Origin of the sequence: Erwinia sp. CGal63 (assembly GCF_037026505.1) — a bacterium.
In the GTDB taxonomy this organism is placed as follows: domain Bacteria; phylum Pseudomonadota; class Gammaproteobacteria; order Enterobacterales; family Enterobacteriaceae; genus Erwinia.
The window spans coordinates 1-57,671 of record NZ_JAKUMN010000003.1 but is presented as its reverse complement, the minus strand read 5'-3'; the positions used below and the strand labels follow the sequence as shown (position 1 = coordinate 57,671).

The window sequence follows — 57,671 nt, the reverse complement described above, 5'->3', positions numbered from 1 at the left end:
GATAAAAATATGGATCGTTACGATTAACTTACAAATTAGTGACGGAGGGAAATTAAAAAGACGGGCGTATTATTTGCGCTGAGGATGCCGCCAGAGGATGCCGAAGCGGCTTTTACCAACAGGATGGATCGGGCTGGTTTGCCCACTAACAATGAGGTAAGTACTTGTTCTGCTTGAGCGGAACGGGTAACGTCATCAGACCATTACCCACGTTTAAGGAAGAATATGAAACTCTATTATTGTCCCGGCGCCTGCTCGCTGACGCAGCATATTATCCTGCATGAAGCTGGCCTGCCGCACGAGCTGGAATCGGTGGATCTGCAAACCAAAACCACCAGCGGCGGCAAAGATTTTTTCACCATCAACAGCAAAGGCTATGTGCCTGCGCTGGCGCTGGATAACGGAAAAATCCTCACCGAAGGCGTAGTGATTTCGCAATATCTGGCCGATTTAAAACCGGAAAGCAACCTGCTTCCGGCGGAAGGCGAAGCGCGCTATGAGGTACTGGAATGGATGAGCTTTATCTCTACCGAGCTGCATAAAACGCTGGGAACGCTATTCAATCCGGCGGTAAAAGGCGAATGGAGAGAGGCCGTTGTCGCACAGCTTACGCGCCGTCTGGAGTGGCTGGCCGAAGCGCTGGGCGAAAAAACCACGCTGAACGGCAAACATTTTACTATCGCCGACGCCTATCTGATCACAGTGCTCAACTGGAGCAGGTTTGTGGATTTTGATTTGGGTAAATGGCCTGCTATCCAACGCTATATGACCAATCTTGCGCAGCGTCCTGCCGTACAGGCCGCGCTGAAGGCGGAAGGCTTAATCTGATTTTTCGCCCTCCTCTTTCTGGCCGGAGCCGCGCCAGCTCGCGTTTTATCGATGCTCTCTGCAAAAAGCCGGGAGCATTTTTTTATGCCTCTACTGGGTAAAATGAAAAAAACTCGTTAATCTTCCGCTTCTTAAACAGCGCTAACAGGAAAATCGCTATGGCAGATCGCGAGCATCGCTACCACGTCACCGTGGAGTGGACGGGCAATAAAGGGCAAGGCACGGAGAGTTACAAAGCTTACGATCGTGAGTTCAACGTGCTGGCGGAAGCCAAGACGGCGATCGCCGGTTCTTCCGATCCCGCTTTCCTGGGCAACGCCAGCCGCTGGAATCCGGAAGAGATGCTGCTGGCCTCTGCTTCCGCCTGCCATAAACTCTGGTATCTGCACCTGTGCGCCGAAGCGGGCATCAGCGTGGAAAGCTATCTTGATAAAGCGGAAGGCACGATGATGGAAGCCAGGCAGGGTCGCTTTACGCAAATCCTTCTTAGGCCGCAGATTACGCTGCGCGCAGGCGATGACATTGAGCTGGCGAAAGCGCTGCATCATAAAGCGCACGAGCAATGCTTTATCGCCAATTCGCTGAACTTCCCGATAGTCTGCGAGCCGCAGATTAAACACGCCTGATTTTTACGCGCCGCCCCGGCCGCGCAGAAAAGCGATAAAAGCTTGTAACTTCTCCGGCAGGTATCGCCAGGATAGCTCTGAGCGACGGACAGGCTGTTAGCTGCTTTATGATGACGTCCGCTGACGGCAAACCCTGTCTTATACGATCGACCAGTTTGCCGCGGCCGCCGGGCAGTCAGACGAGTGGACGCCTTTCGTCCGGGATGAGCATAATCATCTTCAGCGAGCGGTTGCTGCTAAGCTGCCAGCTAAGATGGCGATAGCGCAGTTCACCCTGTTGCTTATGCAGAAAGACGCGCTCGCCGCCTTCCCTGACGATCACCTGCTGCAGCGACCAGAAGGCCCGAAAACGCTCGTTCTCCTGCATTCGGCTGATAAAAGCGTTCAGCTCGCGATCGTGCGGATAGTGCATGCTGTCCGCACGCAGCTCCGCCACTATTCTTTTCGCTCGCCCTTCCCAGTCCATTACCAGGCTTTGCGCCAGCGGATGCGTGAACATAAAGGCCATCATATTCGGTCGCGCATCCGTTTCCAGCCAGCCCTGAAACAGCATCGCCGCAGGCTTGTTCCATGCCAGCATTGTCCAGGTCAGATCGAGCAGATAACAGGGATCGCTGACCTGGTGCACCGCCGCCAGTACCGCTTCCTCTACGCCCGGCACCGCTTCCTCCTGCGGGTCGCTCTGCTGCGCCAGCCGGAACAGATAGTCACGCTCAATGGGCTTCATTTGCAGCGTGGCGGCGATATTCGCCAGCGTTTGCGCCGATACCACAATCTCTCTGCCCTGCTCTATCCACGTGTACCAGGTAGTGCTGATACCGCTGAGCAGCGCCACTTCTTCACGCCGCAATCCTTTGGTTCTTCTTCTGGCGGCAACCGGCAGGCCGAGCTTTTCCGGCGAGGTGTTTTCCCGCTGGCTGCGTAAAAAATTGCCCAGCGCCTTTGGGCCGGAAAGCGGTGTCTGCTGCATGGGAGGCACTCCTGATACCAGTATAACTGCCCATATTGTACCTGTTTAAGCTCGGTCGTATAGTCCGCAAACACTCCATAGAAAAAGGCGTCTTACCATGAAAAACAGTCATGAAGTATTGGTAGAAAGTCAGTTCGGCGATCGCGCGCAGGCCTACCTGAGCAGCAACGTTCATGCGCAGGGCGCGGATCTGCAGAGGCTGCGCGAATGGCTGAACGGCGATGCGCACGCCAGACTGTTGGACATTGGCTGCGGCGCAGGCCACGCCAGCTTTGCTGCGGCGGATAAAGTCGCGCAGGTGACCGCTTACGATTTATCGGAAAAAATGCTGGCCGTGGTGCGCCAGGCCGCCAGCGAACGCGGATTAACCAATCTCACTACCGCTCACGGCCCGGCGGAGGCGCTGCCTTTCGCGGATGCCAGCTTTGACGTGGCGATCAGCCGCTATTCGGCGCATCACTGGCACGATGTCGGGCTGGCGCTGCGCGAAATCAAACGCGTCCTGAAGCCGGGCGGTAAATTTATCCTGATGGATATGGTTTCACCTGGTCAGCCCGTGCTGGATGTCTGGCTGCAAACGGTAGAGATGCTGCGCGATCCTTCGCATGTACGGGACTACTCACAGGGCGAATGGCTGTCGATGATCAATCAAAGCGGCCTGTTTGTGGATCGGCTGGTTGTCGATCGTCTGGATCTGGAGTTCCGTAGCTGGATCGAACGAATGCAAACGCCGCAGACGCTGGCTCAGGCGATCCGACTGCTGCAGGAAAAAGCTTCGGACAGCGTGAAAGAGCATTTCGCCGTTCAGCCGGACGGCTCGTTCAGCGCCGACACGCTGATGATCCAGGCGGGTTGACGCCGCTTCGCTCACCGCGTTTCGGCCATTGGCGATTTTATCGTTCTGGCAGGCGTCCACAGACCAGGCCATAGTTATCGGATGCGACTGCTTAAGGATAAAAAAATGAGAATTGCCTGCCTGGGTTGGGGATCGCTTATCTGGAAGCCGGGCGCGCTGCCGGTTGAGGGAAAATGGCATCAGGATGGCCCGTTAGTGCCGATAGAGTTTACCCGTATCAGCGACGGCGGCGAGCTGGCGACCGCCGTTTCTCTCAACGCCGAGCCTGTCCCCGTGCTCTGGGCGTGGCTTGCCGTCGACGATCTGGCAACGGCCTGTGCGCTGTTAAAAGAGCGCGAGGCGATTCCGGAAAAGCGTATCGACGGCATCGGCTCGCTGATTGTCACCGAGCAGCCCGTTGGCATGCTGGCTGAGTGGGCACAGGCGCGAAATATCGATGCGGTAATCTGGACGGGCCTGCCGCCGCGCTGCGACCATATCGAAAACCGCGTGCCCTCTTTGCAGGCTGCGCTGGCGTGGCTCGACGGCCTGGAAGGCGACACGCGCGAACATGCCAGAGATTATATCAGCCGGGTTCCGCAGCAGATTGACACCGCCTACCGTCGGGCGATTGTGGCGCGGCTGGGCTGGCGAAGCTGAAGGGATTACAGCCTTATCCGACCGTTAAAAAGGGCTACTTTTCAGGCATAAAAAAACCCGCTCGAAGGCGGGTTTTATCGCTGTAATCTGTTTCGTGCTTAACTGCTCAGGCTGTTGCCTTCATCGCTATCGTAAGCTCAGACATATTATAGCGGAATAATGAAAGTAATATTACAGCGCAACAACGTTAGCAGCTGAAGGGCCTTTCGCACCATTTTCAATGGTGAATTCAACCTTCTGACCTTCGTCCAGCGTTTTGTAATCATTACCCTGGATAGCAGAGAAATGTACAAATACGTCTTTGCTGCCGTCCTGCGGAGCGATAAAGCCGAAACCTTTATCCGCGTTGAACCATTTTACTAAACCAGTCATTTTACCAGACATTGATATTTCCTTAATTTTTAGCCGCTTAAATGGGCGTGAAGGCCTGTTTCCAGAGCATAACTTATTGGGCGCTTAGAAGAAGATCAGGAGGAAGGATATCGTTGGATAACGCTTGCGCTGAGGACTGCTTTACTAAAACTGCTTTCATAAGGTCTGTATTCCAAACCGATGACGCTATTAAGTCATGCCTGAGTCAGTTAAGCAATGTTTATTTTTTATATTTTTTCCGCTGACCTGATTTTGCCGCGCTGTTTAAACGCTGTGGCAGCTAAATAAGCTACGATTTTATTAAGTTGCGCCAAACAGCAGCAATAATTGGGCGCCTGCCGCTGCGCTTATTTTTATATCCTCGTTTTTTCCACAGGAGAAACGCTTAATGATCGATGACGCTTATACCCGCTACGCCAGCCTGGAGGATAAAACCGTAGTGATTACCGGCGGCGCCAGCGGCATCGGCGCGGATCTGGTTGCCGCTTTCACACAGCAGCGCAGCCGCGTCCACTTTTTGGATATCGATCGCGGCGGCGAAGCGCTGGCGCGCCAGCTTAACGCGACTTACCACTATTGCGATTTACGTGACGGCGAGACGCTGCGAACGCTGATCCACCATATCGCCATGCAGGAAGGCGCGCTGGATGTGCTGATTAACAATGCCGCCAACGACGATCGCCACGATCTTTTTGCCGTTAAGCCGGAATACTGGCGCGATCGGCTGGCGGTCAATCTGGATCATCAGTTCTTCGCCAGCCAGGCGGCGGCGGAAATCATGCGCCAGCAGCAATCGGGCAATATTATTCTGACCAGTTCCACCGCATTTATGAGAGGAAGACCAGGCATGGTCGGCTATACCACCGCGAAAGCCGCCATCGTAGGATTGAATCAGACGCTGACCCGCGAGCTGGGCGAGTACGGTATCCGCGTGAACTGCCTGCTGCCCGGCGCTATCGCCACGCCGAGGCAGCTGGCACTGTGGCGCACGCCAGAAGCGCAGGCGGAGATTCTGGCGACGCAGCCTTTGAAAATCACCTTACTGGGCCGTGACGTCGCCGCGATGGCGCTGTTCGTCGCTTCTGACGATGCGCGAGGCTGTACCGGCGCGCAGTTTATGATCGACGCAGGCATTCGTTTAAGCTGAGCGCTTCAGCCCGCTGCGGTTAAAAACGGCAGCAGCGTCGCCAGCGTCTTTTCCGGCACCTCTTCCTGCGGCGAATGACCGCACGGCAACGCCTCGCCGCTAACGTTATCGGCTTTTTCCCGCCACGTGGCGACTACGTCATAAAGCTGGCCGACCGTGCCTTTTTCGCCCCACAGCAGCAGCAGCGGACAGCCAATGCGTTTATCACTGTCCGCGGCGTCGTCCGCCAGATCGATGGTCGCTGACGCGCGATAATCTTCGCAGGCCGCATGGATCATTGCCGGATTTTGATAACAGCGCAGATAGTCGGCAAAAATTTCCGGCTCCGTGGCGCCGGGCGTTTTCAGCTGGCCCGCGATATGTTTTTCCAGGAAGAAAGCGGGATCGCTGCCGATCATCTTCTCCGGCAGCGGCGCGGGTTGGATCAGAAAGAACCACCAGAAATAGCGCGTGGCGAACTCTTTATTGGTTTGTGCGTACATGGTGGCGGTCGGCGCGATATCGATAAACACGCAGCGTTCCAGCCTCTCAGGATAATCAAGCGCCAGCCGGTGTCCGACTCGTCCGCCGCGATCGTGGCCAACAAAGGCAAATCGCTGGTAGCCCAGCTCGCTCATCAGCTGCGCGATATCTTGCGCCATCGCTTTTTTGGCGTACAGCCCGGTATCGCCATCGGGCTTATCGCTGTCGCCGTAGCCGCGCAGATCCGGCATGATCACCGTGAAGTGCCGGCTCAGTTCGGGCGCGATCTTTCGCCAGACCAGATGGTTTTGCGGATGGCCGTGCAGCAGCACCAGCGGCTTGCCCTGCCCCATGATAGCGACGCGTAGTCGGATGCCGTTTGGCAAGGCCACGTCTTTCAGCACGCAGTCCGGAATAAACGGCGATGCGCCTCTTAAGGTTCCAGCCTGCTGATGTTTCGTCATGTCGCGCTCCCGTTATTCGCTTTGTCAAAAGCGGCGCGGTTTTCTGCCCGCCTCTTCGTCCGGCTAAAGTTTAGCGCGCTTTTAAGGCGACTATTTTCCCGAAACGGACGGAAATCACGTTTGCTTTTCTGATGCTGGCTATACTCAGTACAAAGTTTCGCCGTCTGGCTGCGCACCCGCCGCCGACGCGACGAACGTCCGACCGCCGTTTCTCTTGCTTCTCACGACCTTCACAGCCATCCGTTTTCGCCGACTTCCGGCGGATATCGCCGATCTTACGGCGCGGAAAACCTTTTCAGGCCAATCGCGGTTAGCCTGCATAGCAGCATTTTTATCCAGCCGTCTGCAGACCGATGCTGGCGGAAAAATTTTCTCTTCAAAACGGCAAGGGAATTTTTAAATGGCGCTATTTCGCAGTTTTTGGCAGGCCGGTTACGAAGGAGCCGATCACGTTAATCCTCAGGGCGTGCGCCTGTCGATGAACGCTATTACCGACCACCTGCAGCAGGCGCGCCAGGATTATGCGCGGCTGAAGCGTTTTCATATCTCGACCGTACGTGAGAGCGTGGGCTGGCGGCTGGCGGAAACGGCGCAAGGCTATGACTTTACCTCGGTGGCGCTGCGTATGCAGGCCGCGCGCGAGCATGATATTCAAATCTCCTGGACTGTTTGCCACTACGGCTGGCCGGCGTTTCTTACTCTTTTTTCCAGCGAATTTGTCAGCAGCTTCGCGGCTTTTTGCGGCTCGCTAGCGGCTTTTCTCGCGCCTTTTTATGCGGAATCCGAGGCGCCGATCTACGCGCCGATGAATGAGATCTCTTTTCTTAGCTGGGGCATTTCGGTGGGCCTGTTCGCCTGCGCCGATGGCCCGGAAACCGACCGGGCGCTTGCCGCCAAGCGGCAGCTGGTGCGCGCCACGCTGGCAGCCTGCGACGCCATCCGGCAAGCCGATCCGCGCGCGCGTTTCCTGCACTGCGATCCGCTGATCTATGTTATCGCCGATGAGGATAGCGCGGTTTGTCATGAGGTCGCCCAGGGGATGACCGAATCGCAACATCAGGCGTGGGACATGATTGCAGGCCGCTGCGAGCCTGCGCTGGGCGGCGCTCCCCACTATCTGGATCTGATCGGCGTCAACTATTACCACGACAATCAATGGGAAGCATTTTCCGGTCGTCGGCTTTACTGGCATCTTGGCGATCCGCGCCGCAAGCCGCTGCACGAGCTGCTGACGACGCTGCATCAGCGCTATCAGCGGCCGCTGTTGCTGGCGGAAACCAGCCATGTCGGCAGCGGACGCGGCGCCTGGATCGCGGAGATCGCCGCCCAGGTGGCCCAGGCGCGGCTGGCGGACGTGGAGATCACCGGCGTCTGCCTTTACCCCATTATCGACCGGCCGCTCTGGGAGGATCTGACCTTCTGGACCCGCAGCGGATTATGGGATCTTGACCGACACTGCCCCGATCCCAACGCTCGTCAGCTACAGCACCCTTATGACCATGCTCTGCTCCTGGCGCAGCGAACAATGCGCCGTTTTCATTCCTTTATCGTGTCGGCCAGGGAAGCCCGGGAGAATAATATGAAAATGCCAGTCCTGATCGTATTCAGCCATCTGCGTTGGGGTTTTGTCTTTCAGCGTCCGCAGCATTTGCTGACACGTCTCGCGCAGCACTATCGCATTCTTTTCGTCGAGGAACCGATCTATCAGGCAGGGCCGGAAGAGATTCACACCAGCAGCCCGGCACCTAACGTGACGGTGATCCAGCCGCACACCGACGTCCACGCGCCCGGCTTTCACGATAGCCAGATCGCGCCGCTGCAACAGCTGCTCGCCACCCTGATTGACGATAGCGACCAGCCGCTGGTCTGGTTCTACACGCCAATGGCGCTGCCTCTACTTACCGGCCTGAAGCCGCGCGCCATTATCTACGACTGCATGGACGAGCTGTCGGCGTTCGATCTGGCGCCGCGCCAGCTGCAGCAGCGCGAATCCGCGCTGATGAGCCGGGCCGATCTGGTCTTTACCGGCGGCACCAGCCTCTATGAGGCGAAGAAAAGCAAGCATCCGCACGTCTATTGCTTTCCCAGCAGCGTTGACGCAGTACACTTCGAGCAGGCGCTGGACCGCAGCAACGGCCATCCTTTACAGGCAAATCTGCCGCCGCTGCGCCTTGGCTACTATGGCGTTATCGACGAACGCATGGATTTGCCGCTGATTGCGGCACTGGCCGACAGCCATCCTGAATGGCAAATAGTCATGGTAGGGCCGGTAGTGAAAATCGATCCAGCGACGCTGCCGCAGCGCGACAATATTCACTGGTTCGGCCAGCAGCCCTATCAGGCGCTGCCGCAGTTTCTGGCGGGCTGGGACGTCTGCCTGATGCCTTTCGCGCTGAACGCCTCTACTCGCTATATCAGTCCGACCAAGGTGCTGGAATATATGGCGGCTCGCCTGCCGATTGTCAGTACGGCTATCGCCGACGTGCAGCGACACTATGCTGGGCTGGTCGAGATCGCCACCGGTCATGCCGCCTTTATCCACGCCTGTGAAAAAATGCTGAAGCTGACGCCGGACGCTCGTCGAACGCTGGCCGCCGCTATGCAGGCAAAAGTGGCGGAAACCTCCTGGGACCGCACGGCGGATCGCATGGCTGAGCTGCTCGACCAGGCTATCGACGCTCGCATCGGGGAAACTGCCGACGGCGCCGGTTTGTCGGCACTGGCGCAGGATGTCCCCTGGTTCAGCCTTCAGCCGGAAGAAGCGGAGCCGGTTTCCTGCCTGATTGTCGGCGCGGGCCCGACCGGACTGAGCGCTGGCTATCACTATGGCGAAGGCGCGGTGCTGCTGGAGAAAAACGCGACGCCGGGCGGCTGGTGCCGCTCCGTCGAGCAGGCGGGTTTCACCTTTGACTACGCCGGTCATATCATGTTTTCTCAGGACCCTTATGTGCTGCAGCTGTACGAGATGCTACTGGGGGACAACCTGCACTGGCAGGAGCGGGAAGCCTGGGTTTACAGCGATGGCGTGCATACCCGTTATCCTTTTCAGTCCGCGCTGCATGGCCTTCCGGCGGCAGTGATTAAAGAGTGTATTCTCGGCGCTATCGAAGCGCGCTACGGCGAACCCGAGGCGCAAACGGTGCCGCTGAACGCCGCCGCCGCTAAAGATCTGCGCCGGACGGAAACCCGCCTGAGCCATCGTGACTGCTGCGCAGACGGCTCGGTACCGGATGAGGCGTGCGAGCTGACCGCCAGCCAGCCGGAGAATTTCGAGCAGTTTATCCTGCATACCTGGGGAAAAGGCATCGCGCGCCATTTTGCGCTGCCCTACAACAACAAACTTTGGAAGGTGCCGCTGACCGAGATGGAAACTTCATGGCTCGGCGGTCGCGTGCCGCTGCCGGATTTAGCGCAGATTATCGACGGCGCGCTGGAACCGCTGGCGAAGCCGGTTGGGCCTAACGCGCGCTTCGGCTATCCGCTGCGCGGCGGTTTTCAGGCGCTGATGGCCGGTTTTCTGCCGCATCTGAAATGCAGGCTGGAGACCAATACCGCCATCGTGAAAATTTTGCCGCAAACCCACATCGCGCAGCTCGCAGACGGCCGCAGCTATCGTTACGAGCAGCTAATTAACACTATGCCGCTGCCGGAGCTGATTGCGCTGATGGGCGACGAAGCGCCACAAAACGTACAGACTGCCGCCAGGCAGCTGCGCCATGTGTCGGTGCGTTGCGTCAACCTGGGTATCGGCCGCGCCGACCTTAGCGAGAAGCACTGGATTTACTATCCTGGCGACACGATTTTTCACCGTATCTTCCTGCAGGGCAACGCCAGCCCGCACAATAACCCCGAGAACGGCTTCGGCCTGACCTGCGAGATTAGCTACTGCGCCTCCCAGCCTTTGCCGCTGGAAGGCGACGCGCTGATCGCCCGCTGCGTGGAAGATTGCATTCGGGTCGGCATGATCCGCGCCGATGATCCGATTCTTTCCGCCAGCGAGGTCGATATGCCTTACGCCTACGTGGTTTATGATCATCAGCGCCAGGCCAACGTCGCGCTAATTCGCCAGTGGCTGCTGACGCAGGATATTCACCTGTCGGGCCGTTACAGCGAATGGGAGTACTACAATTCGGATCATGCCTTCCTGGCGGGCAAGCGCGCGGCGGAAAACGTGAAAAGCCAGCGATTTTCTACCAGCACGCTGGGGTAATCGCCTGTCTGATACCCATAAAAAAACCCCGTTTACACGGGGTTTTTAGCGATACTCGCTGCTTCGCGCCAGGCCGCTGGCCGGGCAAATCAGAACGGGATATCGTCGTCGAAATCCATTGGCGGCTCGTTGCCTGCCGGCGCGCTGCTCTGCTGCGGCTGTGGACGAGACTGAGACTGCTGCTGACCGCCGCTGAACTGGTTGCCGCCCTGAGGCTGCTGCGGCTGGCCCCAGCCGTTGTTGTTGCCCTGGCTCTGACCGCCGGGCGCGCCGCCGCCCTGGCGTCCGCCCAGCATCTGCATGGTGCCGCCAACGTTGACCACGACCTCGGTGGTGTATTTCTCTACGCCCGCCTGGTCGGTCCATTTGCGCGTCTGCAGCGAGCCTTCGATATAAACCTGAGAGCCTTTACGCAGGTATTCGCCCGCCACTTCCGCCAGCTTGCCGAACAGCACAACGCGGTGCCATTCGGTTTTCTCTTTGGTTTCGCCGGTCTGCTTGTCACGCCAGCTTTCGGACGTGGCCAGCGTGATGTTGGCAACGGCGCCGCCGTTCGGCATATAGCGGACTTCCGGATCCTGACCCAGATTTCCCACCAGGATTACTTTATTTACGCCTCTGCTGGCCATGTTCGTCTCTCCGATAAATGTTCTTAACTTAAGGATCAAATTCTAACACGCCGGGGACGCAGTTTATACCTCGGGTCGCCGCGTTTACGAGCCGGCTCGAAAAGGTTTTTTCCGCGTACAGATTTCCTCTGGCGAGTGAAGCGGGATTGCCGAACGCCGCCCCGCTGTCCGGCGATGTCAGCCGTCTGCTGTCTATTATACACGCAAACACTGTATATCCATTCAGGTTTTTTTGTGCCATACTAACAGGCTTAATTCTGGCCGTGCCGGGCAGGCATGGTGGAGTCCGTGTTAATCCGGGAAGTGTGAATGGATAAGATAGAAGTACGGGGTGCGCGCACCCATAACCTGAAGAATATCAACCTGATCATCCCTCGCGACAAACTGATCGTCGTCACCGGCCTGTCGGGGTCGGGGAAATCGTCGCTGGCGTTCGATACGCTCTACGCCGAGGGACAACGCCGCTACGTGGAGTCGCTTTCCGCCTATGCGCGTCAGTTTCTGTCGCTGATGGAAAAACCGGACGTCGATCATATCGAAGGACTTTCGCCGGCCATTTCGATCGAACAGAAATCGACCTCGCATAACCCGCGCTCCACCGTCGGCACCATTACGGAAATCCACGACTACCTGCGCCTGCTGTTTGCCCGCGTGGGCGAGCCGCGCTGCCCTGACCATGACGTCACGCTGGCGGCGCAGACGGTCAGCCAGATGGTGGACAACGTGCTGTCGGAGCCGGAAGGCCGCCGCCTGATGCTGCTGGCGCCTATCGTCAAAGAGCGCAAGGGCGAGCATACCAAAACGCTGGAAAACCTGGCTTCCCAGGGCTATATCCGCGCGCGCATCGACGGCGAGGTTTGCGATCTTTCCGATCCGCCAAAGCTGGAGCTGCAGAAAAAACACACCATCGAAGTGGTGGTGGATCGCTTTAAGGTGCGTGAAGATCTGAAACAGCGCCTGGCGGAATCGTTTGAAACCGCGCTGGAGCTTTCCGGCGGCACCGCCGTTATCGCCGATATGGACGACGCCCAGGCGGAAGAGATGATCTTCTCCGCCAACTTCGCCTGCCCGATCTGCGGCTACAGCATGACGGAACTGGAACCACGTCTGTTCTCGTTCAATAACCCGGCGGGCGCCTGCCCAACCTGCGACGGCCTGGGCGTGCAGCAATATTTCGATCCCGACCGCGTGGTGCAGAACCCGGAGCTGTCGCTGGCCGGCGGCGCGATCCGCGGCTGGGATCGCCGCAACTTCTACTACTTCCAGATGCTGCGCTCGCTGGCCGAGCACCTGGATTTCGATGTCGAAGCGCCGTTTGACTCGCTGAGCGATAAAGCTCGCAAAATCATTCTGTACGGCTCCGGCAAAGAGAGCATTGAGTTCAAGTACATCAACGATCGCGGCGACACTTCCGTGCGCCGTCATCCGTTTGAAGGCGTGCTGCATAACATGGAGCGCCGCTATAAAGAGACGGAATCCAACGCGGTGCGCGAGGATCTGGCGAAATTTATCAGCAACCGCGCCTGCGCAACCTGTGACGGCACGCGCCTGCGTCGCGAAGCGCGCCACGTCTATGTCGAGAACACCACGCTGCCGACTATCTCCGATATGAGCATCGGCCATGCGATGGAATTCTTCCAGAACATGAAGCTGAGCGGACAGCGCGCCAAAATCGCCGAGAAAGTGCTGAAGGAGATTGGCGACCGTCTGAAGTTCCTGGTCAACGTCGGCCTGAACTATCTGTCGATGTCCCGTTCCGCCGAAACGCTGTCAGGCGGCGAGGCGCAGCGTATTCGTCTGGCAAGCCAGATTGGTGCGGGCCTGGTAGGCGTGATGTACGTGCTGGATGAGCCTTCTATCGGTCTGCATCAGCGCGATAACGAGCGTCTGCTGGAGACGCTGGTGCACCTGCGCGATCTGGGCAACACCGTTATTGTGGTCGAGCACGATGAAGACGCTATTCGCGCCGCTGACCACGTGATCGATATCGGCCCGGGCGCTGGCGTTCACGGCGGCCAGGTCGTAGCCGAAGGCACGGTCGACGATATCATGGCGGTGAAAGAGTCGCTGACCGGGCAATACCTGAGCGGCGAACGCGGCATCCTGGTGCCGGAAGAGCGCGTGAAGGCGGATGCGAACAAAGTGTTAAGGCTGAGCGGTGCGAAGGGTAACAACCTGAAAGATGTGACGCTGACGCTGCCGGTTGGCCTGTTTAGCTGCATTACCGGCGTTTCCGGCTCCGGCAAATCCACGCTGATCAACGATACGCTGTTCCCGATAGCCCAGCGCCAGCTGAACGGCGCCACCATCGCCGAGCCTGCGCCCTATCGCGAAGTCACCGGCATGGAGCATTTCGACAAGGTTATCGATATCGACCAGAGCCCGATCGGTCGCACACCGCGCTCCAACCCGGCGACCTACACCGGCATCTTTACGCCGGTGCGTGAGCTGTTCGCGGGCGTGCCGGAGGCGCGTACGCGCGGCTATACGCCGGGCCGCTTCAGCTTCAACGTGCGCGGTGGGCGCTGCGAAGCCTGCCAGGGCGACGGCGTAATCAAAGTAGAAATGCACTTTCTGCCGGATATTTACGTGCCGTGCGACCAGTGTAAGGGCAAGCGCTATAACCGCGAGACGCTGGAGATTAAGTACAAGGGCAAAAGCATTCACCAGGTGCTGGAGATGACCATCGAAGAGGCGCGCGAGTTCTTTGACGCGGTGCCTGCGCTGGCGCGCAAACTGCAGACGCTGATGGACGTGGGCCTTTCCTATATTCGCCTGGGCCAGTCGGCCACCACGCTTTCCGGCGGCGAGGCGCAGCGCGTCAAGCTGGCTCGCGAGCTGTCGAAGCGCGGCACCGGCCAGACGCTCTATATCCTTGACGAGCCGACCACAGGTCTGCACTTCGCGGATATCCAGCAGCTGCTTGCCGTGCTGCACCAGCTACGCGACCAGGGCAACACCATTGTGGTGATTGAGCACAACCTTGACGTGATTAAAACCGCGGACTGGATTGTCGACCTGGGGCCGGAAGGCGGCAGCGGCGGCGGTCAAATCCTGGTTTCCGGTACGCCGGAGACGGTGGCGGAGTGTAAGGAGTCGCATACCGCGCGCTTCCTTAAGCCGCTGTTAGCGAAAAAATAATCTTCTCTTCAGGCGCGGACGGCTGGCTGGCCGCGCCTTCTTCACCTCTGCGTTTTCTCGCCGTTTTCTTCGGCTTCTGCAATAAAATTGTCTTATTTCTGCTGGTTTTTAGTCATTTCAACGCAAAATTTGCAGGATCAGGCAAGATTTAAACAGGTTCCGGCATACTTCTGTGCCGATAACGCCACTATCCTTAATGGGCCTTCAGGCATACGCCATTCCACTATCAGGAGAGTCCATGAATATTACACATGCTTATGCCGCTAAAAGCGCCGACGCTAAGCTCGCGCCTTTTGAATTTCAGCCGCGCGAACTGCGTGAGCACGATGTACAGATTGAAATCCTTTACTGCGGCGTTTGTCATTCCGATTTACATCAGGCCCGCAACGAGTGGAAAAACACTATTTTTCCCGTCGTACCAGGCCATGAAATCGTCGGCCGCGTCACCGCTATGGGTGGCCACACGCACAAGTATAAAGTGGGCGATTTAGTCGGGGTCGGCTGTCTGGTCGACTCCTGCCGCACCTGCGACAGCTGTAAAGAAGATCTGGAGCAGTATTGCGAAAACGGCTTCACCGGCACTTACAACGGCGAAGACCGCGAAACCGGCGATATCACCTACGGCGGTTACTCCACGCAGATTATCGTTAACGAAGACTTCGTGCTGCGCGTGCCGGAAAATCTGGATCCCGCGGGTGCCGCGCCGCTGCTGTGCGCCGGTATCACCACCTATTCACCGCTGAACCATTGGGGCGCCGGCCCGGGCAAGAAAGTGGGTATCGTCGGGCTGGGCGGCCTGGGCCATATGGGCGTGAAAATCGCACATGCGATGGGCGCGCACGTCGTGCTGTTTACCACTTCCCCTTCTAAAGTGGAAGACGGCAAGCGTCTGGGCGCGGATGAAGTGGTGATCTCTAAAGATCCTGAGCAGATGGCGCAGCACGCCAACAGCTTCGACTTTATCCTCAATACCGTCGCTGCGCCGCACGACCTCAACCCGTTTATCACCCTGCTGAAGCGCGACGGCAATATGACGCTGGTCGGCGCGCCGGAGCACGATCATCCGTCACCGCAGGTCTTTAACCTGATTTTCAAACGCCGCAGCATTGCCGGCTCGCTGATTGGCGGCATCAAAGAGACGCAGGAGATGCTGGATTTCTGCGGTAAGCACAACATCATCTCGGATATCGAGATGATTAAGATGGATGAGATCAACGAAGCCTACGAGCGCATGCTGAAAAGCGATGTGAAGTACCGCTTTGTGATTGATATCGCCACGCTGCGCGGCTGATTGCGCGTCCTGAGGCCCGACAGCGCTTAGCCTGCGGGCCTGTTTACGTCTGGATGGCGCTAAGCGGTTTTTGCCGCCAGCGCCTGCTGTAGCGAAGCGTCGATCAGATAGTAGATCTGGGAATCTTTCAGCGAACCATCCAGCAGCACGGTGCTCCAGTGCGTTTTATTCAGATGCGCGCTGGGCACCACATCAGCGTGCTGTTCCCGCAACAGCTCCGCCAGCGCGGGCGAAGTCTTCAGCGCCACGGCGGGATGACCATCAACCTCGTGCACCATAGCGAACATCACGTCGTCCACTTTGATCTGCGTTGCCTTCCAGTCGCTATGCACAACCTGTTCAGCGCCGGATTTATCCATGCAGTAGGACAAAAGATCCGATACGTTCATATTATTCCCCCTGTAACGTGGCGATAATGCGGCGGCTGCCGCCGTGATTGCGATGCTCGCCCAGCCAGATGCCCTGCCACGTGCCCAGAAGCAGCTTGCCGCGGTGTACCGGCAGCGTCAGCGATACGCCCAGCGAAGAGGATTTAATATGCGCAGGCATATCGTCCGCGCCTTCGTAGTCGTGCTCGTAGTTCGCCTTTTCCGGCACCTGACGCAGGAAATGGTTTTCCATATCGCTTCTGACCGTAGGATCGCAGTTTTCATTCAGCGTCAGCGACGCGGACGTGTGCTGTAGCAGCAGATGCAGCAGGCCTGTCTGCACATCGCCAAGCCGCCGCATTTCGCCCGTTATCTCCTCCGTTATCAGATGAAAACCGCGGGATTTGGGGCTCAGGGTAATAGTTTGCTGATACCACATAGTCTTGCTCCTTTGCTGAATGCGTCCCGTTAAGTGTGCAGCAGGATGCCAAAAGGTAAACCCGCAACGGCAAAAAGTGTGTAACCGCTTTAAAGCAGATAGCGTAACAGCGCCGTCGCAACCACGCTGATGATCACCACCGGCAGCAGGGAAAAGCGCATCGCCGCCAGCAGCGAAATGGCCAGCGCCAGCAGGTTGGCCGGCTCGGTGGTGACAAAATGCGGCGCGATAACGGTAATCAGCACGCAGCCGGGCGCGGCTTCCAGAATGGCTCGGGTGCGTGCGCTGAGCATTCTGTCGCGCAGGATCAGATAGCCTGCGATGCGCGTCAGGTAAGTGGTGGCGGCCATCAAAACGATGGTGAGAATGGTCAGGCTCACGAGACTCTCCTGTTCAGCAGAAGAATGGCGATGATGCCGCTCGCCGCGCCGACCGGCACATAGGCGGCGCCGGGAAAGTAGTGGTAAGTCGTTCCCGCGCAAATCAGGCTCACCAGCCACGGCAAACCGGAGCGCAGGCCTTTCCACATGCCCTTCAACAACACCAGAAACACCGCCGGAAACGCCATATCAAAGCCCCAGCGCGTAATATCGCCCAGCACAGGCCCGACGACCACGCCCAGACTGGTGGCGATAACCCAGGTGAACCAGAGCGACGCCGCCACGCCAACATAAAAACCGGTGCTGAACGAGGGATAAAGCCCGGCCGCTTTGCGCCTGGCGACATCCGCGACGCCCATCGCCCAGCTTTCATCGCACATCACGAACAGCGCCAACAGCGCTTTACGCGGCGGCAGATGCGCCAGGGAAGGCGCAAACGCGGCGCCCATCAGCAGATGACGACTGTTAACCAGCAGCGTGACCATCAAAATAGTCAGCAGATGCGGCGGCGAGCTCCACAGCGCTATGGCGGCGAACTCGGAACCGCCGGCGAAGTTCAGGCCGGTCATCAACGTCAGGTTAAACACGGAAAAGCCCTTTTGCGCCGCCTGAGCGCCAAGCAAAAGTCCAAAGGGCAGAATGCCGATAAGAATGGGCAGTGTGGCCAGCGTGCCTCGCCAGATCTCCTCAGAAAACGAGGCGGCGGACAGGGCCTGAGTACGACTACTGGACATAAACGTTCTCCTTGTGAGCGTCCAGTATATAAAAATCTTATGGCTGCAGGTTGTTATTGAGGCGTTAAAATTTGCTGGCGGGAAGAAACAAGCCGGCCGCGATGTCCGCGGCCGGAAAAGATTACATTACCGCGGCGAAAGCGTCGGCGACCTGCTTTACGTTGTCGTTGTTCAGGCCCGCCACGCACATGCGGCCGCTGGCGATCAGATAGATGCCGAACTCTTCGCGCAGGCGATCGACCTGGGCCGCGCTCAGGCCGGTATAGCTGAACATGCCGCGCTGCTTCAGCAGATAGTCAAAGTTTTTGCCCGGTACCGCCGCCGTCAGCGCATCTACCAGCGTCTGGCGCATAGTGCTGATACGCACGCGCATGCCTTCGACTTCCGCCAGCCACTGCGCTTTCAGCTCCGCGTCGTTCAGCACGCAGGAGACGACCTGAGCGCCGAAGTTTGGCGGGCTGGAGTAATTACGGCGCACGGTGGCTTTTAGCTGGCCCAGCACGCGGGAAGCTTGTTCCGCATCATCGCAGACCACGGAAAGGCCGCCGACACGCTCGCCGTACAGCGAGAAGATTTTCGAGAAGGAGTTGCTGACCAGCGCCGGCAGCCCGGCTGCGGCGATAGCGCGAATAGCGTAGGCGTCCTCTTCCATACCCGCGCCAAAGCCCTGATAGGCGATATCCAGGAACGGGATCAGATCGCGCTCTTTCAGCACGGCGGTGACGTTATCCCACTGCTCGTTGGTCAGATCCGCGCCGGTTGGGTTATGGCAGCAAGGATGCAGCAGCACGATGCTCTGTGGCGGCAGCGTCTTCAGCGTAGCGATCAGCTCTTCAAATTTTACGCCGTTGGTTTCGTCGTCATACCACGGATAGGTGTTCACCGTGAAACCCGCGCCGGAGAAGATAGCGATATGGTTCTCCCAGGTAGGATTGCTGACCCAAACCTGAGAACCCGGAAAATAAGCCTTCAGGAAATCCGCACCAACCTTCAGCGCGCCGGAGCCGCCAACGGTCTGGATAGTCGCGACGCGCCCGGCCTGCAAGACCGAATGCTCCTGACCAAACAGCAGCGGCGTCACCGCGCTGCGATAGGCCGCCAGACCTTCCATCGGCAGATAGAGAGAAGCCTCGTGCGCCTGCGCGTTCAGCCGCGCTTCCGCCGCCGCAACCGCCTTCAGCTGTGGAATCACGCCCTGGCCGTCGTAATAGAGGCCGATGCTCAGGTTCACCTTGTGCGGGCGCGTATCCTGCTTGTAGGTTTCCATCAGGGAAAGAATCGGGTCGCCAGCATAGGCGTCAACGTTTTGGAACACGGTGCGAATCTCCATTTATTGGTTGGTCAATTTTCAGGGTCAGCGGGTTATTCGTCGTCGTACTGCGGGCCGGCGTAGTTGTCAAAGCGCGACCACTGGCCGTTAAAGGTCAGACGCACCGTACCGATCGGGCCGTTACGCTGCTTGCCCAGGATAATTTCCGCAATGCCTTTCAGATCGCTGTTTTCGTGATAAACCTCGTCGCGATAGATAAACATAATCAGGTCGGCGTCCTGCTCGATAGAGCCGGACTCGCGCAGATCCGAGTTCACCGGGCGTTTATCGGCGCGCTGCTCCAGCGAGCGGTTCAGCTGCGACAGCGCCACCACCGGCACCTGCAGCTCTTTCGCCAGCGCCTTCAGCGAGCGGGAGATTTCGGCGATCTCCAGCGTACGGTTATCGGAAAGCGACGGCACGCGCATCAGCTGCAGGTAGTCGATCATTATCAGGCTCAGGCCGCCGTGCTCGCGGAAAATACGGCGCGCTCGCGAGCGCACTTCCGTTGGCGTCAGGCCGGAAGAGTCATCGATAAACATGTTTTTCTTTTCCAGCAGAATACCCATGGTGCTGGAAATTCGCGCCCAGTCTTCGTCATCAAGCTGGCCGGTACGAATGCGGGTCTGATCGACGCGCGAAAGCGACGCCAGCATACGCATCATCAGCTGCTCGCCGGGCATCTCAAGGCTGAAAATTAAAACCGGTTTATCCTGCAGCATCGCCGCGTTTTCGCAGAGGTTCATCGCAAACGTGGTTTTACCCATCGACGGACGCGCCGCCACGATGATCAGATCCGAACGCTGCAGCCCGGCCGTTTTCTTGTTCAGATCCTGATAGCCGGTATCCACGCCGGTTACGCCGTCGTGCGGCGTTTGATAGAGCGATTCGATCCTGGAGATCGTCGCTTCAAGGATCTGATCGACGCTTTTCGGCCCTTCATCTTTGTTGGCACGATTTTCCGCAATCTGAAAGACGCGGGATTCCGCCAGATCGAGCAGATCTTCGCTGGTGCGGCCCTGCGGATCGTAACCCGCGTCGGCGATCTCGTTCGCCACCGCGATCATCTCGCGAACTACCGCACGTTCGCGCACGATATCGGCATAGGCGCCGATGTTCGCCGCGCTTGGCGTGTTTTTCGACAGCTCCGCCAGATAGGCGAAGCCGCCAACCATGCTCAGCTCGCCTTTGGTTTCCAGCGATTCAGAAAGCGTGATCAAATCGATAGGCTTGCCCATCTCCAGCAGCCGCTGCATTTCGCTGAAAATCATGCGATGCGGACGGCTGAAGAAGTCCTGCGCCACTACGCGCTCGGAGACGTTGTCCCAACGCTCGTTATCCAGCATCAGGCCGCCCAACACGGACTGCTCCGCTTCCAGCGAATGGGGCGGCAGCTTCAGCCCTTCCATTTGCCGATCGCGCGGCTCACGGTTTTCATTGGATTTGTTGGTGGGTTTATTTCCTGCCATAGTGATGTAATACCTTGTGTGGGGACGCGCCAGTATACCCGTTTGGCGACCTTTCGTCCTCCTTCAATGACGCGGATTCTACAGGAGCGAGCATGGCAAAACGTATACAAATCAGCCAGCACGGCGGCCCGGAAGTGATTCAGGTTATCGAGGCGGACATCCCGGAACCGGCAGCAGGTGAAGTGGTGGTTGAGAATAAAGCCATCGGCATCAACTATATCGATACCTACGTGCGCAGCGGGCTTTATCCGGCCGCTTTGCCCAGCGGCTTAGGAACGGAAGCGGCCGGCATTGTCAGAAGCGTGGGCGAAGGCGTGACCACGTTCAAAGCTGGCGATCGTGTAGTTTATGCCCAGTCTTCGCTGGGCGCCTACAGCGAATATCATGCCGTGCAGGCCGACAAGCTGGCGCTGCTGCCTGACAGCATTTCGTTTGAGCAGGCGGCGGCCTCGTTTCTGAAAGGGTTGACCGTCCACTATCTGCTGCGTCAGACCTATGTGGTACAGCCGGACGAGACTTTCCTGTTTCAGGCCGCCGCAGGCGGCGTAGGCTTGATCGCCTGTCAGTGGGCGAAAGCGCTGGGCGCGCATCTGATCGGCACCGTTGGCTCGGCGGAGAAAGCGATCAGGGCTAAAGAAGCCGGCGCCTGGCAAACCATCAATTATCGCGAGGAAGACGTGGCGAAGCGCGTGCTGGAATTGACCAACGGTAAGAAAGTGCGCGTGGTCTATGATTCGGTGGGCAAAGATACCTGGGAAGCTTCGCTGGACTGCCTGCAGCGGCGCGGCCTGATGGTGAGCTTCGGCAACTCGTCCGGCCCGGTCAACGGCGTCAATCTGGCGATCCTCAATCAGAAAGGCTCGCTGTACGTGACGCGTCCCTCGCTGAACGGCTATATCACCAACGCCGACGCGCTGACCCATGCCAGCAACGAACTCTTCTCACTGATCGCCAGCGGCGCTATCAAAGTGGACGTGCCGGAACAACAGAAGTTCGCGCTGGCGGATGCGCAGCAGGCGCATAAAACGCTGGAAAGCCGCGCGACTCAGGGCTCCTGCTTGCTGATTCCGTAACGGCGGATGCTACAAATAAGTGGGGCTTCCCGTAGGAAGCCCCTTTTTCTTTTTTATAGTTCGCGCTGTTTGTAGGGTCAGCGGCGATGAATTTCGCTAATTCAGTGAAAATCATCCTGACAGAATTCATAAGCAAAAAATATGTTTAATTGCAAAATCGTCTATGCGATCTGTCAGGTTGTGATCGACTCCGCATTACTCTGTGCAAACTTGTCGCCAACGCCCTGATTTTAGCGAGATATCCAACGTTCTGTTTTCGTCGTCGGTTTGCGGTATGCGCGATAAATCCATACCGCGGCGACCGCCAGCGCCAGCCACGGCAGCATTTTGAGCGCCACCATCAACAAGCCCGCGAACATCATCACCACGCTGGCGACGATAAGCGCCAGAATAATCCCCAGCAGCGAAACGCCGGTCATCAGCAGCATCACAAAAAAGCCAAGAACAAAGAAGATTTCCATCAGTCTCTCCCCATTAAAGATCCTCAGCATTTATGCAAGTTGCGTGCCAACACTGCTATTAACATAACCTAATGAAAGTATTGAAAAATATAAAACCACGTCAATTGCGCCGTGGTCAATATCCCTGTTACCTGGTGTGAATTTGACCAGGCTTTTATCCTTTCATGACTATTTATAGCTATAACGGCGTCAGGAAAGAGAGAGTCGGCAGATTAAACTGCTGTCGGCACCTTATCCGCTACCAGCGCCAGTGCTGCTTCCACAGTTTCCACGTTGGCGCCGGCCTTGTGGGCATTTTCGCTCAGATAGCGACGCCACTGGCGGGCGCCCGGAATACCCTGGAACAGGCCAAGCATATGGCGGGTGATATGGCCCAGATAGGTGCCCTGCGCCAGTTCACGCTCGATATAAGGATACATTGAGCGCACTACCGCTACCGGATCGATCGCGGGTCGATCGCTGCCGAACAGCTCGCGATCGACTTCCGCCAGCATTCCCGGATTCTGATAGGCTTCACGACCCACCATTACGCCATCCACATGCTGCAAGTGCGCTTTGGCTTCCGCCAGTGATTTGATACCGCCGTTAATCGACATCGTCAGATGCGGGAAATCGCGCTTCAGTTGATACACGCGTTCATAGTCCAGCGGCGGGATCTCGCGGTTCTCTTTCGGGCTGAGGCCGGAAAGCCAGGCTTTACGCGCGTGGATAATAAACATCTCGCAGCCGCCCTGTTCCGACACCTGACGGATAAAATCGCACAGGAACTCGTAGCTGTCCTGCTCGTCGATGCCGATACGGGTTTTCACCGTAACGGGGATCGATACGCGATCGCGCATCGCCCTAACGGCATCCGCCACCAGCGCCGCTTCGCCCATCAGGCAGGCGCCGAAACGCCCGTTCTGTACGCGATCCGACGGGCAGCCGACATTCAGGTTAATTTCGTTATAGCCGCGCGCCTGCGCCAGCTCGGCACATTGCGCCAGCGCCAGCGGATCGCTGCCGCCAAGCTGCAGCGCTACCGGCTGCTCTGCCTGGTTCCAGGCAAGATAGTCGCCTTTGCCGTGAATAATGGCGCCGGTCGTGACCATTTCGGTGTAAAGCAGCGCCTGGCCGGTCAGCTGACGATGAAAGTAGCGACAGTGGCGATCGGTCCAGTCCAGCATTGGGGCGACGGAAAAACGGTGGGCAGGTAAATTCTGGGTCATAAAACGCGCGGGCTCTGATTAACAAATGACGATAATGTGCGCAATGATACCATGCCGGGCGGCAATCGCTAAGCGGACGATGCGGGCGCAGCAGCGCTGCGCCCGAAAAGCAATCAGAAGGTAAAGTTCAGCTGGGCGACGGCGCCCCAGGTGTTGTCGTTGCCGCGCATCCCGGCCAGATCCAGATGCACCTTGTTAAACGGCGACAGGCCAAAGCCAGCGGTCGCCACGTTGGTGTCGTTGGATTTCATATCGGCGCGATAGCCCGCACGCAGCTGCAGCCAGCTTAACACGCGATATTCCACGCCTGCGCCTGCATACTGGCTGTCTTCCACCGTTTTAAAGCGTTTGGTCGGCGTGGCGTCAACGTCCAGCGCCGCCGTCAGCCGCTCGGTATGATAAGAAACGCCTGGCGTCACTACCGGCCGGATCTGGTAAGTGTCCTTATAGCCGTTCACCTCGCGGGTATCGATATCGCGCGCAATCAGGTTCTGCGCGCTGACGCCTAGCGTCCAGTGGTCGCCGACATCGGTCGCCACGCCGGCATCCATGTTGAACCCGGTATTGGAGTTCTTGTAGCGGCCTTTGGTGAAGTCCGACTTGTCGTAGTTATAGACAGAGGCGCTGTAGTTATAGAGGTAAGTCTTCTGGATCTTCGGCGTGATGCCGAAAGAAACCGGATGACCGGCAACATTGAATTCGTGCGCCACGGCCACGCCGTAATCGTAAACAATCGCACCGCGCCCCAGCGCCGCAGAGGTCAGATTATCCTGATCGCCGGGCAGCGGCAGCCTGGTGCCGTCGGCGATGCCCTGCAGATAATCGATATCGCCCTGGGTGACATCCGCCGTTACGTGTGCCGTACCGTAAGCTTTCGCCACGAATGCAAAAGGCAGCACTTCGTTCGGGACGGTGACCGCAACCGCCGCACCAGCCGTAGCCCAGGACTTACTGCCCTTGATGCCGCGCAGTTGATTAGCCAAATCGCCTGCCGCCGCCTGGACGCGCGGGTAGTCAGTCAGCAAACTTAAAGGATCCTGACGAGCGATATCCTGATAGCGATCAACGCTGTCGGTCAGATCGTCCACCTTGTCGATCAGCTTGTTTTTATCGCTCAGCTGCGCGCCGACGGCGGGAAGAATAATGCTGACATTATCCTCCGGCTGGGCTTTGGTCATCAGCGCCGGGTTAGCCAGCACCGCCGTCCCGTAAGTTGAAGAGGCCACGCCTGTTCCGCCCATCGCATCGTTACGGGCATCATAATAGCTGCCTGCGGCAAGCGCGCTTAACGGAGCCAGCAGCAGTACGGGAAAAACAGCCGGTCGGGCGAATCTGTTCAGCTTGAATTTTTTGACCATTTACCTCTAACCCTTCAACAATAAGAAGACTGCGCCTGAAGCGCGACCAGTACAATTAACCGTATAATGGGCCGAACCGCGGTAAGTCATTAGCCTGAACTAAGTCAAATTACCGGGGTTTTTCTGCTCATTGCACGGCTTTTAATCTGCTATCCGGCTTAAAAATCAACGGGTTTTTGCTGCGTGATGCGGGAAATGTTTACAAATATTTATGTAAATGTAGTTAAAACATTTCAAAACACAACGCCGTTTATCACTTTATTAAGTTAAAAATGGTACAGATTTGACGCTCGAACGATAAGTTTACCGCCAGCGTATCTGCCTGAAATTTCAGCGGCGCGGAAAAGAGAGAGTGGGCGGTCTGTCGCAGACCAGCAGGCAGCAAGCGGGAAAGGCGGAAGCGCGGTGTTTTTATCAGCATTGTGATAATATAACGCGCTAAGCCAGCCTGGGGAGAACTATGAATATTAACAGTCCTGAAAACATCTTGTCGCAGGCGGAAACCATCTGCCAGCAGCGCAACGTCAGGCTGACGCCTCAGCGTCTGGAAGTGCTGCGGTTGATGAGCCAGCATCACGGCGCGATTAGCGCCTACGACCTGTTGGATCTGCTGCGCGCCAGCGAACCGCAGGCCAAGCCGCCTACCGTCTATCGGGCGCTGGACTTTCTGCTGGAGCAGGGTTTCGTACATCGCGTCGAATCGACCAACAGCTACGTTGTCTGTCATCACTTTGAAGAGCCTTCGCATACCTCGGCCATGCTGATTTGCGATCGCTGCGGCGCGGTGGCGGAACAACATGCGGAAGGCGTCGAAGCTATTTTGCAGTCGCTGGCGCAAGCTACCGGTTTCGCGCTGACCAATAGCGTGATTGAAGCGCATGGCCTGTGCGGCAGCTGTGTGGAAGTGGAAGCCTGCCAGCATCAGGATGAGTGCCAGCACGATCATACGCTCGGCAGTAAAAAGCGCGGTCGTTAAAAAGCATAAGCTTCAGAGAAACTTAAGCGGCGCCGCCGCTATAAAAGAACAAGGGCAGCGCCGAAAGCGCTGCCCTTGCTGTAACGTCTTACGGGCTTGCTGCCCCTGTGCACGTTATTTTATCAGAAGCGATGCTTGTTAGTGGTTTCCCAGTCGCCCAGCTCTTTCTCAGCCTGGTCTTTGGTGTAACCGTAACGCTCCTGAATTTTACCGACCAGCTGATCGCGTTTACCTTCTACGACAGTCATGTCGTCATCGGTCAGCTTGCCCCACTTCTCTTTTACTTTACCCTTCAACTGTTTCCAGTTACCGCCGGCTTCGTCTTTATTCATCTTGTTTCTCCTTAACCTTAGGTGATAACAGCTTATCGTTACTGCAAAACTACTGACAGCAACATAAAACGCTGCCTAAGTGCGTAACGTACAGATAATTGTAGTAGAAGATAGCGGGTTTGCACGGCGAGACGGCCTGATTTTGCAAAAAAAGCGAAGCGGCACGGCAGAGAAGTAGAAAAAATAAGGATAATCAATGCGTAACGAGAAAAAACAAAAGCGCAACAAAAGGGAAAGCGGAGATAACCGGAAAAAGCGGTGATTAAAAAGCCATCGTTCGCAGGCTATGCATCGAACGATTATCAGACTGCATTGCGCGATATAAAGAGAGGAAGTAACGAATGCGCCGCCTTAACGACGGCGCAGAGGCAGAAGCGTGCTTTTACAGCCAGCTACCGTTGCGGATGACGCCAACGGCCAGGCCTTCGATAGAGAAGGTCTGCTGGCGCAGATCGACCACGATCGGCTTGAATTCACTGTTTTCCGGCAGCAGATGCACAATGTTGCCCTGCTTTTTCAGGCGTTTTACCGTGACTTCGTCATCGATGCGCGCCACCACGACCTGGCCGTTACGCACGTCCTGGGTCTTGTGTACGGCCAGCAGATCGCCATCCATAATGCCGATGTCTTTCATCGACATACCGCTGACGCGCAGCAGGAAGTCGGCGCCCGGTTTAAAAAGATCCGGATCGACCTGGTAGTGGCCTTCAATATGCTGTTCCGCCAGCAGCGGCTCGCCCGCCGCTACGCGGCCAATCAGCGGCAGCCCGTCTTCGTCTTCCATCATCAGGCGGATACCGCGCGATGCGCCGGAGACGATCTCGATAACGCCTTTGCGCGCCAGCGCCTTCAGGTGTTCTTCAGCCGCATTCGGGGAACGGAAGCCGAGCTGCGTGGCGATCTCTGCCCGCGTCGGCGGCATGCCGGTCTGGTTGATATGCTGGCGTATCAGGTCGTAGACCTGCTGCTGCCTTGCCGTTAATGCTTTCATCCCGCCCCCTGGTTGTTTATACAGTCGACTGTGAGTATATACAGGTATTTCGCCGTTGAAAACCTCAAGTCGGATAAAAAACGTCACTTATTGCCATTTCAGCGCGGCGGTTAGCGGGTAAGCAGCACGCTCAGCCAGACGAAGACCGCCAGTAAAATCGCCAGCAGCACCGCCGCCGAGCCCATATCTTTCGCGCGACCGGAAAGCTCGTGGAACTCGTTGCCCAGCCTGTCGACCACGGCTTCAATCGCGCTGTTCAGTACTTCCACGATAATCACCAAGGCTACGGAGCCTATCAGCAGCACTCTTGCCAGCGGAGCGACGTCCAGCCAGCAGGCGATTGCTATCGCCACCACGGCGGCAACGACTTCCTGACGGAAAGCGGCTTCAAACTGCCAGGCCGCCCGCAGCCCTTTCCATGAATACCCTGCTGCTTTAATGATCCGTGTTAAACCTGAGGCGTTATTTGCCATAATCAGGGAACCCTTTGTTCTGTTTAACGTCAATGTCAGGGTAGCGCACATTATGCAACACCACAGATCTCGTTTACGGATTCTGGTATGCTTGCCGCGCTTTGCTAACAAGAGGCTTTATGTTGTCTATGTCAGGTTGGCGTAATTTATATTACAACTTATTGAATTTACCAGTAAAAATGCTGGTAAAAAGTAAGGCGATCCCCGCTGAGCCGGTCGCTGAACTGGGGCTGGATACGTCGCGCCCCATTATGTATGTACTGCCGTATGATTCAAAGGCCGATCTGCTGGCGCTGCGCGAGCAGTGCCGCAAAGAGGATCTTCCCGATCCCCTGGAGCCGCTGGAGATCGACGGCACGCTGCTGCCGCGCTACGTCTTTATTCACGACGGCCCGCGCGTCTTCCCCTATTACGCGCCGAATCTGGAATCCGTTAAAACGTTCCATGACTATCTGGATCTCCATCGCAGCAATCCGCTGCTGGACGTGCAGATGGTGCCGGTGTCGGTAATGTTTGGTCGTGCGCCTGGCCGCGAGGTTCAGGGCGAGAGCCAGCCGCATCTGCGCGTGCTGAACGGTATTCAGAAGTTTATCGCCGTACTGTGGCTGGGACGCGACAGCTTTGTACGCTTCTCGCCGATGGTTTCGCTGCGCCGTATGGCCACCGAGCACGGCACCGATAAAACCATCGCCCAGAAACTGGCGCGCGTGGCGAGAATGCATTTTGCCCGCCAGCGCCTCGCGGCGGTTGGCCCGCGCCTGCCCGTGCGTCAGGATCTGTTCAACAAGCTGCTGCAGTCGAAAGCGATTGCAAAAGCGGTAGAGGACGAAGCGCGCAGCAAAAAGATCTCCCATGAGAAAGCGCAGCAGAACGCTATCGAACTGATGGAAGAGGTCGCGGCGGACTTCTCCTACGAGGCTATCCGTCTGACCGACAGGATTATGGGCTGGACGTGGAGCAAGCTTTATCAGGGCATCAACGTCAACGGCGGCGAGCGCGTGCGCCAGCTGGCGCAGGACGGTCATGAAATCGTCTATGTGCCGTGCCATCGCAGCCATATGGACTATCTGCTGCTCTCTTACGTGCTCTATCATCAGGGCCTGGTGCCGCCGCATATCGCCGCCGGCATCAACCTCAACTTCTGGCCGGCCGGCCCGATTTTCCGTCGTCTCGGCGCCTTCTTTATTCGCCGTACCTTTAAGGGCAATAAGCTTTATTCCACCGTGTTCCGCGAATATCTGGGCGAGCTGTTCACCCGTGGCTATTCCGTGGAATATTTTGTGGAAGGTGGTCGTTCCCGTACCGGACGCCTGCTCGATCCGAAAACCGGCACGCTGTCGATGACGATCCAGGCGATGCTGCGCGGCGGCAACCGTCCTATCACGCTGGTGCCTATCTATATCGGCTACGAGCACGTGATGGAGGTTGGCACCTATGCGAAGGAGCTGCGCGGCGCCACCAAAGAGAAAGAAGGCTTTATGCAGATGGTGCGCGGGCTGCGCAAGCTGCGTAATCTGGGCCAGGGCTACGTGAACTTTGGCGAACCGCTGCCGCTGGTTAACTATCTGAACAAGAACGTGCCGGAATGGCGCGACTCTATCGATCCGATTGAGTCCCAGCGTCCGGCCTGGCTGACGCCCGCGGTTAACGATATCGCCCAGCGCGTTATGGTTCGCATCAACAACGCCGGCGCGGCCAACGCCATGAACCTGTGCGTGACGGCGCTGCTGGCCTCGCGCCAGCGTTCGCTGACCCGCGAGCAGCTGGTGGAACAGCTGGAATGCTATACCCAGCTGCTGCGCAACGTGCCCTATTCGCCGGACGCCACCGTGCCGGAGATGACGCCGGAAGCGATGCTGGATCACGCGTTAAGCATGAATAAGTTCGAGATTGAGCAGGACAATATCGGCGAGATTATCGTGCTGCCGCGCGAGCAGGCGGTGTTGATGACCTACTACCGCAACAACGTCCATCATATGCTGGTGATGCCGTCGGTGATTGCGGTGATCCTGATGCAGCATCAGGAACTGACGCGCGCCGAGCTGCTGCGCCAGGTCAGCGTGATCTACCCGATGCTGAAAAGCGAGCTGTTCCTGCACTGGGAAAAAGACGATTTGCCGGGCCTGCTGGATTCGCTGGTCAGCGAGATGGCGCGCCAGAATCTGCTGATCGCCGACGAACAGACGCAGACGCTGCGCCTCAGCCCTGCCCGTTTCCATACGCTACAGCTGCTGGCGGCTGGCGTGCGCGAGACGCTGCAGCGCTACGCCATCACTTTCTCAATTCTCAGCGCCAATCCTGCCATCAACCGCGGCACGCTGGAGAAAGAGAGCCGCACCATGGCCCAACGTCTTTCGGTGCTGCACGGCATCAACGCGCCAGAGTTCTTCGATAAAGCGGTGTTTTCGACGCTGGTGCTGACGCTGCGCGACGAAGGCTATATCAGCGATACCGGCGACGCGCATTATGAGCAGACCCATAAGGTCTATCAGATGCTGGCCGATCTGATTAGCCAGGAAGTTCGAATGACCATCGAGAGCGCGCTGACGGCGAGCTAGATAAAAAAAGGGCCGGTGTGAAAACCCGGCCCTTTTTACTGGCTGTTATTCAGCTTTCCACCGCCAGCCTTATCTGTCCTTCTAACTCTGTTAAGTCGCGAACAGGTATCTCTTTGCCGGTAAACGGGAAGTCGAGACGCAGCTGTAGCGTCAGGTTACGCCTGCTTTCGCTGGCGGTTTGCATCGGCAGCAGCAGTTCACTGCCCGGCGTCAGTTTGATCGACTCGCCGGGCGCAAGCAGCTTTTCATAAGGTTGGGTTAGCCGCAGGGCGGTTTCTACGCCGTTATAACGCGCGGAAAGCAGCGTTAGCGTCATTCTGCCGCCGTTGCCAAAGTGAAAAGCGCTTCCTTTGCTATCTGCTGTTCCCTCAATCCGTACGCCGATCGGCCCGCCCGCCTCGCACTCAATCTGCGCTGTCAGCTCCTGTCGGGTAAACAGGGTTTTACTCACCGTCGAGACATATTGATTACCCAACTCGATATTGGGGCGAGAAACCACGACCTGGCAATTTTGCGCCAGGCCAGGCAAAGCGGTCAGCCAAAGCGTCACCGCCATCAGCGTTCGACTGCGTAACCGACTGGATGTATTCATTGGCTCAATTTCCTTGTGTTAGTCACAAACGGCGCTGATTTTTTCGTATCCGACGCCTTGCGGAGCTTTTTCCGGCACGCTGTAGCGCAGGCGACACTGCCGATCCTGCCAGCGCGCGATCAGAGGACGCTTATCATCGAGGTTAGTAATGAAGACCGTGCCCGCGTCTACGGCGGTCGTGACGTACTCTTCCTCGCTGGTCACGATGACGCTGCCTTTTGGCAACAGCGAACCCTCTGCCAGCGCAACCGTCAGCAGGCCGTTGCGCGTCCGTTGCAGAGTAAAGCGCGCGTCGGTCACCGCTCCGTGTCCGGCCAGGATTTGTCGTAGCCCGTTGCTGACATCGGTGTTTTCCGGCAGCCGTTCGGTGTTCAGCTCGATACGACCAGTGGCATAGGCCGGAAGGCTGGGGATAACGGCTTTGCCTCGCCAGTCCGTCCAGGTTTTACCCTGCGGCGTGATGAACTCAACGCCGCTGACCGCAGGCTCTACGGAAATCACCCCGAAAGTTTCGTTAACCTTCTCAGGAGAGAAGACGATGCCTTCCTTATGCGCCACTACGCCGCCGGAAAGCGTCCCTGAGTAGTTATGCACGTGGTTCTCTGCCACCTGGCCATAAAGGGAAGCGGTGGTGTAGTGAAGATTGCCGTTCAGATTGCCTGCCAGGCTGTTAAAGCGCTGCTGCCTGAGCTGACGTTCCGCCGTCAACGACCAGCTGCTGTTTTCCGTCAGGGTGTTACCCGTTTGCAGACCGGCGACAGCGGAATTTTGCGTATCCCGGTAGTAGGTGTTCACTCGCTGAGTACCTAAAGGAAAATTCAGGCTGGCAAACAGGCTTTCGCGATCGCTATTGCGACAGCGCTGCCCGTTATCACACTGGCGCGTGCTGTGGCTTTGCCGCTGCCAGTTCAGCGAGGCGTTCACCACGCCGAACTGCCGGTTCCAGGCCGCCGTCAGCTGCCGTACATCCATGCTGTCATCGCCCAGTCGGCTCTGGCTGGCCGCAAAAGAAAAATTACCTAACACAGGTTCTCTCCAGCCGACCCTCAGACTGGCGCTGGTGCGGTTATAGAAAGCAGGCATCGCGTTCGTCGAGTCAATCAGTTCGCGATAGCCCGGCGAATACAGCGTGATATCTCCGCCGACAGACATACTCGGCGAAGTTTGCCACATCATGCTGACATTGCTCCTGGCCCCCTTTTTATCGTGTGTGCGATCCTGGCTAAACGCGCTGCCAAGACCCAGAGCAACTTCCGGTAGCGGATTGAAGGTGACGCCGGCTCCGCCGCCCTGATAGCTGGAGCCGACCAGGGTTCCCGCCTCCAGCAACAGCTGACGCGACAGATTCCAGCCATCGGAAAAACTGGCTACCCACGGACGTTCGTAGCCATCGTCCACGTTCAGCGCCCGCATCCTGCCTAATGCCAGCGACCAGCTTTCCGGCGCTTTCGCTACCAGGCGACGAAACGAGGCGGCGCTAACAACGGAATTCTCCTGTTGTCCATCCGGCGCTATCACGCTGAGTTGCAAATCATTACTGTAATTGAGTACCGGAATCTTCGTCAGCGTAAAGGGCCCGACCGGCACCAGGGTGGAGTAAATCAATATCCCGTTCTGTCGAATTTCCACGCGCGACTGTTCGGCGCGGGCAATACCGCTGACCTGCACATCGTCCGCGGCGCCGTTCAACGCCGTTTGCGGTATCAGCTGTATGCCGTCAATCGCCGCGCCGCTCAGTAAAGGGTTACTGAAGTTGATTTGCCCTGCCTGCAATAGCTGTTTTCTGTCAACCAGCGTTTTCTGCGCGTAAACAAAAGGCGTGTTAAAGCGCGTACCGCCATCGCTGCTCTGCACCAGATTGTGCATGCCGCGCACCATCCAGTCATTGCTGTTAAAGCCGGTTTCCAGGTTGAGATAGCTGAAATCGGAGCGGTTGCCGCTAAAGCTGAATTGCGAGTGATAAGCGGAGTAATTCATTAAAGCGGCGGTGCCGCCGCGTTGATAACCTGTCAGGTTATTTTCGCGCGCCAGGGCTTTTTGCGGCACCACAATGCGTACCTCCTGCTCTGAAGGCAGCAGGGTTACCGAAGCCGTAGGCCACTGCTTCTGTAATGACGGACAGAGATCGCTTCCCTCATCTTTCTGCTGTAGCGAAGCCGGGCGTTGAATACCTGCCGAAGCATAGAAAGCCTCATCTGCGCAGAGTTCGCCACGCGGCCCAAAAGTCAGCTTTCGCGCACCGAGGCTATCGCCGTTAATATATAGCTCAACTTCGGTAAACCCCGGCGAAAAACGCCCCGCTTCGGAAAAATAGGCGGCAACCGCCGGATCGATGCCCAATGCCTTCAGGCGATTACTGTTGAAATGCGCAATTCTGCCATCAGATGCCTGGGAAATGGCCGGGTTAAGCAGGCTCAGGGCGCCCAGAAGAAGGGCCATAGGTCTTGAACCGTAGCGTAGCGCCATCATTGCACCACTGATTTTCCGTTAAGGTCGGCTTTTTGTAAGCCCACGCTGAATCCGTAGCGGGTCACCGGTGAAAACCCAATTTCCCGTGCATCGCTAAGACGAACGCCGTCAGGCGCGCTAACGGTGAGAGTTTCGCCAGGCAGGATATAGTTCTTACTTAATGAGAGCATCACATCGGCGGGCTGTAGACTGATTTGCTGCGCCAGCCGGACAACCTGCTTGCCGGTGTTACTGATTAGCAGCCTGTCGCCGCTCACCGACCAGCTCAGGTCGTTCCACAATTCGCGCTTCGCTTTCACTCCTTTCGGTACAATGATCGCTGGCAGATCGTGACGGATCGTTACGCCCACATTGCCGCCGCTGGTTTGCTCAGCAATACCTTCAAACCAGACGCGTTTGATATGTTCACGCTGGAGCGGCCCATCCGTATTCAGCACAAAACGCACACGCTGGGACTGGCCCGGCTCCAGCCGCGCCACCGGTTGGGTAACGATAAGTCCCGGGGTCGGATCGTCAGGCAGATCTACTACGCGCGTATATAAAAGTAAGGGCACGTTCTCTGTATTTTTGATATTAATGCTGCCGCCTTTTTGCGCCTCGTTAATAATAATGACCGAGGTCTCCGGCTGAACGCCAGAGGCAAAAGCAGCCGCAGAGAAAAAGAAAGAAAGCAGAGGAATTAATCGCAGCCACGTTTTTATTTTAGAGAACGACCGCGTAATGTTGGTTTCAATAAAAAAATAGCCAGGACAGGAAAAGAGAGCTCCCACAATAAATCACCTTTTATTTATAATTTGCAGGCAAGATTCTATAGAGAAGAACGTTATTTTAATTTTAAATAAACTACCCTGGCGTAACGCCAGGGCAACATGACATCAGACGTATTCCAGCGTCAGCGTGGTATTAGTATCAAAACTCAATACATCATCCAATTCGCTAATGGCTGTCGGATTGATCGCGGCTGATACAATGATATTACCAGAGACATTGGTTACCGGCTCAGGAGTGTTTGCGCCCGACATTATGTGGCGGAAAGCATAAAGCGTACTGCCATCCTGGTTAAATGCTGAATTAGTAAGTGTCCAGGTTGTGCCATCCTGGCTACCGATAATAAAGCCAGCAACATTATCAACGAATGGCATATTATAATCTATATAATAGTTACCAATATTTACCAGAGTAGCTGTTCTACCCAAAGAGCCTAACGCGGCCACGTTGGTAATCGTTGTCCCATTATTATCAACTACGCCAACGCCTGCTTCGCCCGCTGCGTCAGCCTGGGGACGGAAGGCCACCGCCGTTTCTCTGCTGCAGCTGATATTAAAAGCTACTGTTTTTTGGCCCAGCTGGTAGCCGCCGGCCACGGGCTCTTTACCTGTCACGCTTGCTGCTGTCACAGTGCCATAATCCGCGGCGCCGGTTACGTTGATAGCACAGGCGGCAGGCGTAATACTTCCTTTAACATTTACCGTAGCGCTTTCGGTGGCAAGAGAAGAAAAAGAAGCCATCGACCCGGCCATCGCCAGGGATAACAGGGAAACCTTTAATTTATTCATAATATCTCCATTAATAATTATTTAAAAAGTAACTCTAAAATTATTTCCAAAAGGCAAGCGACCGCGTTGCTGAAAATAAGAACCCTGATTCGAATTAAAATACTGAATAGGAATCTTCCTAAACATTATTAATCCAGCATCAGCGTGAAGATAAATAGTTTTTTTTGATCGATAGAGGTTATTTGATAGGTGGTGGCTATGATTTTAAGCCTATTGATCGCCAAAATGGATCATTGCTGATACAACTTCTTCAGGAATAAAATGAAAAGAATTTTATTATCAATCACTTGATATAAATTGACTCAGGGGGAAGACGGTCATAATAAAATTAGCCACAACAAAAAATAAACCAAAAACAAACAAGTGTAAGCGATTTTCCGGCCATTAACGCTTTTCTGGTTTACTGTTCATTTATTTTTATTTTACCCGCGCAGAGGGGATTAAATTTTTTTGTCATTAAAAATAAAAAAATATAGGCAGAGATAGTTAACAAAACGAAAGATATTGTGAACTGCCTGAAGCTCGCTTCAGGCAGAATTGAGAAAGGAGTAATTAAAACCACTCTGTGAAAGGTGAACAGCTCAGCGCAATGCCGACAAAAAGAATCAGCCCTACGTAATTATTGTTCAAAAATGCCTTAAAGCAGGCGTCTCTGTCGCGGCCGCTAATCAGCTTTTGCTGATAAATAAACAGCGCGCCAGCGGCCGCCAGCGAGCCATAGAAAGGCATCCCCAACTGTACCCTCTGGCCGATAGTCGCCAGCAGCGCCAGCGTGGCGAGCTGCAATAATCCGATAATCAGTTTGTCAAAACGACCAAACAGGATCGCTGTCGATTTCACGCCAATTTTCAGGTCGTCATCCCTGTCCACCATCGCATATTGCGTATCGTAGGCCACCGTCCAACAGATATTGGCGAAAAACAGCAGCCAGCAAGTTAGCGGCACCGTCTCGCTGACCGCAGCCCAGCCCATTGGAATCGCCCAGCCGAAGGCTGCGCCCAACACGACCTGCGGCAGATGCGTATAGCGCTTCATAAACGGATAAACCCAGGCCAGCGCCAACCCGCCGAACGACAGCAGAATGGTCATCAGGTTCATGGTCAGCACCAGACAGAACGATACCAGCACCAGGCCGCCAAACAGGAATTTGGCTTCTGTGGACGTCACCGCGCCGCTCGGTAGCGGACGCGTACGGGTACGCTTGACGTGGCCGTCAATTTTACGGTCGGCAAAGTCGTTAACCACACAGCCTGCCGCGCGCATAAAGAAAACGCCCAGCGTAAAGACCACCAGCACGTTAACCGGCGGCACACGCAGCCCGGCCAGCCACAACGCCCAAAAAGTGGGCCACAGCAGCAGCAGCGAGCCGATAGGTTTATCGATACGCATCAGGCGGCTATAGGCCTGAAACTTACTGACCGGCAAAGATTTCTCCATACTACTTCTTCCTTTCAGCCTGAATATCCGCGTAAAGCGGCGCAGGCGGTAAAAACAGTTCGGTCAGCAGCAGCGGCTTGTCGGAAAGACGCAGCAGCGAGCGGCGTCCCCACAGGTTTTGGCTGCGTCCCGGTTCGATAAAATCGCGGCTAAGCGTCGAGGAGGCGAAAAGGTAGCGGCCCAGCGGTCGGGTGCCAAGCTGTTGCAGCTGCTGTTCCGGCCCGTTCAGCGTGGATTCCGGCAGCAGCGTACGCGCTGCCAGCCAGGCTTCGCCATCGCCGCACAGTAAAATTTCGCGCAGCCAGTAACGCGGTTCGGCTGGCAGCAGCAGCGCATCCGCACCTGCTTCCTGCGCATCAATGAAACCTTCGCGCAGGATCTCTACGGTCACTTCCCGGCAGTGGCGTTCAAAACGGCGAGTCATGGAATCTTCTTCCATTAGCCAGTCAAGCAGCGGTGCGGTCAGCTGCGGTGACGAAAGCGGCAGCCATTCGATGGCGCGCAGCTGCGTTAGCGCGGGGTTGATCATTGCGCTTCTCCGGGCAGTCAATCAGGTGCCCTAGTGTAGCCTAAGGCGAAAGGCGTTAAACAGAATTTTAACCGCGAGATAATGCGGAAAACCGCCCCTGGGGGCGGCCTCCTGGCTTACTTGCCTGCTGCGTTGATGATCACCGTTAGCGAGTTGCCGGACACGGTCCAGTTTCCGCTTCCGCATGACCACAGCGCACCAGAGACAATGAGCACAATACAAAAGTACCGTTTCATTGTGCGGCCCTGATAAAGACCGCTTCACAGCGCCACCACCGGAGATAAAACTGCGAATGCAAGCACTTGGGAGCGCTTGCGTTTACGGCCTGTCGGAAATCCTTTTCCCGGTCCGGTGCCCGCTTGCTTAAGGCGGCGAAAAGGCCCGGCCAAATTGTACACTAAACCAACAGAGCGTCTACTTGACAGGGAGTTGCCAAGAGGACATTCTATGAGCACTTGGGAGTGCTTGCGTTAAATCAGCAGCAAACCTGCTGGCAAGGCCGCTTAACCTGGCCAGCACAAAAAAACCGCCATAACGGCGGTTTTTTTGTTTCTGCGGTCCGCGACAAAAGAAAGAATCAAGCGGAAAACCGCCCCTGGGGGCGGCCTCCTGGCTTACTTGCCTGCTGCGTTGATGATCACCGTTAGCGAGTTGCCGGACACGGTCCAGTTTCCGCTTCCGCATGACCACAGCGCACCAGAGACAATGAGCACAATACAAAAGTACCGTTTCATTGCGCGGCCCTGATAAAGACCGCTTCACAGCGCCACCACCGGAGATAAAACTGCGAATGCAAGCACATGGGTGTGCATGCGTTACGGCCGTTGGAAATCCTTTTCCTGATCCGGTGCCCGCTTGCTTAAGGCGGCGAAAAGGCCCGCAGGCATTGTACACAAAAGCAACACCATCGCCACTTGACATAGAGAAAAAGACGAGACACTATACAAATACATGGGTGTGCTTGCGTTAAATCAGCAGCAAACCTGCTGGCAAGGCCGCTTAACCTGGCCAGCACAAAAAAACCGCCATAACGGCGGTTTTTTTGTTTCCGTATGCGGCACAACCGCCGGGAATTTCCCACATTGGCTGCCCGACAGAGGCTATTGTGTCGACCGGCCTATTCACGCTTCAGCCGATTGCTGTTAGCCAGCCACAGCGTGACCACCAAAATCAGGATCGCCACAGCGTAAGCCAGCGTATCGAACGGATTTTTATGATCGACGATGATCAGCCGAATAATAGCGGTGATGCCGATATAGACGAAGTAGCGCAGCGGAAAGTGGTAGCCGGACTGAAAGTACTTCACGATCAGCGCGATAAATTCAAAATAAAGAAAATAGATAACGATGCCTTCAATCAGCAGATACGACGAGGTTTGCTCGCCGGTATTCAGCAGCACGTTGGCCAGATGAAAGGTTTCTTTCCCTAAAAACACGGCCAGAATGCAGGCCAGCGTAATCAGCCCCACATTCAGCACCATCTGCAGTAACCAGGCAATACGCGTGGCGTTAATCATAACTATCCTCTGTAGGTTTTTGTCAGCTCATCCTGACCGCCACAATATGCGTTAGTGTGAGCTACTTCACAAGTTTCCACGGATGTAAAAAGGGGCGAATCCTGTTCGCCCCTTTCTTCTGTCGCTTAACGGTTTAGCGGAAGTTTTTATCCCGATCGGTCGTCATATCGTAGAGCTGATATTTGCGGCCCAGCATCTGACCGCCGTCGCGCGTCAGCGGCGTCCAGTTGACCTGCGCACGGCCACGCGTCGGCGTAGCGGTGAACAGATCCATAGGGATAGAGATATAGAAGCCTTTGGTGAAATCGCCTTCGCCATACTCTTCCGCCGAAACGTTGGTTTTAGTGGCATAAGCGCCGACTATCACACCGCTGTCGAACTGGCGGGAAACGTCCAGCGTCGCGCCCTTATCTTCCGCCAGATATTGCCCGACGCTCGCCTTCACCAGCACCTGGTGGTCAAAGAAAGCCGGACGCCAGTAGGCCGTGAGATTACCGACTTTCGCGTTATAGTCGGTGAACTGCATCATATTATCCCAGTCGCGCTGCTTGACGTAGTTGGCGTCAACGCCAAACGCCCAGTCAGAATCGAGCGGGCGATAGAGCAGCTCGCCGCCTACGCCGCCGTACATGGTTTCCAGGTAGCCGCCATAAACCTGACCGTAGAAGCCGTTGCCCAGATAGTGCATGTAGTTGGCCTGCAGGTTATTCACGTAAACGTTGTTTTCAACGTAGTCGCGAATATGCGTACGCACGCGTGGCAGCGAAGAGTCGGCTGGCGCGCCGTTATAGCTGAACTTGTCGTAGTTGTTCGCCAGGTTGCCAAATACGCTGCCATCCACCAGCAGATGATCCGTCAGCCAGTAGCTGGCGCTGGCCATCACGCCGACCTGATACAGGTAGAAGCTTTCCGGGCCGCCGACGGACTGGTTCAGCACCGGCGACAGGCTGTAGTTAAAGCGATCGGCGTCGATATAGTAGCCCTGCTCGGTATGGCCTGGCTCCACCGGGTTGACCCGTTTCTGATCCAGCATCTTCTCTTTGCCCAGCGGATAGCCTTCCAGCTGCTGGCGCAGGCTTTCCGTACTGGTTTCTGTAGTGACCTGCGGCATATTGTTGCGCGTTTCGGTCACGTTCAGCTTGTCGATATGCTGCGGCAGCGCATTCATCATAATCAGGTTGGCGCGATCGACGCCTTCCTGCGTATCACGATACTTGGTCTGCTGACCGGTGACATAGAGCGTGTCGCCCTTCACCTGAATTTTCGGCCCGGCCAGGCCGGCATTGTATTTCAGGTCGGTAAGCTGGTTGGCGACAACGGTCTGCTCCAGGAATTCGCCCTGCGGCTGCGGGTTATAAGCCGGTTTGGGCACATCGATCGAAGCGGTGTGCAGATCGTTGAAGTTGGTGCGCAGCGTAAAGCCCGCCATCAGCGTGTTGCCGCGCTCGTAGCTGACGTTGACGTCGGCCCAGTCGGTGATGCGGTAAATCGCGCCGACGTTGACCTTGCTCTTCTGCTCCAGACGGCCAGCGAAATCATCCTGATAGTCGTTGCCTTCATATTCGACCTTCAGGCGCAGCGGCTGCCACGGCGTCTGGTATTCAACGCCGCCAAAAATAGCGGCCGGCCCTTTAAACAGATCTTTATCGCTGACCGAACCGGCGGTGCCGTTAGTGTTTGAACGGTAGCAGTAGCTGCTGTCCGCCTGGCAGAACGGGTTCTTTACCGTGCCGCTGTTGCCGAGATAGCCAAAACCCAGCCCGAGCGTGAAATCAAAAGGGCCCCAGGCTTTGCTGGCAACCAGATATTCGCTGTCGAACAGGCCTGTACCGCCCAGGTCGCGCGCGCCGACGGAGACTTCCGGCAGCCAGTAGCCTTCCTGCCACAGTCGTGCTTTAAGATCGAAAGCTTTGTCCTTGTAGGACTGACTGCCGCTGAAGCTTTCTACGGCGCTGTAGCGGCGGGTTTTCACATCGGTATAGCGGATGGTGGCTTCCAGCCACGGGAAAAGCTGCACCGAGGAGGAGTAGAAATGGTACTGATCGTTATAGCGATAGTTGAGGCTGAATTCGCCATCCTTCGCCATACGCGCCGTCGGCACCTGCATCAAGCCTACGCCGCCAAAGTCAGACTGCGATGGCCCGATGGGATCCGCCGCCTGAGCCTGGCAAGCGCAGGCTACGGAAATCGCCAGCAGGCTGAGAAGATAATTTGTTTTCATCAGTCAGGGATCCGGTGCGTCAAAACAGAAATAATTTGCTGGTTAATATCCGGGCCGTCAGGCAGCGACCAGTTGGAAAAACCAACGTAAAGCGTGCTGCCTGCTTCAGGTTCAACGTCGCGGCGGTTCCAGTAAGCGACCGGAACCTGCTCTGTTTTGCCGGAAGGCGCGATAAGCGTTACGAAGTTGCGTTCGCCGCCTGCGAGGCGCTCGTGAGCGGCCAGGTAATCCGTTACGCTCCGACCCGGTGTCCAGGGCGTTTTGCCGCTGCCGCTTATCAGGCCAGCCACCGTCAGGCTGTCAGGTTTTCGCAGCGTATAGACGCTGTATTCGCCCTCCAGACGACGGTTCTCTTCGGGACGCAGACGCACCCAGTCCGGGTCGAGATTAACAATCTGTCGGCCCGTAACTTTAATCGCGGCAATTTGCTGATACAGGTTGTCGACCACCGCCGCTTTCTCGCCGTCATCGTCGGCTCGCAGCTCCGTGCTCCAGCCTTTCAGCCGCGCCAGCAGCTGCTGCTGTTGCTGTACTGCCGCCGCCGTTGCCAGTTTTTCGCTGATAACGGTGCCTGGCCACCAGGTGTTTGCCAGCGCGGGACTCGCTACCAGCTGCGCCAGATTCTGCGCATGGCTGACCACTGCCGTTTCGCTTCGATCGGCTGAGAAAACGGTGACGTCGCTGTCGGCGCGCACGTTCAGCGACACGCAGGCGGTAAGGCCTGCGAGGAAACAGGTTATTTTTTTCATGATTTCGCCGGCTTCAGGATGGTGGTTTCAACAGAGAAGTCGTTGCCGTCCAGCGTCTGCCGTGACTGACGGAGCTGGCCGGTAGTGGTGTCGATCCAAAAGATATTGCGCCAGCTTTTGCCAGCCGCGTTCACCTCTTCCTGCCAGACGCGACAGGCGACGCGGCGTCCGGCCAGATCGAGCACCTCATCCTGCAGACGGGTAAAACGCGATGTTGCCGTAGCGGCGTGGAAGCGGCCCGCCTCTGACCAGCTCAGCTGGCGCGCCCAGCTGGCGCCATCGGTCAGATGCAGCGGATCGGCCAGCGGATCCTGCTCCAGGTTGCTCACCTCGCGCAGATTGTCCGTCAGGCCCAGCGTTTTCACTACGCGGCCATGCTGTGTGACGACCATGGTGCGATCGCGGGTAATCCATTTTTGCTGGCCGTTTTCGTCAAAGCCCAGCACGACGAAAATGCGCTGGCCGCCGTTAACGCGCAGATACATGCTGGCATAAGGCAGGCTTTCCACCTGCTCTGTGGTGACGTCGACGTCATCCGGCCCGAGCAGAGCCAGTTTTACCGTCTCTCCCAGACCTTTTTGTGTTTGTGTGCAGCCCTGGGCAAGCAGGCATAAAAGCAGCAGTGATAGGTAGCGCACTGTGTAAGTCCCTGAATAAAGTCTGACAATGTCAAAAAATAACCACACAAGCGTGTGGTTATGATTAATTTACTGCGCTTAACGAGTGGTGCTGGTTGTGGTGGTGGTAGTGGTTCCGGTATTGGAACCGTTGCCGCCGCTGCTTGCTGCCAGCGCTACGCCAACCAACGCGCCAAGCGCGCCCACACCCACAGCCGTAGTCGTCCCGGCGGAAAGCGTTCCCGCTGAGGCGCCCGCTGCGGCACCGGCCTCTTCAGGCGCGGCGAACGCGACGGAAGCCGTTGCTAAATAAGCGACGGCTGCAGCAGCACATAAGACTTTTTTCATACAACATCCTTCATAAAATGAATGGATAACTCACCTGAAAAGGTTCAGGCCGGCTCATTATAAGGCAATAAATTACCGGAATTCAGGCGGGTAAAAACGGCCCTTCGCCGCCGCTTCGCTGTGGGAAACAAGAACATTTTCGGTAAAATAAGGCAACAGCTGCGTAATAAACTCGCAATATCGCTATTTATCGCTGCCATAACCCGGTAAGTTGGCACCATTCACTACCGATTGTGATTAAAGCGGGAAATAGAGGCGAGAAAAACAGCAAAAGGCGATATACGATTTAAATATACTATTTTTCAACCAGTTAAAACGGGAACAGGCGCTTCTGTCGACAGCAACCAGCAAAAATTTTTCAGACCATTCCTGAAGAAAATCAGACTATCGGCATGAAATTTAAGAATTTCCTTAGCCTGATTCATTACCTCTCAACAATAACTGGATGGTGAAAATGCCCTTTTTACTGGCTTTTCAGCCCGTTTAACAGGGAATGACCACGACCGAAGCGCTGTCAAACAGAGCCAGCACAAGATAAATATGGCCCTGAATAAGACCGGACGAAAAAAAAGGCCGGCGCGTTGGCCGACCTTTGCACTGCTATAGTTTTCGCTACGGACGAACAGAGCTTGTCGCTCAGCCGCGCCAGTTTTTATAACGATTGATCAGGCCATTGGTCGAACTGTCGTGACTTGCTACCTGCTCGCTGCCGGAAAGCTCAGGCAGGATACGGTTAGCCAGCTGTTTGCCCAGCTCCACGCCCCACTGGTCGAAGGTGAAGATGTTGAGGATCGCGCCCTGGGTGAAGATCTTGTGCTCATACAGCGCAATCAGCGCGCCCAGGCTGAACGGGTTGATTTCACGCAGCAGGATAGAGTTGGTCGGGCGATTGCCTTCAAACACTTTGAACGGCACGATATGTTCGACAGATTTCGCGTCTTTGCCCGCGTCGGCAAACTCTTTTTCCACCGTCTCGCGGGATTTGCCGAAGGCCAGCGCTTCGGTCTGCGCAAAGAAGTTGGAAAGCAGCTTGGCGTGATGATCGCCGAGCTGGTTATGGCTGACGGCCGGCGCGATAAAGTCGCACGGCACCAGCTTGGTGCCCTGATGGATCAGCTGGTAAAAAGCGTGCTGGCCGTTGGTGCCCGGCTCGCCCCAGATAATCGGGCCGGTTTCATAACTTACCGGGTTGCCGTTGCGATCGACATATTTGCCGTTCGACTCCATATTGCCCTGCTGGAAATAGGCGGCAAAACGGTGCATGTACTGGTCGTAAGGCAGAATAGCTTCGGTTTCGGCGCCGAAGAAATTGTTATACCAGATGCCGATCAGCGCCAGGATCACCGGCAGGTTCTGCTCTGCAGGCGTATTGGCGAAGTGCTGGTCCATCGCGTGCGCGCCGCTCAGCAGCTGCTCGAAGTTGTCGTAACCAATGGAGAGCACGATAGAGAGGCCAATCGCCGACCAGAGCGAGTAGCGGCCGCCGACCCAGTCCCAGAACTCGAACATATTGGCGGTGTCGATACCGAACTCGCCTACGGCTTTGGCGTTAGTGGAGAGCGCGGCGAAGTGTTTCGCTACGTGCTGCTCGTCGCCAGCCGTCTTCAGGAACCAGTCGCGCGCGCTATGGGCGTTGGTCATGGTTTCCTGAGTGGTAAAGGTTTTAGAAGCGACCAGGAACAGCGTGGTTTCCGGGCTGAGATCCTTTACCGTCTCGGCGATATGGGTGCCGTCGACGTTGGAAACGAAATGCATATTCAGGTGGTTTTTATAAGGGCGCAGCGCTTCGGTGACCATAAACGGCCCCAGATCGGAGCCGCCGATGCCGATATTGACCACGTCGGTAATCGCCTTGCCGGTATAGCCTTTCCACTCGCCGCTGATAATGCGTTCAGAGAAGGATTTCATCTTCTCCAGCACCGCGTTGACTTCCGGCATCACATCCTTGCCGTCCACCAGAATCGGCGTATTGCTGCGGTTGCGCAGGGCAACATGCAGCACGGCGCGATCTTCCGTACGGTTGATTTTTTCCCCGGAGAACATGGATTTGATGGCGTCCTGCAGCTCGGTTTCTTTCGCCAGAGCCTGCAGCTTATCGAGCGTTTCACTAGTGATGCGGTTTTTAGAGAAGTCCACCAGCATTTGATCGTCGAAGGTGGCGGAGAATTTGCTGAACCGGTCGCTCTCTTTCGCGAACAGATCGGCGATTTCTACGTCTTTCATCTCTGCAAAATGCTGCTGCAGCGCTTGCCAGGCAGCGGTTTGTGTCGGATTGATATTTTTCATAGCAACACACTCTTTTTATTTAAGAACCGTAAATCAGACCGGACGCCATGTTACCTGTTACGCGTTTTTCGCACGCCTTTCCCTGCAACAGGTGACGGCTATCAGAAGAGAAGTTTTCCTCTTTTTTGTCCGGGGCTATTTATAATTCAGGCGGCGGGGCGATACCCGATGCGTTTCAGTATGACTATTCTTGCCCTTTAAAGGAAAAATTTTATGGAGCTTTCTGCGCCACTTTTGTTGGTTATCATTGGATTAAGCTCGCTGGTGGCCCAGTGGCTGGCCTGGTTGCTGCGTCTGCCGGCCATTTTGCCGCTGCTTGTTTTCGGCATTATCCTGGGGCCGATCGGCCACGTTTTGCAGCCGGACGCGCTGTTCGGTTCCCTGCTGTTTCCGCTGGTTTCCCTGTCGGTAGCGATTATTCTGTTCGAGGGTGCGCTGACGCTGCGCTTTGACGAGATCCGCGGCCTGGGCAAAGTGGTACGCAATCTGGTCACTGTCGGCATGCTGGCCACCTTTCTTATTATCAGCGTCGCCTGCTGGCTGCTGCTTGATTTCCCGCCCGAACTGGCGGCGCTGGTCGGCGCGGTAACGGTGGTCACTGGCCCGACGGTGATCGCGCCGCTGATGCGCGTGGTGCGCCCTAACAAAGCGATAAATCAGATCCTGCGCTGGGAAGGCATTGTCATCGATCCGGTCGGCGCTATTTTCACGCTGCTGGTGTTCGAGTTTATTGTGCTACAGCAAAAAGCGGAGTCGCTGACGCATCTTTTCTGGACATTCGGCCTGACCGTGGTGGTCGGCAGTATCGGCGGCGCGCTGTTCGGCTGGCTGATGGGCATCGCGCTGAAACGCGTCTGGCTACCCGGCTATCTGCAAAACTTCGCGGTGCTGGCCGTTACGCTCACCGCTTTCGGCGCGTCGAACGCCATTGCCGACGAATCAGGGCTGCTGACCGTGACCGTCATGGGCATCTGGCTGGCCAATATGCGCGATGTGGATTTAAGCGAAATTATCGCCTTTAAAGAAGAGCTGTCGGCGCTGCTGATCTCCGCGCTGTTTATCATTCTGGCCGCCAGGCTTGACCTCGGCGCGCTGCTGGCGATGGGCTGGCCGCTGGTCGGGCTGCTGCTGGTAGTGCAGTTTATCGCCCGACCGCTCTGTATCGCGCTCTCAACCTGGGGATCGAAGCTCTCCTGGCGCGACAGGCTGCTGCTGAGCTGGATTTCGCCGCGCGGTATCGTCGCGGCGGCGGTCAGCTCGCTGTTCGCGCTGACGCTGGAAAAAACCGGCTATGAAGGCGCCAGCAAGCTGGTCACGGTGGTTTTTGCCGTGATTATCGGCACCGTGGTGCTGCAGAGTTTGACCAGCTCGCTGTTGGCCCGAGTGCTGCGCGTGCAGCAGCGCGAGCCGCGCGGCGTTTTGATTATCGGCGCCAATAGCGTCGCCCGCGCTCTGGCCGCCGCACTGCAAAAGCTGGATCTGCCGGTACAGGTCACCGACAGCAGCTGGGAATATTACCGGCTGGCCCGTATGGAAGGCATTCCCGCCTATTACGGCAACGCCTGGTCAGATCACGCCGAAAACTTTCTCGATCTCAGCGAAACCGCTCAGGTACTTGCCCTTTCGCCTAATCGTCATCAAAATGCGCTGGCCGTTTACCATTTCAGCCATATTTTCGGTAACAACAAGGTGGCGGCCATCCGTTCGGGCGCGGCGCTGAAAGGTCGTCGCGACAGCGAAAGCCCGCGCTTCCGTCGCCATGAAGTGCTGTTCAGCCAGGAGCATACCTACGCCAGGCTCAGCAGCCTGCTGGCGAAAGGCGGCGTGATTAAGGCGACCAGCCTGAGCGAGAATTTTGGCTGGCAGGATTATCAGGAAAAGAACCAGGAAGCGCTGCCGCTTTTTGTCCAGGACGCGCAGGGCAAGCTGAAAATGTATGACGGCCAGCCGCCCGCGCTGCCGTGTACGGTTATCGCGCTGGTGCAAAATGAAGAATCGTCAAATACCGGGGATTGACAGCGAGGCAATAACCCGGTAAATCTGGGCGGCTAGCTGCGCATCTGATGCGCAGGCCAGAAGAGGCGCGTCGCCCAGGCAGTGTGTTGGAGGAACCGAATCCAGAGATAACACATCAGGGGGAGCGACGCCGAGGTACAAACCATGCGGTATGGCGCGTATCGGCTACAGGGGCTGAATCCTCTGGGTTGTCACCACAAGCGTCCGTAAGGCGGGCGATTTGCAAGGTGGAGCGCTTCTGGGTGACTCGTAGTAATCCCCTTTTCTACGTCTGCCCCGTTTCTGCTCTTCCCTTGTGCCAAGGCTGATAGATTTTAACCTGACACGAGGTATGTCAAGACATGTCCCAATCATTGATCGTGGCGAAGTTCGGCGGCACCAGCGTTGCCGATTACGCCGCCATGAACCGCAGCGCCGACGTGGTGCTGGCCGATCCGAATGTGCGCGTGGTGGTGCTCTCCGCCTCTGCGGGCGTCACCAATCTGCTGGTTTCGCTGGCGGAAGGCCAGGAGCAGGAGCAGCGTGCTTACCAGCTGGATGAAATCCGCCGCATTCAGTACGCCATTGTTGACCAGCTGCCGCATTCAGAAGTGATTCGCGACGAGATCGATCGCGTGCTGGAAAACATCACCATGCTTTCCGAAGCCGCCGCGCTGGCGACCTCCACCGCGCTGACCGACGAACTGGTCAGCCACGGCGAGCTGATGTCCAGCCTGCTGTTTGTGGAGATCCTGCGCCAGCGCGAAGTCGCCGCCGAGTGGTTCGACGTGCGTAAGGTTATGCGCACCAACGACCGCTTCGGTCGGGCGGAACCGGACGTGGCGCTGCTGGCGGAGCTGACTCAGGCGCAGCTGGCGCCGCGCCTGAGCGAAGCGCTGATCGTGACCCAGGGCTTTATCGGCAGCGAGGCCAAAGGCCGCACCACCACGCTGGGACGCGGCGGCAGCGACTACACTGCCGCACTGCTGGGCGAAGCGCTGCACGCGAGCCGTATCGACATCTGGACAGACGTGCCGGGCATCTACACCACCGATCCGCGCGTGGTGCCGACGGCTAAACGTATCGATGAGATTACCTTTGGCGAAGCGGCGGAGATGGCGACCTTTGGCGCCAAAGTGCTGCATCCGGCCACGCTGCTGCCTGCCGTGCGCAGCGATATTCCGGTTTTCGTCGGCTCCAGCAAGGATCCGTCTGCCGGCGGCACGCGCGTCTGCAACGAAACGCAAAACCCGCCGCTGTTCCGCGCGCTGGCTCTGCGCCGTAAACAGACGCTGCTGACGCTGCACAGCCTGAATATGCTGCACGCGCGCGGTTTCCTGGTAGAAGTCTTTACCATTCTGGCTCGCCACAATATCTCGGTCGATCTGATTACCACCTCGGAAGTCAGCGTCGCGCTGACGCTGGATACCACTGGTTCCACCTCCAGCATCGATGGCCTGCTGACCCAGGCGCTGCTGACCGAGCTCTCTTCCCTGTGTCGCGTGGAAGTCGAAGAGAATCTGGCGCTGGTGGCGTTAATCGGCAACCAGCTCTCCAAAGCCTGTGGCGTCGGCAAAGAAGTGTTCGGCGTGCTGGAGCCGTTCAACCTGCGCCTGATCTGTTATGGCGCGAGCAGCTACAACCTCTGCTTCCTGGTGCCGGGCAACGACGCCGAACAGGTAGTACAGGCGCTGCATAAAAATCTGTTCGAGTAGCGCAGACTGCGCGTTGCCGATTCTCTCAAACCGGGCCGTTGCCCGGTTTTTTACTTTTCCGGCTTTTTCCTTGCGCGCCTTTACCTTACCTTGCCCAATCAATTGATCTAACGCAAAACATCTGCGGATAAACCAGCCAAACCCCGCCTTAACCCCGTATTCTCCGCTCCGTTGATTTTCCGGTTGGATAAGCCAGGGATAATCGTGGCGTTAAATCAAATAATGGAGCAAGTCATGCGTAGGTTAGTAGCTGAAGCGCTGGGAACCTTTGTATTGGTTCTCGGCGGTTGCGGCAGCGCGGTGTTGGCTGCGGCTTTCCCCGAGCTGGGCATAGGTTTTGTCGGCGTATCGCTGGCATTCGGTTTGACCGTATTGACCATGGCCTATGCCGTGGGTCATATCTCGGGCGGCCATTTTAATCCGGCGGTGACGCTGGGTCTGTGGGCAGGCGGTCGCTTCCCCGCTTCGCAAATCTTCGCCTATCTGGTGGCGCAGGTTGTGGGCAGCGTACTGGCGGCTGGCGTGCTCTATCTGATCGCCAGCGGCAAAGCGTCCTTCGACGCGGCAGCCAGCGGTTTCGCCGCCAACGGCTATGGCGAGCATTCGCCTGGCGGCTTCTCGCTGTTCTCCGGCATGATGACGGAAGTCGTGCTGACCGCCGTTTTCCTGATCGTGATTCATGGCGCGACGGATAAACGCGCGCCGAAAGGGTTCGCGCCCATCGCTATTGGCCTGGCGCTGACCCTGATTCATCTGATCAGCATTCCGGTTACCAATACCTCAGTCAATCCGGCACGCAGCACCGCCGTGGCTATCTTCCAGGGCGGCTGGGCGCTGGATCAGCTGTGGATGTTCTGGGCGATGCCGATCGTCGGCGCCCTCGTCGGCGGTCTGATCTACCGTGTTCTGCTGGAGGAAAAAGCGTAACGCTGCCCGGCGGGCTACCACCAGCCCGCCGTTTTCCTCTCTTTTGCCGCGCTTCTTTTCCCGCTCGCTAATGCTATGATTCGAAGCCCGCTTTTCCCCCGTTCCGGGAAAACGGCTCATCAAAACACAACAAAAGGAAGTCCGGCTATGCTCGCCACCGTTACCCGACTGTTCCCATTATGGGCAGTTTTGCTTTCCCTCGCCGCTTATTACACGCCAACCACTTTTCTGGGGATTGGCCCCTGGGTGACTTATCTGCTGATGCTGATTATGTTCGGTATGGGCGTCACGCTGAATATTAATGATTTTAAGCGCGTGCTGACCCGTCCCGCGCCGGTGATTGCCGGCACCTTTCTGCACTATCTGGTGATGCCGCTTGCTGCCTGGGCGCTGGCGAAACTCTTTAAGATGCCGCCGGACTTAGCGGCTGGCATGATTTTAGTCGGCAGCGTCGCCAGCGGTACGGCCTCCAACGTGATGATTTATCTGGCTAAAGGTGATGTGGCGCTGTCAGTAACCATCTCTTCCGTTTCCGCGCTGGTGGGCGTCTTTGCCACGCCGCTGCTTACCAAACTCTATGTGGATACGCATATTCAGGTGGATGTTGTCGGGATGCTGCTGAGCATTGTGAAAATCGTCGTGGTGCCGATTAGCATCGGCCTGATTGTCCACCATACGATGCATGGCGTGGTGCGGCGCGTAGAGCCTTATCTGCCCGCTTTTTCTATGGTCTGCATTCTGTTGATTATCAGCGCCGTGGTAGCCGGCAGCCAGGGCTTTATCGGCTCGGTCGGTTTGGTCACCATAGTGGCGGTGATACTGCACAACGCTATTGGCCTGCTGGGCGGCTACTGGGGCGGCAAGGCCTTTGGCTTCGATGAGTCCACCTGCCGCACGCTGGCGCTGGAAGTCGGGATGCAAAACTCCGGGCTGGCGGCGACGCTGGGCAAGCTTTACTTCTCGCCGCTGGCCGCGCTGCCGGGCGCGCTGTTTTCCGTCTGGCATAATCTTTCAGGTTCGCTGCTGGCAGGCTACTGGTCCGGCAAACCCATCAAAAAATAGCCTTATCGCCTCCGCTCACTGCGGAGGCGTTACTCTTCATCCCGATCGTCGTCAGGCTGTTCCAGCACGCTGTAGGCTATCGCGCAGAACAGCGAGTTAAGCCGGTTCATATCGCCCAGCAGGCCCAGATGCAGCGAGCTGGTTTCTATACTCAGCACGTTTTGTTGATGCAGCCGGTCGACATGTTTGTGGGAATAGCGGCGATTCATAATGCGAAAACGATGCTTGGCGCGCCGTAGCCGTTTGGCGCTGGTGATGTCCCGAGATAAAAAGACCGAGAGGCTCAGACGCAGGTTGGTGGTGATTTGCTCAAGCAGCGTATCCAGCTCTGCCACGCCTTCCGCGGAAAACGCTCGTCGTGCGGTCAGCGACTTATCCGCCACGTCGCCGCTCATGCGTTCCAGCACATCGCCCGCCATTTCCAGGTTCAGCGCCATTTCAATGATCTCCGCCCAGCGGCGCGAGTCTTCTTCCGGCAAATCCTCTTTCGGCATCTGCGCCAGATAGAGCTTGATGGCGGTATAGAGCACGTCCACATCATCGTCCAGCCGCCGAACTTCACGCTCTTCGCGCAGTTCACCGTGCACCACCTTGCTGAAGCTGGTCAGCATTTGCTCCAGCACATCGCCTATCCGCAGCGTCTCTCTTGAGGCATTCGCCAGCGCCAGTGCGGGCGTATCCAGCGCGCTGCCGTCCAGATGTTTCGGCTTCAGCCGCAGATCGGTTTCCGGCTCTTCCCGAATGAGACGCCGGCATAAGCTTGCCATCAGGTCAGTAAAAGGCACCATGATCAGGCAACGGGTCAGGTTGTAGAAAACATGGAAGAAGATCACCAGCTCTTCGTCGTTAACCGGCAGCTTTTGCAACCACTCCGCCAACAGATCGATAAAAGGTAATACGATCAGCGAGCCGATAAATTTAAACAGCAGACTGCCTAACGCCACCTGTTTGCCGGCCGCGTTAGAGCCGCTGTTATTGAGCATCGCCAGCAGGCCGCTACCCAGGTTGGCGCCAATCACCAGACAGAGCGCGACCTTAAAGGAGATAACGCCGGTTGCGGTAAGCGTGGCGGTAATCAGCACCGCCGCCAGGCTGGAGTAGCTGATAATGGCGAAGACCGCGCCGATCAGCGCATCCAGCATCACATCGCCGGTCAGGGAAGAGAAGATCACTTTGACGCCTGCCGCCTGAGTGATTGGCGTTGCTGCCGCCACAATCAGCTGCAGCGCCAGCAGGATAAGGCCCAGCCCGATGCTGGCGCGACCAAGCTGACCAGCGCGCGTCTGCTTACGTCCCAGGAAGAAGACCACGCCGAAAAAGATAAACAGCGGCGACAGCCAGGAAAGGTCGAAGGTCAGGATACGCGCCATCAGCGCGGTGCCGACATCGGCGCCCAGAATAATCACCAGCGCCGGCGTCAGCGACACCAGCCCTTGTGCTACAAACGAAGTGACCAACAGCGTGGTGGCGTTACTGCTTTGCACCAGCGCGGTGACGCCAATACCCGCCACAAAGGCCATCGGTTTTTTCGTCATGCTGCGGCTGAGCACGCGACGCAAATCCGCGCCATAAACTCGCATAATGCCGGTCCGAACAATATGGGTTCCCCATACCAGCAGCGCCACGGCGGAAAGAAGATTAAGCAGGGTCAGCACCGATATCAACCTCACGGCTTCGCAATATCAATCGTTAGCGTTAAGTTTAGTCGCTTTGCCGAAAAAGCTTTTTTATCAGCGTGATATTATTGGAAAAGGTGGGAAATCGCGTACGCGGGCCACAGCCTCCCTGTCGACGATGGAAAGCGGCGGGAAAAGAACAGGGGCAGGATTTTTCGCCTGCCCGGCGTACCCGCTACTCCGCGTCATAGCCCAGGTTTGGGGCCAGCCAGCGCTCGACCTCGCTCACCGTCATTCCTTTGCGTCGCGCGTAATCTTCAATTTGATCGCGCTGCAGCTGGGCTACCGCGAAATACTTGCTTTGCGGATGGCTGAAGTACCAGCCGGAAACCGATGCGCCCGGCCACATGGCGAAGGAGTCGGTCAGCTTCATGCCGGTATGTTTCTCTACTTCCAGTAGCCGCCAGATTGTGGCTTTCTCGGTATGTTCCGGGCAGGCCGGATAGCCAGGCGCAGGACGAATGCCCTGATAGTTTTCGCGAATCAGCTCTTCATTGCTCAGATTTTCCGTGGGCGAGAAACCCCAGATAACTTTGCGTACGCGCTCGTGCAGGTACTCCGCGAACGCTTCCGCGAGGCGATCCGCCAGCGCTTTCACCATGATTTTGTTGTAGTCGTCATGGGCCATATCAAAAGCCTGCGCCAGCGAATCCTCTTCCAGTCCGCCAGTGACGGCGAAAGCACCCAGATAGTCCGCTTTGTGGCTGGTGGCTGGAGCGATAAAATCAGCCAGGCAGTAGTTGGCGAACTCCGCCTTCTCTGTCTGCTGACGTAAGTGATGACTTACTTGCAGGATTTCGCGACGCGATTCGTCACGGTAGATATGAATATCGTCGCCGACGCGGTTGGCCGGGAAAATGCCTGCCACGCCTCGCGGAGTAAGCGCCTGCTTCGCGCTCAGCTCGTCCAGCATCGCATTGGCATCGGCGAAAAGCCGCTTCGCCTCTTCTCCGACTACCTCATCCTGCAGAATGCGCGGATATTTTCCCGCCAGCGACCAGGTCATAAAGAAGGGCGTCCAGTCGATATAGTGACGCAGCGTTGCAATGTTAGCACTTACTTCGCTGATGCCCAGGCGGTGCGGTACGGGCGGCGTATAGGCTTCCCAATCCAGCGCCAGCGCATTAGCTCTTGCCACCTCGAGCGAGACCGGCGGCGTGCGCGGTTTTTTACGCGCGTGCTGGATACGCACCGTTTCATACTCTTTACGCGTGCGGACGACAAAGTCATCGCGCTGCGTGGCGGAAAGCAGCGCCGACACCACGCCGACCGTGCGTGAGGCGTTTTGCACATAGACCGTCGGGCCGCTGTAGTTCTGCTCGATTTTCACCGCCGTATGCGCTTTGGAAGTGGTCGCGCCGCCAATTAGCAGCGGCAGCGTGAAGCCCTGCCGTTCCATCTCTTTCGCCACGTTGACCATTTCATCCAGCGACGGCGTAATCAGTCCCGAAAGCCCGATAATATCGGCATTCTGCTCTCTGGCGGTTTTCAATATTTTGTCGCCAGGCACCATTACGCCGAGATCGATAATCTCGTAGTTGTTGCACTGCAGCACGACGCCGACAATGTTTTTGCCGATATCGTGCACGTCGCCTTTTACCGTCGCCAGCACGATTTTGCCGTTGCTGCTGCCCTTCTCTTTACTCGCCTCAATATAAGGTTCCAGATAGGCTACCGCCTGCTTCATCACGCGCGCGGATTTCACCACCTGCGGCAGGAACATTTTGCCTTCGCCAAACAGGTCGCCGACCACGTTCATGCCCGCCATCAGTGGCCCTTCAATCACCTCAATCGGTCGGTTGGCGTTTTGCCGGGCGGCTTCGGTATCTTCCTCAATAAATTCGGTGATGCCTTTGACCAGCGAGTATTCCAGCCGCTTTTCCACTTCCCAGCTGCGCCATTCCGCCTGCGGTCTGTTTTCGTCATCCGCCTTGCTGCCGCGATATTTTTCCGCCAGCGCCAGCAGCCGTTCGGTGCCGTCTTCGCGGCGATTAAGCACCACGTCCTCTACCGCGTCACGCAGTTCGGGCGCGAGATCGTCATAGATTGCCAGCTGGCCCGCATTGACGATCCCCATATCCATACCGTTACGGATAGCGTAATAAAGGAATACGGCGTGAATGGCTTCACGTACAGGATCGTTGCCGCGAAACGAGAAGGAAACGTTGGAGACGCCACCCGAAATCATGGCATGTGGCAGCTCGCGCTTGATGTCTTCGCAGGCGCCGATAAAGTCCATCGCATAGTTGTTGTGCTCCTCGATGCCGGTAGCGATGGCGAAAATATTCGGGTCAAAGATGATATCTTCCGGCGGGAAACCGACCTCTTCGATCAGGATTTTATAAGCGCGTCGGCAGATGTCGATTTTGCGTTCGCGCGTGTCCGCCTGTCCCGCTTCGTCGAAAGCCATCACCACCATCGCCGCGCCATAGCGCCGAACAAGACGCGCGTGATGCATAAAGGTTTCGATGCCCTCCTTCATCGAGACAGAGTTGACGATGCCTTTGCCCTGAATACACTGCAGGCCTTTTTCAATCACCTCCCATTTGGAGGAGTCGATCATCACTGGCACGCGGGCGATATCCGGCTCGCCAGCAATCAGATTAAGGAAGCGCACCATCGCCGCTTCAGCGTCCAGCATTCCTTCATCCATATTGATGTCGATGATCTGCGCGCCGCTCTGCACCTGTTGCAGCGCCACTTCCAGCGCCTCACTATACTTTTCTTCCTTAATCAGCCGCTTGAACTTAGCCGAGCCGGTAACGTTGGTGCGTTCGCCCACGTTAACAAATAGCGTTTCCGGGCTGATATTCAGCGGTTCAAGCCCGGCAAGGCGACAGGCCGCAGGCAGCGTTGGCCGCTGACGAGGCGCGATGCCTTCTACCGCTGCGGCCATTGCGGCGATATGTTCCGGCGTGGTGCCGCAGCAGCCACCGACGATATTCAGAAAGCCCGCCTGCGCCCATTCGCCAATCTGCTCCGCCATTATCCGCGCGTCGAGCTCGTATTCACCAAAGGCGTTGGGCAAGCCCGCGTTGGGATGAGCAGTGACATAGCTTTCGGCAATCCGCGACAGTTCAGCCACATACTGACGCAGCTCGTCCGGCCCCAGCGCGCAGTTCAGACCGAACGACAAAGGCTGCGCGTGACGTAGCGAATTGTAGAAAGCTTCTGTGGTCTGCCCGGAAAGCGTGCGACCGGAAGCATCGGTAATGGTGCCGGAGATCATCAGCGGCAGCGTGGCGCCTTGCGCTTCGAACTCGCTCTGCACGGCGAAAATAGCGGCTTTCGCATTTAGCGTGTCGAAAACGGTTTCAATCATGATGATATCAGCGCCGCCAGCCATCAAGGCTCGCGTGGACTCACGATAGGCTGCTACCAGCTGATTAAAAGTAACGTTACGAAAAGCGGGATCGTTGACGTCCGGCGAAATGGAACAGGTACGGTTAGTCGGCCCCAGGACTCCGGCCACATAGCGCGGCTTTTCTGGCGTACGCGCCGTCCATTCATCGGCGCACTCGCGGGCCAGCCTGGCCGCCGCAAAGTTGATTTCCGCCGACAGCGATGCCATATGGTAATCGGCCATCGCTATAGAGGTGGCGTTAAAGGTGTTGGTTTCCAGAATATCCGCGCCTGCGGCAAGGTAAGCGCGATGAATTTCGCCAATGACATCAGGACGCGTTAGCACCAGCAGATCGTTATTGCCTTTGAGATCGCTCTGCCAGTCGGCAAAGCGTTCACCGCGAAAATCCTCTTCGCTCAGGCGATAACTCTGAATCATCGTGCCCATACCGCCATCCAGCACCATAATGCGTTTTGCCAGCTGCTGATGCAGCGCTTCTGTTCTGTTCACTTTCGCCTCTTGCCTGCTCTGCGACACGCTGCCAGTCAGTCATACTGGCATAACTTTTCAGCACGTAAAAGCAGATGCCCCTGCTCGATGTCAACCCCATATAAGACATGGGCGTAATATTTTATATATTGTGATTAATATCACTTCTGAGAAATTTTAATGGGATTAATTTAGCAACCTCAGGAGGTGCCTGATGAAAATTTTTCCACAGAAGCCAAAAGGAATAGTGTTAAAACATAAAAACAGGAAAATATATTTTTTCCTTGAAATTATCGTCATATTATCCTGTGCTTTATTAGGGTATTTTTTATCATTTTTTGATATTTCCAGAGAGTTTTCTTTAGAACTAATAATCCTTATTACGCCATTAACTATTATTTTTATGGAGTACCTGTATAGAAAATTAATTTAATATTTTTACATCAAGGAATAGAAAATTAAAGTTTTATCTCGCAAAGAAACTAAAACGGTCGCTGGCGGAAATGCAAACTCTAACTATGAAGGTGGATGCGTATCAAAAGCTGCAAAAAATGCAGTACGTGGAGGTATGGCTGGCGGCATAGCAGGTGGTATAACTGGAGGATTAATGGGGCTACCCGCTGGCCCTGAGGGTATAATAGCAGGCGCAGCATTAGGCTATGTCAGGGGAGCAGCAGTGGAAGGTGTAAAATCTTACGTTAGCTGTTCATCCGGAAACGGCGGTGGCGGTGGTAGCGGTAGTAATTCATGTTCTTCAGGTTCAGGACAATGTAGCTGGTAGGATTTTATAATGCTTCTATTAATTCCCATACTACATCATTAAAAATAAAGCTCTTTTTACTTATAAAACCGTATCGGCGATAGAGTTACTGCTGACCATGAAAAAAAATTTATTTTTTTCATATCTACTTCTGACTAAAAGGCCAATATTTCTATTGGCCTTTTGCCTTTATTCCAGCGTTGGATTCATATGGCGCAGATCGAATGGTGTTATCTGATAGACATAGTAGTTCAACCAGTTGGAAAACAGTAGGTTGCCGTGGCTGCGCCAGCTGGCACGAGGCGGCAGCTCCGGATTATCCTGTGGGAAGTAGTTAAAAGGGACTTCCGGATTTAAACCCGCCTCATAATCACGATGATACTCGCCGGACAGCGTCAGCGCATCGTATTCAGGATGGCCGGTAACGAAAGCCAGACGTTTATCTTTGCTGGCGAAGAGATAAGCGCCCGTCTCTTCCGATTCCGCAAAAATCTCCAGATCCGTATAGTCGCGCAGCAGATGCGTCGGGAAATCCGCGTAACGTGAATGCGGTGCCAGAAAAGTATCATCGAATCCGCGTGTCAGTAGCGCATGCGGATGCAGGATCTTATGTTCATAAACGCCTGACAGCTTCTTTTCACGCGTCTGTTTAGGAATGCCATACAGAATATTCAGCGCGGCCTGAACCGCCCAGCAGACAAACAGTGTCGACGTCACGTGTTCCTTTGCCCAATGCAGTACGCGCTGGATCTGCGGCCAGTAAGCCACATCGTTGAAATCAACCAGGCCCAGCGGCGCGCCGGTGACGATCAGACCATCGTAGTTTTTATCCTGAATATCTTCAAAGTTACAGTAGAAATTGTTCAGGTGCTCCATCGGCGTATTGCGCGACTCGCGGCTATCGATACGCAGCAGCTGTATATCAATCTGTAGCGGCGAGTTGGAAAGCAGCCGTAAGAACTGGTTTTCCGTTTCAATCTTTTTGGGCATCAGATTCAAAACCAGCACTTTCAACGGGCGGATTTCCTGAGTGCTGGCCCGCGATGAGGTCATCACAAAAACATTTTCATTACGCAGAAAATTCACGGCTGGTAATTCATCGGGTACCCTAATCGGCATTGCCTGCTTCCTCAACTAACCATTTATACGTTTAGACATCCAGACAGCCAAAGATAGCGACTCTAGAAGGAAAAGTCGAGCACTCATCGCCTTGTTGAAAATGTTTCATCACCGTTAAAAGATCGATCATCGCACTTCACAGGCGAGGAGATTCGATTGGGTTGGGTTGGGTCGGGTTGGGTTGCGTTGGGTTGGAACATCCAGGACAGGCACCGGGTCGTCCGATTAGCTAAGAACTTTAGTTATTAAAAGCGGTTTTTGGGGTTACATATGCTTTCCACTCCCCAAAACGCAAAAAACCCCGACCGTAAGGTCGGGGTTATCGCAATTTGATGCCTGGCAGTTCCCTGGGCTCGCACGGGGAGGTTTTACCCCGCGACCACAACGGAAAAAGGCCCCGCGCATGCGCACGGGGCCTTTCCTTATTTGATGCCTGGCAGTTCCCTACTCTCGCATGGGGAGGCCCCACACTACCATCGGCGCTACGGCGTTTCACTTCTG

Annotated in this window: 48 protein-coding genes and 1 riboswitch; of the genes, 15 read left to right on the top strand and 33 right to left on the bottom strand. The window is 56.3% G+C overall.

Annotated elements, in window-relative coordinates; translation table 11 throughout:
- Positions 1–225 precede the first annotated feature (225 nt).
- Together gstA and MKZ79_RS11525 are read left to right on the top strand one after the other, a co-directional pair.
- Positions 226–828, top strand: coding sequence for a glutathione transferase GstA (gstA, locus tag MKZ79_RS11530; RefSeq protein WP_336142326.1), 603 nt, complete (start codon positions 226–228; stop codon positions 826–828).
- A gap of 158 nt (positions 829–986) precedes the next feature.
- A complete protein-coding gene (locus MKZ79_RS11525; protein WP_336142325.1) occupies positions 987–1,454 on the top strand; it encodes an OsmC family protein in 468 nt (155 codons plus the stop codon).
- Between the two features lie 175 nt (positions 1,455–1,629).
- Here MKZ79_RS11525 and MKZ79_RS11520 read toward each other — a convergent pair whose 3' ends face one another.
- On the bottom strand, positions 1,630–2,424 hold the full coding sequence (locus tag MKZ79_RS11520; RefSeq protein WP_336142324.1) for a helix-turn-helix transcriptional regulator: 795 nt from the start codon (positions 2,422–2,424) through the stop codon (positions 1,630–1,632).
- A 97-nt stretch (positions 2,425–2,521) separates the two neighbouring features.
- Between MKZ79_RS11520 and MKZ79_RS11515 the strand changes: the two genes are divergently transcribed.
- A complete protein-coding gene (locus tag MKZ79_RS11515) occupies positions 2,522–3,280 on the top strand; it encodes a class I SAM-dependent methyltransferase (RefSeq protein WP_336142323.1) in 759 nt (252 codons plus the stop codon).
- A gap of 105 nt (positions 3,281–3,385) precedes the next feature.
- Positions 3,386–3,919 carry a hypothetical protein gene (locus MKZ79_RS11510; RefSeq protein WP_336142320.1) on the top strand — a complete coding sequence of 178 codons (534 nt, stop codon included), beginning with the start codon at positions 3,386–3,388 and terminating at the stop codon, positions 3,917–3,919.
- 171 nt (positions 3,920–4,090) lie between these two features.
- Here MKZ79_RS11510 and cspE read toward each other — a convergent pair whose 3' ends face one another.
- Positions 4,091–4,303, bottom strand: a complete 213-nt coding sequence (gene cspE, locus MKZ79_RS11505; protein ID WP_336142317.1) for a transcription antiterminator/RNA stability regulator CspE — start codon at positions 4,301–4,303, stop codon at positions 4,091–4,093.
- A 376-nt stretch (positions 4,304–4,679) separates the two neighbouring features.
- Between cspE and MKZ79_RS11500 the strand changes: the two genes are divergently transcribed.
- Complete coding sequence (locus tag MKZ79_RS11500; protein WP_336142314.1) at positions 4,680–5,438, top strand: SDR family NAD(P)-dependent oxidoreductase; 759 nt, start codon at positions 4,680–4,682, stop codon at positions 5,436–5,438.
- Between the two features lie 5 nt (positions 5,439–5,443).
- On the opposite strand, the gene MKZ79_RS11495 is transcribed toward MKZ79_RS11500, so the two are convergent.
- The gene (locus tag MKZ79_RS11495) at positions 5,444–6,364 is read right to left on the bottom strand and encodes an alpha/beta fold hydrolase (RefSeq protein ID WP_336142311.1); all 921 of its coding nucleotides are present in this window, start codon (positions 6,362–6,364) and stop codon (positions 5,444–5,446) included.
- Positions 6,365–6,764: 400 nt separating this feature from the next.
- Between MKZ79_RS11495 and MKZ79_RS11490 the strand changes: the two genes are divergently transcribed.
- Positions 6,765–10,574, top strand: a complete 3,810-nt coding sequence (locus MKZ79_RS11490) for an NAD(P)-binding protein (RefSeq protein WP_336142308.1) — start codon at positions 6,765–6,767, stop codon at positions 10,572–10,574.
- Positions 10,575–10,663: 89 nt separating this feature from the next.
- Here MKZ79_RS11490 and MKZ79_RS11485 read toward each other — a convergent pair whose 3' ends face one another.
- Complete coding sequence (locus MKZ79_RS11485; protein ID WP_336142303.1) at positions 10,664–11,203, bottom strand: single-stranded DNA-binding protein; 540 nt, start codon at positions 11,201–11,203, stop codon at positions 10,664–10,666.
- 309 nt (positions 11,204–11,512) lie between these two features.
- Here MKZ79_RS11485 and uvrA point away from each other — a divergent pair, with 309 nt between their 5' ends.
- Positions 11,513–14,344 (top strand): excinuclease ABC subunit UvrA, encoded by a 2,832-nt coding sequence (uvrA, locus tag MKZ79_RS11480; protein ID WP_336142301.1) that lies wholly within the window; start codon positions 11,513–11,515, stop codon positions 14,342–14,344.
- A 238-nt stretch (positions 14,345–14,582) separates the two neighbouring features.
- A complete protein-coding gene (locus tag MKZ79_RS11475) occupies positions 14,583–15,635 on the top strand; it encodes an NAD(P)-dependent alcohol dehydrogenase (RefSeq protein ID WP_336142300.1) in 1,053 nt (350 codons plus the stop codon).
- A gap of 59 nt (positions 15,636–15,694) precedes the next feature.
- Here the strand turns inward: MKZ79_RS11475 and MKZ79_RS11470 are convergent, their stop codons facing one another.
- The 6 genes from MKZ79_RS11470 to dnaB form a co-directional block, all read right to left on the bottom strand.
- The gene (locus MKZ79_RS11470; RefSeq protein ID WP_336142298.1) at positions 15,695–16,024 is read right to left on the bottom strand and encodes an MmcQ/YjbR family DNA-binding protein; all 330 of its coding nucleotides are present in this window, start codon (positions 16,022–16,024) and stop codon (positions 15,695–15,697) included.
- A 1-nt stretch (position 16,025) separates the two neighbouring features.
- Positions 16,026–16,442, bottom strand: coding sequence for a secondary thiamine-phosphate synthase enzyme YjbQ (locus MKZ79_RS11465; protein ID WP_336142295.1), 417 nt, complete (start codon positions 16,440–16,442; stop codon positions 16,026–16,028).
- A gap of 89 nt (positions 16,443–16,531) precedes the next feature.
- Entirely contained in the window at positions 16,532–16,822 is a 291-nt protein-coding gene (locus MKZ79_RS11460) for an AzlD family protein (RefSeq protein WP_336142293.1), read from the bottom strand.
- On the bottom strand, positions 16,819–17,556 hold the full coding sequence (locus MKZ79_RS11455; protein WP_336142290.1) for an AzlC family ABC transporter permease: 738 nt from the start codon (positions 17,554–17,556) through the stop codon (positions 16,819–16,821). Before MKZ79_RS11455 ends, MKZ79_RS11460 begins: the two co-directional genes overlap by 4 nt.
- Before the next feature lie 121 nt (positions 17,557–17,677).
- Entirely contained in the window at positions 17,678–18,871 is a 1,194-nt protein-coding gene (locus MKZ79_RS11450) for an amino acid aminotransferase (protein ID WP_336142287.1), read from the bottom strand.
- Positions 18,872–18,918: 47 nt separating this feature from the next.
- Entirely contained in the window at positions 18,919–20,334 is a 1,416-nt protein-coding gene (gene dnaB / locus MKZ79_RS11445) for a replicative DNA helicase (protein WP_336142283.1), read from the bottom strand.
- 92 nt (positions 20,335–20,426) lie between these two features.
- Between dnaB and MKZ79_RS11440 the strand changes: the two genes are divergently transcribed.
- Complete coding sequence (locus tag MKZ79_RS11440) at positions 20,427–21,407, top strand: quinone oxidoreductase (RefSeq protein ID WP_336142278.1); 981 nt, start codon at positions 20,427–20,429, stop codon at positions 21,405–21,407.
- A 230-nt stretch (positions 21,408–21,637) separates the two neighbouring features.
- Here the strand turns inward: MKZ79_RS11440 and pspG are convergent, their stop codons facing one another.
- The 3 genes from pspG to MKZ79_RS11425 all read right to left on the bottom strand — a co-directional run bounded on the left by pspG (position 21,638) and on the right by MKZ79_RS11425 (position 24,434).
- Positions 21,638–21,868 (bottom strand): envelope stress response protein PspG, encoded by a 231-nt coding sequence (gene pspG, locus MKZ79_RS11435; protein WP_336142276.1) that lies wholly within the window; start codon positions 21,866–21,868, stop codon positions 21,638–21,640.
- A gap of 212 nt (positions 21,869–22,080) precedes the next feature.
- Positions 22,081–23,076, bottom strand: coding sequence for a tRNA dihydrouridine(20/20a) synthase DusA (gene dusA / locus MKZ79_RS11430; protein WP_336142274.1), 996 nt, complete (start codon positions 23,074–23,076; stop codon positions 22,081–22,083).
- A gap of 113 nt (positions 23,077–23,189) precedes the next feature.
- A complete protein-coding gene (locus MKZ79_RS11425) occupies positions 23,190–24,434 on the bottom strand; it encodes a conjugal transfer protein TraF (RefSeq protein WP_336142271.1) in 1,245 nt (414 codons plus the stop codon).
- A 460-nt stretch (positions 24,435–24,894) separates the two neighbouring features.
- Between MKZ79_RS11425 and zur the strand changes: the two genes are divergently transcribed.
- Positions 24,895–25,410 carry a zinc uptake transcriptional repressor Zur gene (gene zur / locus MKZ79_RS11420; protein ID WP_336142269.1) on the top strand — a complete coding sequence of 172 codons (516 nt, stop codon included), beginning with the start codon at positions 24,895–24,897 and terminating at the stop codon, positions 25,408–25,410.
- A 122-nt stretch (positions 25,411–25,532) separates the two neighbouring features.
- On the opposite strand, the gene MKZ79_RS11415 is transcribed toward zur, so the two are convergent.
- The 3 genes from MKZ79_RS11415 to MKZ79_RS11405 all read right to left on the bottom strand — a co-directional run bounded on the left by MKZ79_RS11415 (position 25,533) and on the right by MKZ79_RS11405 (position 27,206).
- Positions 25,533–25,742: a CsbD family protein gene (locus MKZ79_RS11415; RefSeq protein WP_336142266.1), complete on the bottom strand. Its 210-nt coding sequence runs from the start codon at positions 25,740–25,742 to the stop codon at positions 25,533–25,535.
- 382 nt (positions 25,743–26,124) lie between these two features.
- A complete protein-coding gene (lexA, locus tag MKZ79_RS11410; RefSeq protein ID WP_336142264.1) occupies positions 26,125–26,733 on the bottom strand; it encodes a transcriptional repressor LexA in 609 nt (202 codons plus the stop codon).
- 110 nt (positions 26,734–26,843) lie between these two features.
- Positions 26,844–27,206 (bottom strand): diacylglycerol kinase, encoded by a 363-nt coding sequence (locus tag MKZ79_RS11405; RefSeq protein WP_336142260.1) that lies wholly within the window; start codon positions 27,204–27,206, stop codon positions 26,844–26,846.
- Positions 27,207–27,334: 128 nt separating this feature from the next.
- Here MKZ79_RS11405 and plsB point away from each other — a divergent pair, with 128 nt between their 5' ends.
- On the top strand, positions 27,335–29,764 hold the full coding sequence (gene plsB, locus MKZ79_RS11400; protein ID WP_336142858.1) for a glycerol-3-phosphate 1-O-acyltransferase PlsB: 2,430 nt from the start codon (positions 27,335–27,337) through the stop codon (positions 29,762–29,764).
- Positions 29,765–29,813: 49 nt separating this feature from the next.
- Here the strand turns inward: plsB and MKZ79_RS11395 are convergent, their stop codons facing one another.
- From MKZ79_RS11395 to pgi, 14 genes are all read right to left on the bottom strand, one after another.
- Entirely contained in the window at positions 29,814–30,356 is a 543-nt protein-coding gene (locus MKZ79_RS11395) for a hypothetical protein (protein ID WP_336142257.1), read from the bottom strand.
- Positions 30,357–30,374: 18 nt separating this feature from the next.
- The gene (locus MKZ79_RS11390) at positions 30,375–32,795 is read right to left on the bottom strand and encodes a fimbria/pilus outer membrane usher protein (protein WP_336142255.1); all 2,421 of its coding nucleotides are present in this window, start codon (positions 32,793–32,795) and stop codon (positions 30,375–30,377) included.
- Between the two features lie 26 nt (positions 32,796–32,821).
- Positions 32,822–33,595: a fimbria/pilus chaperone family protein gene (locus tag MKZ79_RS11385; protein ID WP_336142253.1), complete on the bottom strand. Its 774-nt coding sequence runs from the start codon at positions 33,593–33,595 to the stop codon at positions 32,822–32,824.
- A gap of 105 nt (positions 33,596–33,700) precedes the next feature.
- Entirely contained in the window at positions 33,701–34,381 is a 681-nt protein-coding gene (locus tag MKZ79_RS11380; RefSeq protein WP_336142251.1) for a DUF1120 domain-containing protein, read from the bottom strand.
- Positions 34,382–34,933: 552 nt separating this feature from the next.
- On the bottom strand, positions 34,934–35,818 hold the full coding sequence (gene ubiA, locus MKZ79_RS11375) for a 4-hydroxybenzoate octaprenyltransferase (RefSeq protein WP_336142249.1): 885 nt from the start codon (positions 35,816–35,818) through the stop codon (positions 34,934–34,936).
- Position 35,819: 1 nt separating this feature from the next.
- Positions 35,820–36,347 (bottom strand): chorismate lyase, encoded by a 528-nt coding sequence (gene ubiC, locus MKZ79_RS11370; protein WP_336142245.1) that lies wholly within the window; start codon positions 36,345–36,347, stop codon positions 35,820–35,822.
- 116 nt (positions 36,348–36,463) lie between these two features.
- Positions 36,464–36,583, bottom strand: a complete 120-nt coding sequence (timP, locus tag MKZ79_RS11365) for a small toxic inner membrane protein TimP (RefSeq protein ID WP_336142243.1) — start codon at positions 36,581–36,583, stop codon at positions 36,464–36,466.
- Between the two features lie 378 nt (positions 36,584–36,961).
- Positions 36,962–37,081 (bottom strand): small toxic inner membrane protein TimP, encoded by a 120-nt coding sequence (gene timP / locus MKZ79_RS11360; protein WP_336142243.1) that lies wholly within the window; start codon positions 37,079–37,081, stop codon positions 36,962–36,964.
- A gap of 383 nt (positions 37,082–37,464) precedes the next feature.
- Positions 37,465–37,863: a phosphate-starvation-inducible protein PsiE gene (psiE, locus tag MKZ79_RS11355; RefSeq protein ID WP_336142241.1), complete on the bottom strand. Its 399-nt coding sequence runs from the start codon at positions 37,861–37,863 to the stop codon at positions 37,465–37,467.
- A 133-nt stretch (positions 37,864–37,996) separates the two neighbouring features.
- A complete protein-coding gene (locus MKZ79_RS11350) occupies positions 37,997–40,084 on the bottom strand; it encodes a YjbH domain-containing protein (protein ID WP_336142238.1) in 2,088 nt (695 codons plus the stop codon).
- Complete coding sequence (locus MKZ79_RS11345) at positions 40,084–40,833, bottom strand: capsule biosynthesis GfcC D2 domain-containing protein (RefSeq protein WP_336142236.1); 750 nt, start codon at positions 40,831–40,833, stop codon at positions 40,084–40,086. The genes MKZ79_RS11350 and MKZ79_RS11345 overlap by 1 nt, the downstream gene beginning before the upstream one ends.
- A complete protein-coding gene (locus MKZ79_RS11340; RefSeq protein WP_336142233.1) occupies positions 40,830–41,471 on the bottom strand; it encodes a YjbF family lipoprotein in 642 nt (213 codons plus the stop codon). The genes MKZ79_RS11345 and MKZ79_RS11340 overlap by 4 nt, the downstream gene beginning before the upstream one ends.
- Before the next feature lie 78 nt (positions 41,472–41,549).
- A complete protein-coding gene (gene yjbE / locus MKZ79_RS11335; RefSeq protein ID WP_336142230.1) occupies positions 41,550–41,798 on the bottom strand; it encodes an exopolysaccharide production protein YjbE in 249 nt (82 codons plus the stop codon).
- Positions 41,799–42,434: 636 nt separating this feature from the next.
- Positions 42,435–44,084: a glucose-6-phosphate isomerase gene (pgi, locus tag MKZ79_RS11330; RefSeq protein WP_336142227.1), complete on the bottom strand. Its 1,650-nt coding sequence runs from the start codon at positions 44,082–44,084 to the stop codon at positions 42,435–42,437.
- Positions 44,085–44,297: 213 nt separating this feature from the next.
- Here pgi and MKZ79_RS11325 point away from each other — a divergent pair, with 213 nt between their 5' ends.
- From MKZ79_RS11325 to panS, 4 genes are all read left to right on the top strand, one after another.
- Positions 44,298–46,100: a cation:proton antiporter gene (locus MKZ79_RS11325; protein WP_336142224.1), complete on the top strand. Its 1,803-nt coding sequence runs from the start codon at positions 44,298–44,300 to the stop codon at positions 46,098–46,100.
- Between the two features lie 52 nt (positions 46,101–46,152).
- A riboswitch (Lysine riboswitch) is annotated at positions 46,153–46,346 on the top strand.
- Between the two features lie 95 nt (positions 46,347–46,441).
- Positions 46,442–47,794 (top strand): lysine-sensitive aspartokinase 3, encoded by a 1,353-nt coding sequence (gene lysC, locus MKZ79_RS11320; protein WP_336142221.1) that lies wholly within the window; start codon positions 46,442–46,444, stop codon positions 47,792–47,794.
- 222 nt (positions 47,795–48,016) lie between these two features.
- On the top strand, positions 48,017–48,721 hold the full coding sequence (gene aqpZ / locus MKZ79_RS11315) for an aquaporin Z (protein ID WP_336142218.1): 705 nt from the start codon (positions 48,017–48,019) through the stop codon (positions 48,719–48,721).
- Between the two features lie 147 nt (positions 48,722–48,868).
- Positions 48,869–49,783: a ketopantoate/pantoate/pantothenate transporter PanS gene (panS, locus tag MKZ79_RS11310; RefSeq protein WP_336142215.1), complete on the top strand. Its 915-nt coding sequence runs from the start codon at positions 48,869–48,871 to the stop codon at positions 49,781–49,783.
- A gap of 29 nt (positions 49,784–49,812) precedes the next feature.
- Here panS and MKZ79_RS11305 read toward each other — a convergent pair whose 3' ends face one another.
- The 3 genes from MKZ79_RS11305 to metA form a co-directional block, all read right to left on the bottom strand.
- On the bottom strand, positions 49,813–51,438 hold the full coding sequence (locus MKZ79_RS11305; RefSeq protein ID WP_336142213.1) for a Na/Pi cotransporter family protein: 1,626 nt from the start codon (positions 51,436–51,438) through the stop codon (positions 49,813–49,815).
- Positions 51,439–51,634: 196 nt separating this feature from the next.
- A complete protein-coding gene (gene metH, locus MKZ79_RS11300) occupies positions 51,635–55,312 on the bottom strand; it encodes a methionine synthase (protein ID WP_336142210.1) in 3,678 nt (1,225 codons plus the stop codon).
- 928 nt (positions 55,313–56,240) lie between these two features.
- Positions 56,241–57,170 (bottom strand): homoserine O-acetyltransferase MetA, encoded by a 930-nt coding sequence (gene metA / locus MKZ79_RS11295; protein ID WP_336142208.1) that lies wholly within the window; start codon positions 57,168–57,170, stop codon positions 56,241–56,243.
- Positions 57,171–57,671: the final 501 nt, after the last annotated feature.

Coding starts and splice junctions, on each gene's coding strand:
- gstA (WP_336142326.1), top strand. CDS start 226: ATGAAACTCTATTATTGTCCCGGCGCCTGCTCGCTGACGCAGCATATT.
- MKZ79_RS11525 (WP_336142325.1), top strand. CDS start 987: ATGGCAGATCGCGAGCATCGCTACCACGTCACCGTGGAGTGGACGGGC.
- MKZ79_RS11520 (WP_336142324.1), bottom strand. CDS start 2,424: ATGCAGCAGACACCGCTTTCCGGCCCAAAGGCGCTGGGCAATTTTTTA.
- MKZ79_RS11515 (WP_336142323.1), top strand. CDS start 2,522: ATGAAAAACAGTCATGAAGTATTGGTAGAAAGTCAGTTCGGCGATCGC.
- MKZ79_RS11510 (WP_336142320.1), top strand. CDS start 3,386: ATGAGAATTGCCTGCCTGGGTTGGGGATCGCTTATCTGGAAGCCGGGC.
- cspE (WP_336142317.1), bottom strand. CDS start 4,303: ATGTCTGGTAAAATGACTGGTTTAGTAAAATGGTTCAACGCGGATAAA.
- MKZ79_RS11500 (WP_336142314.1), top strand. CDS start 4,680: ATGATCGATGACGCTTATACCCGCTACGCCAGCCTGGAGGATAAAACC.
- MKZ79_RS11495 (WP_336142311.1), bottom strand. CDS start 6,364: ATGACGAAACATCAGCAGGCTGGAACCTTAAGAGGCGCATCGCCGTTT.
- MKZ79_RS11490 (WP_336142308.1), top strand. CDS start 6,765: ATGGCGCTATTTCGCAGTTTTTGGCAGGCCGGTTACGAAGGAGCCGAT.
- MKZ79_RS11485 (WP_336142303.1), bottom strand. CDS start 11,203: ATGGCCAGCAGAGGCGTAAATAAAGTAATCCTGGTGGGAAATCTGGGT.
- uvrA (WP_336142301.1), top strand. CDS start 11,513: ATGGATAAGATAGAAGTACGGGGTGCGCGCACCCATAACCTGAAGAAT.
- MKZ79_RS11475 (WP_336142300.1), top strand. CDS start 14,583: ATGAATATTACACATGCTTATGCCGCTAAAAGCGCCGACGCTAAGCTC.
- MKZ79_RS11470 (WP_336142298.1), bottom strand. CDS start 16,024: ATGAACGTATCGGATCTTTTGTCCTACTGCATGGATAAATCCGGCGCT.
- MKZ79_RS11465 (WP_336142295.1), bottom strand. CDS start 16,442: ATGTGGTATCAGCAAACTATTACCCTGAGCCCCAAATCCCGCGGTTTT.
- MKZ79_RS11455 (WP_336142290.1), bottom strand. CDS start 17,556: ATGTCCAGTAGTCGTACTCAGGCCCTGTCCGCCGCCTCGTTTTCTGAG.
- dnaB (WP_336142283.1), bottom strand. CDS start 20,334: ATGGCAGGAAATAAACCCACCAACAAATCCAATGAAAACCGTGAGCCG.
- MKZ79_RS11440 (WP_336142278.1), top strand. CDS start 20,427: ATGGCAAAACGTATACAAATCAGCCAGCACGGCGGCCCGGAAGTGATT.
- pspG (WP_336142276.1), bottom strand. CDS start 21,868: ATGGAAATCTTCTTTGTTCTTGGCTTTTTTGTGATGCTGCTGATGACC.
- dusA (WP_336142274.1), bottom strand. CDS start 23,076: ATGACCCAGAATTTACCTGCCCACCGTTTTTCCGTCGCCCCAATGCTG.
- MKZ79_RS11425 (WP_336142271.1), bottom strand. CDS start 24,434: ATGGTCAAAAAATTCAAGCTGAACAGATTCGCCCGACCGGCTGTTTTT.
- zur (WP_336142269.1), top strand. CDS start 24,895: ATGAATATTAACAGTCCTGAAAACATCTTGTCGCAGGCGGAAACCATC.
- MKZ79_RS11415 (WP_336142266.1), bottom strand. CDS start 25,742: ATGAATAAAGACGAAGCCGGCGGTAACTGGAAACAGTTGAAGGGTAAA.
- lexA (WP_336142264.1), bottom strand. CDS start 26,733: ATGAAAGCATTAACGGCAAGGCAGCAGCAGGTCTACGACCTGATACGC.
- MKZ79_RS11405 (WP_336142260.1), bottom strand. CDS start 27,206: ATGGCAAATAACGCCTCAGGTTTAACACGGATCATTAAAGCAGCAGGG.
- plsB (WP_336142858.1), top strand. CDS start 27,335: ATGTCAGGTTGGCGTAATTTATATTACAACTTATTGAATTTACCAGTA.
- MKZ79_RS11395 (WP_336142257.1), bottom strand. CDS start 30,356: ATGAATACATCCAGTCGGTTACGCAGTCGAACGCTGATGGCGGTGACG.
- MKZ79_RS11390 (WP_336142255.1), bottom strand. CDS start 32,795: ATGGCCCTTCTTCTGGGCGCCCTGAGCCTGCTTAACCCGGCCATTTCC.
- MKZ79_RS11380 (WP_336142251.1), bottom strand. CDS start 34,381: ATGAATAAATTAAAGGTTTCCCTGTTATCCCTGGCGATGGCCGGGTCG.
- ubiA (WP_336142249.1), bottom strand. CDS start 35,818: ATGGAGAAATCTTTGCCGGTCAGTAAGTTTCAGGCCTATAGCCGCCTG.
- ubiC (WP_336142245.1), bottom strand. CDS start 36,347: ATGATCAACCCCGCGCTAACGCAGCTGCGCGCCATCGAATGGCTGCCG.
- timP (WP_336142243.1), bottom strand. CDS start 36,583: ATGAAACGGTACTTTTGTATTGTGCTCATTGTCTCTGGTGCGCTGTGG.
- timP (WP_336142243.1), bottom strand. CDS start 37,081: ATGAAACGGTACTTTTGTATTGTGCTCATTGTCTCTGGTGCGCTGTGG.
- psiE (WP_336142241.1), bottom strand. CDS start 37,863: ATGATTAACGCCACGCGTATTGCCTGGTTACTGCAGATGGTGCTGAAT.
- MKZ79_RS11350 (WP_336142238.1), bottom strand. CDS start 40,084: ATGAAAACAAATTATCTTCTCAGCCTGCTGGCGATTTCCGTAGCCTGC.
- MKZ79_RS11345 (WP_336142236.1), bottom strand. CDS start 40,833: ATGAAAAAAATAACCTGTTTCCTCGCAGGCCTTACCGCCTGCGTGTCG.
- yjbE (WP_336142230.1), bottom strand. CDS start 41,798: ATGAAAAAAGTCTTATGTGCTGCTGCAGCCGTCGCTTATTTAGCAACG.
- pgi (WP_336142227.1), bottom strand. CDS start 44,084: ATGAAAAATATCAATCCGACACAAACCGCTGCCTGGCAAGCGCTGCAG.
- MKZ79_RS11325 (WP_336142224.1), top strand. CDS start 44,298: ATGGAGCTTTCTGCGCCACTTTTGTTGGTTATCATTGGATTAAGCTCG.
- lysC (WP_336142221.1), top strand. CDS start 46,442: ATGTCCCAATCATTGATCGTGGCGAAGTTCGGCGGCACCAGCGTTGCC.
- aqpZ (WP_336142218.1), top strand. CDS start 48,017: ATGGAGCAAGTCATGCGTAGGTTAGTAGCTGAAGCGCTGGGAACCTTT.
- panS (WP_336142215.1), top strand. CDS start 48,869: ATGCTCGCCACCGTTACCCGACTGTTCCCATTATGGGCAGTTTTGCTT.
- metA (WP_336142208.1), bottom strand. CDS start 57,170: ATGCCGATTAGGGTACCCGATGAATTACCAGCCGTGAATTTTCTGCGT.